This window comes from Achromobacter sp. 1014246743, from assembly GCF_059760725.1.
The window spans coordinates 57,672-110,364 of sequence record NZ_JCBANA010000010.1; the positions used below are offsets into that span (position 1 = coordinate 57,672).

A 52,693-nucleotide genomic window follows, 5' to 3' on the forward strand; every position below is an offset into this window, starting at 1 on the left:
AACAGTGTGTTCCGTGCATTTTAAGAAACATCCACTTCTGCTGGCCGGTGTGCATCGGTACCGTGGTTGTCAGCAGGCGGCCTGTGGTCGTCGGCGGCCTTTCCTCAACGGAGCCTTTCATGCATACCGAAACACACTTACGCGCGGTTCATCGTGTCGATGACCCTTCGATTCATCAGGGGATCAACGAGCTGCACTGCGCGCGCCGACTGATCGCGCCCGGTGATTGGGCGTTCAACGATCCGTTTCTCTTGATGGCCGAAGACTGGTTTCCGAAGGGCGTTTTCGATACGCATCCGCATCGCGGCATGGAAACCGTGACCTTCGTGCTCGAAGGCCATCTTGAGCACGTCGACAATCACGGCAACGGCGGCGTGATCCAGCCCGGCGATGCGCAGTGGATGACCGCCGGCCGGGGCATTCTCCACAACGAGGTGCCCGTCGCAAAAGAGACCGTGCATCTGCTGCAGCTGTGGGTGAACCTGCCCGCCGCCGACAAAATGGTTCCGCCGCGCTACCAGGATCTGATCGGCAACGACATGCCGTCGCGGCGGCTCGATGGCGTGGAGATCCGGGTTTTCTCCGGTGCGTCGGGCAGCACCGTGGCGCCCACGCTCAACTACGCCAAGGTCACCGTGCTGGACATCCGCATGCAGGCCGATCGCCAGCATGAAGAGCAGGTTCCCGCTGACTACAACGTTTTTCTGTATGTCCTCGAGGGGGACGGCACCGTCGGGCCGGACAGGCATCCCGTGAAAGCCGGGCAGGTGGTCTGGATGGCGCGCCCCGAAGCCGGCGGCTCCTCTGGCATCCTGATGCGCAGCGGCCCTGGCGGCATGCGCGTATTTTTCGCCGGGGGATTGCCGTTACGCGAGCCGGTGGTGGCTCGCGGACCTTTCGTGATGAACACGGCTGAGCAGGTTGCCCAGGCCTATCACGATTTTCGCAGCGGGGCTTTTGGCGCCTGATACGCCATCAAAGCGGCAAGAGCGCGGTCGCTTCGATTTCCACCAGCATGCCGTCCAGCGCCAGCCGGGGCACGGGAATCAAGGTGCAGGCGGGCGCCAGGTGGATGCCCCAGCGCGCCTTGATTTCGTTGGAAAACAGCGCCAGGCGTTCCTGGTTGTGGTCCACCACCAGCACCGTCAGCTTGGCCACGTCGAATAGCGTGGCACCGGCTCCTTGCAGGGCGATCTGGACATTGTCCAGCGCCTGGCGCACTTGTTTCAGAAAGTCGGGCTGCAGTTCGCCCTGGGCGTTTTCGCCGCCCTGGCCGGCAGCGAACACCAGCCTGGCCGGCGTGTCGGCCACGGCCACGTGCGAATAGCCGTTGGGGCGCGGGTCGTACAGGCCGGGTGGGTTGATGAAGGCGAGCGAGGGCAGGGCGGGGGTGATGCGGGACGACATGTCGGGCTCCGTAAGCGTATCCATCTTGGCAGGAGCGCCAGTATCAAACCTCAACCGTGGTTGAGGTCAAGGCATACGCCCGGTCAACACCTGTCGCCCATGTCGACGGATCAGGACAGGGCGCGCGGCGGCATGGCCGACAGTTCGGTCAGGCTCAGGCCGCAGCTGCGGGCGCGTTCGGCCAGGGTGGCGCTGTGCTCCAGCGCGCGCTTGCTTTCGGCCAGCAGCACGTCCAGCTGCTCGTCCAGCGTTGCGGCCATGACCCAGGCCCGTTCGGTGAACTGCGCCGAGAAGGCGTCGACACAGGGCTTGCAGATGGCCGAGCCGTTGCTTTCCAGCAGAGGGGCGCCTTGCGCCAGCGTCGAGAGGCAAAAATGACAGGCGAGGGCGCGGCTCATGCGTCGGGGCTCGTGGTCGAAGGGAGGCCCGGCGCAAGCGGTCTTGCGGGGCCTTACCTTATGGACAACGGCCGGGCGGGCCGACTCTTAAATGAGAGGGGCTCGCCCGGCTCCCGTCGGTGGGCGCTGGGCGACCGTGTTGGCCGCGCGTCAACCCGCGTAGGCCGGGCGCAGCGGGGCCGCGATGGCCTGGGGCGTGACGTCGATGACGGTCTCGGCGGGCAACTTGAAGAAGGCGGCGGTGGCCGCCAGGCGCTTGGCCTGCTCTTCCAGTGACGAGGCCGCGGCGGCCGCTTCCTCGACCAGGGCGGCGTTCTGCTGGGTGACGTCATCCATCTGGGTCACTGCGCGGTTGATCTGGTCGATGCCGATGGACTGCTCGGTCGAGGCTTCGGTGATTTCCGCCATGATCTGGGTGACGCGCTGCACCGAGGCGACGATTTCCTGCATGGTGTCACCGGCCGCCCGCACCTGCTCGGCGCCGCTGTCGACATTGCTGGTCGATTGCTCGATCAGGTCTTTCACCTCGCGAGCGGCCTGGGCGCTGCGCTGGGCCAGCGTGCGGACTTCGCCGGCGACCACCGCAAAGCCCTTGCCTTGTTCGCCAGCGCGGGCAGCTTCCACCGCCGCGTTCAGGGCCAGGATGTTGGTCTGGAAGGCGATGCCGTCGATGACCGACACGATTTCGGCAATGCGCCGCGAGCTTTCCGAGATACGCGCCATGGTTTCCACCACCTGGCCCACGGCCTCGCCGCCGCGCAGGGCGACGCCGCGGCTTTCGGCCGCCAGGCCGTTGGCCTGGTGGGCGTGTTCGGTGTTCTGCTTGACCGCGGTGGCCAGTTCTTCCATGGAGGCGGCGGTTTCTTCCAGCGACGCGGCCTGCTCTTCGGTGCGCGAGGACAGGTTGGTGTTGCCCGACGAGATTTCCGCCGCGCCGGTGTTGATCTCGTTGACGCTGCGGCGTACTTCGCTGACCGTGCGGGTCAGGCTTTCCTGCATGCGTTTGAGCGCCGTGAACAGCACGCCGATCTCGTTGTCCGAGTTCACCGTGACGCGTTGGGTCAGGTCGCCGGAGGCGATGCGGTCGAAGTGCAGGGCCGCTTCCTTCAGGGGCTGCAGCACCTGGCGGCTGATGAAGCGCCAGCAACCGATGGCCAGGGCGGCGGCCAGGGCCAGCATGATGAGGGTCGACAGTTCGGCGCGGTCGTAACGCTGGTCGGACGCGGTATTGATCTGGTCGGTGCGGCGCTCGGTATGTTCCAGGAAACTGTTGACGCGTTCGACGAAGCGGGCGTCGGCGCTGCGGGTGTCCACCACGGCGGCGGCATAGCCCTCGGCGGACTGCTTCTGCAGGGCCTGTTCCAGCGCTTCGATGCTGCGTACATAGGCAGCGAAGACGCCTTCCAGGTCGCTGGCCAGCTTCATGCCGGCCTCGGTGCTCTTGGGCACGCGCTGATAGACGGCGAAGCGTTTGCGCGCCTCTTGCAGGTATTGGGTGGCCTGGTCGACGCTGGCCTGGGCTTGCGAACCCTTGCCGGCGGTGATGTCCAGGTAGGCGGCCACCAGCGTCAAGCGGCTGCGCAGCAGCAGCGTCTGGGCTTCGTACAGGGGCCGGGTCTGCTCGGCGGACACCGAACTCAGATCGTCCACCGCCACGTCGGCGGCCTTGGCGTAGAGCCAGCCCATGCCTGTGGCGACCGCCAGCGCCAATACGAAGAGGGCCAGGACGGCCGCGAGGCCGGTGCGTATCTTCAGGTTCTTGAGCATGGTGGGGGGGGCTCCTGTAGGTGTCTTGGGGCTGACCCGTCAAAGCGCGGTCTCGGAAAATCCGGGCTGACTGTAAATTTAATTTACATAATTAACAATTGATCATTTTTCAGGGGGGCATTCTGGTTTTGGCAATGCTGTCCCGGGGCCTGTCAGAAAAGTTGCGGCGCGTCGCTGCGGATGAAGCGCAGGAAGCGGTGGGCGGCGTCCGACAGCGGGCGCGAGGCGTGCGTCTGGAACTGGAGCTGGCCGGCGTTGAGCAAGGCGTCGTTGATGGGACGGCAGATCAGCCGCCCGGTTTCCAGATGGTCGGCGGCGGTCAGCCGGGCGCACAGCGTTACCGCGTCGCCGGTCAGGACATATTGGTAGGCCGCGTCCGGCAGGTTCGACGTGAAAGCCGGCGACAGGGTGATGTTGTACAGGCTGCTGGCCATGTCCAGCACCTGGCGCAGGGCGCTGCCGCCTTCGGGCAGCGCCAGCGGATAGGCCGGCAACTGGGTGATGTGCAGCGATTCGCAGGCCGCCAGGGGATGGCCGGGGCGCATCACGGCGACGATCTCGGCGGGGTGCGAATAGATGACGGCGATGTCCTTTTCGGCGGTGTGGCTATAGGTGACGCCGATGTCGGCCTGGGCGGAGCGCACCCGCTCGGACACCAGTCCGGCGTCCAGGATGTGCAGGCTGAAGCGGATCGAGGGGTGTTCGGCCTGGAAGGCGGCGAACTTGCGCGGCAGGGCGCAGGCGGCAAAGCCCGGCGCGCCGGCGATTTTCACGGTCTGGGTGTAGCGGCCGTTCTGGCCGTCGATCTCGGCGTAGGTGCGGGCGGCGTCGGCCTCGACCCGGCGCGCGTGGTCGGCCAGGATCCGGCCGACTTCCGTGACGCGCATGCCCTTGGGATGGCGCTCGAACAATTGATTGTGCAGGCGTTGCTCCAGCCCCGCGATCTGCCGGCTGACCGCCGAACTGACGACATTGAGCCGCGCGGCGGCGCGATTGACGGATCCTGTGTCGACGACGGTGAGAAAGTAACGAAGCGCGGTGCTGTCGAATTGGAATCGCTTCATTGATATGCGTGCCGTAAATCTCAGTGTCGAGCCTGGGCGGCCGGCAGCCGCTATCAGTGGGTGCGCGGGAGGCGGCGGCCCCCGGGGCGGTTGCGCCGCGGCGTCTCGTGAACGCGCCGGCCAATGGCGTCGGACCATGGAAGCGGGGGCGGGTGTTGCCGCGGACAGGCGGTGAGCGCCCTCCGGGGGGGCCGGCGCGCTGCGATGCCGGCCCTGGCCTGCGGGACAGGCGATCGGGCCAGAGCTGGAATTTATTCCAGCAATACCTTTTGCCACAATCGCAAATTTATCAATATTGCATTCTAATTTCGGCAACAAGGTGTCGTGCAGGGGCCTGGCGGCCAGGGACGAAAAAAAGCGCGCCCGCGGGCGCGCTTGGAATCGGGTGGGGGAAGGCCAGGGGGTCAGTCCACCACGAAGCCCCCGGGGCCGGTCTGCCCCAGCAATTCGCGGGCGCATTGCACCGCCTCGTGCGGCGTGGCCACGGCCAGGAAAGGCATGCCGAAGGCTCGCGCCATTTTCTCGCCGCGCTTGCGGATCTTGTCCAGCGCGCCGGCGTCGCGTTCTATCGCGATGAACGCCCGGCAGCGGGCCTTCAGACGCGGCATGTTGTGGGTCTGCCATTCGATCATCGCCTTGCGGTCATCGTGGCTGGCTTCCTGGCCCATGTCCGGCACCACCATGACGAAAGTCTGGGGGTTGCTGACCAGCATTTCCATCTCGCGGATCCAGCTGGCGGAGTAGCCCGCCGGGGCGCTGCCGTGCCTGGCGGTGACGATGGGAAATTGGGACAGGTCGTGAAAGAAAAACTGGTCGCGGTTCATTCGAATTCTCCGATATAAGGGGCGGGCGCATCTTTTTGGCAGCCGCAGCCGCCGTACAGCACCAGGCTGTAGGAATCCAGGGCGAATCCGCATTCCTTGGCGATCTTGCGGACCAATTTCGCCATCGCCGGGTCGTTGGATTCCTGGATCCGGCCGCAATGCCGGCAGACCAGGTGGTCGTGGTGTCCCTTGTCATTCAGCTCATACACGGTCGAGTGCGAGTCGAGCTGAGTACGTTTGAGCACGCCGGCGTCTTCAAGTTGCGTGATCACGCGATAAACCGTCGCCAGGCCGATGCTGCTATGTTCCGATATGAGATTGCGGTAGATGTCCGCCGCGCTCATGTGCTGGTCCGCATGCTGGTGGAAGACGTCCAGGATCTTCAGGCGCGGGAAGGTGGCTTTGATGCCCGCCACGCGCAACCGGGTGTGGTCCATGTGTATTCTCCATTCCGGGGCCAATGCCCGAATGATGAGAATGATGTACATTTTCAACTGATCCCGCTAACGGGATTCCGTCAACCTGTAGCTCGAATCTGCCAACCATGTTCCAAGTGACCGTGGTCCACCACGCACTTCCCGATGTCCTGCTGACGCCGTTCTGCATGCGCCACCCCCGGGAGTCCAAAGGAATCTTCGTCCCCGACCATGCCCACAACGAGGGCATGCTGGTCCTTGTCCACGAAGGGTTGGTGATGGTGCAGGCGGGCGCGCAGGTGTGGACGGTGCTGCCGGGCAGCCTGGGCTGGATTCCACCCGGGGTGACGCACGCGGCGCGCTGGTTCGGCGAGGCGCGAGGGTCCTTTCTGTATGTGCGCGAGGACGCTTGTGCGCGCTTGCCGACGCACTGCCATTCCTGGCCTTCGTCCAAGCTCATCGACGCGCTGATCGAACGTTTCACCACCAGTCCCGCGGGCAGCTTGTCCGACGCCTATCTCGAGCAGCTGTTCGATGTGCTGCTGGCCGAGATCGAGCAGCGCGCCCATGCGCCGCTGCTATTGCCCATGCCGGACGATCCGCGCTTGCAGGACCTGGCCAATTCGCTGCTGGCCACGCCCGACGACCCTTCCGGCATCGATGAATGGGCCCAGCGGCTGAATATGTCGTCGCGGACGTTGATGCGGCGCTTCCGCCAGGAAACCGGGGTGACGCTGGGTCAGTGGCGCCAGCAGGCGCGTCTGCTGCGGGCCCTGGAATTGCTGTGCGGGGGCGGCTCGGTGACCGAAGCGGCGCTGTCGGTGGGCTACGAAAGCACCAGCGCGTTCATCGGCAGTTTCCGCGCCGCGTTCGGCACGACGCCGACGCGCTACCTGGCCGGCCGGGAGTAGGCGGCCGGGACGGGCCGCAGGCCCTGTCCGGCTGGCGGCACCGCAGAGCACTTGCGCGCCCTGGCGCAGGGGCCCGGCCCGTCATTCCGCGTTTACGCATCTTCACTTTTTCCCGACAGATTTGCGGATCTTCCCGCACGCCCCTTGCCTACCATGGCGCCAGGGTAGGACAGGTCTTCTCGTCCTGCCCTCCATGCATCAAGGGTGTTCCATGACTTGCCAACCTTTCCTCGTTCTCTCGCCGGCCGGGAGCGCCGGCGCCGCCGTGGCGCCGGCTCCGGCAAACGCTTTCGCCCAGATCCTGGCGCGGCTGCTGGCGGCCACTCGCCATGCCTGGCAACTGGACGTCGCAGCGGGGAGCCCGACGTGACCCCGCAACCCCTCACGCCGCCGGCCGGGCAACGTACCGGCGCGCTGCTGATCCACGGCCTGGGTGGTACCGAATTCGACATGGGCTCGCTGCACAAGGTGCTGGCGCGCGCCGGCGTGGACACCCATGGCGTGACGCTGCCGGGCCATGCCGGTCGGCCGGAGGACCTGCTCGATGTGCGGGTCGAGGACTGGATGGAAGTGGTGACCCGCCGCTACCGCGAGCTGTGCGCCCAGTACGACGTGGTGCACGTCATCGGCATGTGCCTGGGGGCCTTGCTGGCGGTCGAGCTGTGCAAGCGCGAATCGCATACCCGAGGCGCGCTCGTGTCGCTGTCGGCACCGGTATTCCTGGATGGCTGGAGCACGCCCTGGTATCGCGGGCTGCGCTACCTGCTGTATCACGTGCCGGGCGTGCCGCGCCGCATCCGGGTCGAGGAAGAGGATCCTTACGGCGTCAAGAGCGAATTGGTGCGGGCCTTCATCAAGGCGGGTTTCGCGCGTGGCGATGGCTTTCATTACCAGTGGGTGCCGCTGGCTTGCGTGCGCCAGGTGGATCGCCTGCGCGGCATGGTCAAGCGCGGGCTGGAACAGATGCGCTGCCCGACGCTGGTGATGCACGCGGTCGAGGACGAATTGACCAGCCCGCGCTCGGCGCAGCTGTTGGGCGAACGCATCCCGGGGGCGTCGGTGGTGCTGCTGCGGGACAGCTATCACATGATCTGCGTGGACCATGAGCGCGAGCGGGTCATGCAGAACGTGCTGGAATTCCTGGGCAAGGACCCGGAGATCGTGCGGACGCGCCGGCGCGCCACGGAGTCGCGGCGTTGCCGCGCACAGGCGGCGCCGCAAGGGGCGGACCGCCTGCTGGCGGGGGCCCGCTAGCGGGGCGCTTCGCCGGGTCGGGCCTGGCGCGGCCTGCTTGTCGGGCGCAGGCCGATTGGGTGGCGTTCAGGCCGCAGCCGGCTGATCCGGTTGGTTGGGGTGCGACGGCCCTTGCGGATCGTTTTCGGCGTCGGGACGCGGTGGCACGGCGGGCAGGCCGAGACTCAGCCGCAGGCGCTGGCAATCCGGGTTGGGCGAGCCATCGGGCTGCCAGATGTCGAATTCGCGACAGGGCGTGGGGCGGTTTTCGTAGATGGCGCAATGGATGCCGGGCTTGCCCAGTTCACCGCGCAGCGAGATGCAACGACCGCCGCCCATTTCCGTGCCCTTCATGCAGGCCCGCAACGGGCTCATCTGCGTGACCAGTTCGACGGGCACGTGGCCGCCGTTTTCGCCGGCCAGCTCGCCGCAATAGAACGACACCCGGAAATGTGAGCAACAGGCGCCGCAGTCCAGACAGGGATTGGCGGCCGGATTGCCGTCGCCGGCCAGGGTGGCGGGCGACACGAACGTGATGACAGATGTCTCGAGCAGGGACATGGGGCGGGTCCGAAAGCCTGTCCGGCCCCGGCTACGGCTGGGCGCGGCCAAGCCATGCGGCCCGCGCGCCAAACAGATCCGGCAAGGGCGCGCGGTCAGGGCCGGCGCGGGATCAGGGTCGGAAATAGTAGCTGGATTCGGCTTGCGGCTGCTACGACTTTTTTCGGGGACGTGGCTGGAGTAGCATCGGGAACCGATTGCCGCCAGGACGCTACCCATGCATGCCAATTCCGCCTTCCCCGACGGCCGCGCCCGTTGCGGCTGGGTCGACACTTCCGTCGACTACATGGCCTATCACGACACCGAATGGGGCCGCCCGGAAGGCGACGACCGCGCCCTGTTCGAACAGCTCTGCCTCGAAGGCTTCCAGTCCGGCCTCAGCTGGCGCACCATCCTGAACAAACGCGAGGCTTTTCGCCGCGGCTTCGCCAATTTCGATCCGGCCAAGGTCGCGCGGTTTGGTGAAAAGCAGGTGCAGGCCTTGCTGGCCGATGCCGGCATCGTGCGCCATCGCGGCAAGATCGAAGCCGTCATCAACAACGCCCAGCGCGCGCTGGAAATGATCGAACGCGAAGGCTCGCTGGGCGCATTCCTGTGGCGCTACGAGGCGCCGTCGGGGGCGCCGTCCACGCTGGGCGCGTCTACGTCAGAACAATCCGACGCCCTGTCCAAGGCGCTCAAGAAACTGGGCTGGAAGTTCGTCGGCCCCACCACGGTCTACGCGTTCATGCAGTCGGTCGGCATGGTCAACGACCACCATCCCGACTGCTATTGCCACAGCCTCAGCGAACGGGCGCGCAAGGCGTTCAAACGGCCGGCGTGACGGTCGCCGCGCCGGGTATGCAGTAACGCCCTTCGCGATAGGCCCAGCTGGGCCACAGGGCGTGGGCCAGCGCTTCGGCAGCCAGGTCCGGGTCCAGCGGCACCGGCGCGTAGTCTTCCGGCGCGGTGTAGCGGTACTGCACCGGCGTCTTGTTGGGGGCCATCACCAGCAGGTCGTTTTCCTTCAGGTAACCGTAGGTGTTGTCGTACTGCATGATGGCGCGGCCCGGCGTGCTGCGGGTCAGGTCGTGGCCGATCATGGGGTGTTCGGTGTCCACGCCCATCAGCGACAGCAGGGTGGGGGCCAGGTCGATCTGGCTGATCAGCCGGTCGTCGCGGCGGGCTTCGATGCCGGCTCCCAGGATCACGGCGGGAATATGGAAGTGGCGCACCGGCACCAGGCTGGCCCCGAACACGCGCGAATCGTGGTCGGCGGCAATCAGGAAGACCGTGTTTTCCCAGTAGGGCGCATCCTTGGCCCGCTCGAAGAAGCGGCCCAGCGCCCAGTCGGCATAGCGCACGGTGTTTTCCACGGTGGCGGGGTTGCCTTCGGTCTGGATGCGGCCCGCCGGGTATTCCCACGGCGAATGGTTCGACACGCTGAACGCCAGGGTGAATGTCGGCTGGTCGCCGTCTTCGCGCAGCAGGCGGTCAAGCTGATTGAACATGTCTTCGTCCGAGGCGCCCCAGGTGCCCACGAAGGCCGGATCCACGAAGTCTTCGCGGTCGACGATCTGCTTGAAGCCGTTGCCCAGGAAGAAGCCCTTCATGTTGTCGAAGTGCGACTCGCCGCCATAGATGAAGCGCGAGTGGTAGCCATGCCGGCCCAGCAGGTCGGCAAGCGAGAAAAAACCGCGTTGCGAGCGCGGCAGCTTCAGCACGGCCTGGGCCGGGGTGGGCAGAAAGCCGGTCACCACGGCTTCCAGGCCGCGTACCGAGCGCGTGCCGGTGGCATAGGCCCGGGTGAAGGTCCAGGCGTCGCGCGCCAGGGCGTCAAGCTCCGGCGTGAGGTTCATGCCGCCCAGGCCGGCGCTGTACTGTGCGCCCAGGCTTTCTTCCAGGATGATCACCAGGTTCAGTGGCCGCGCCGTCTTGCGGGTGGCGGGCTGGCGATGCAGGCTGGGGTGGTCGGCATGGGCGGGCGGATAGGGCAGGCCGGCCTGGGTCAGCACGCGGCGGTGCATGTCGTCTTCGTCCATGCCGCCGTACACGGCAGAGGCCGACTTTTCATTCTTCATGCTATAGACGGCATAGAACACGTTGTAGAGCGAGTTCAGCGCCAGGGTATTGAGCATGCCGTCCGAGCTGTAGGCCACCGATGACGGGTTGATGGGCCGGTGGCCCAGCGTGCCGCGGATGGCCAGGATGACGGCGGCCAGGATGGCCAGGCTGGCCAGCGGCATTTGCCACCAGGCCAGTTGGGGGTCGGGCGTGGCGTGGCCGAAGAGGGCATAGGCGCCCCAGCCGATCAGCGCCAGCGCGCCGAAGCCGCCCAGCAGCGCGGCCTTGTAGCCGCGCCACAGCATGCCCGACACTTCGCGCGGGTGTTTCAGGTACTCGACGAACAGCCGGTTGGGCCGGGTGTCGTATTCCAGGATGAAGGGCGGCGTGGCCACTTCCAGGAAAGCCAGCAGGATGAAGGCAACCAGGTACCAGATGCCGGCGGCCGTGGCGGCAAACGGCAGATGGCCCAGCCAGGGCGACAGTACCGCCGGCAAGGCAGCCAGCACGCAGATCTGATGGGCGTCGATGCGCAGGCCGCCAAGCAGCAGGGGGGCCAGGCCGCCCGCGTTGCGCACGCGCTGCCATTGCCAGGCGGCCAGCGCCAGGCGGCTGAGTGTCAGCAGCGCAAAGGCCGCCACCACGAAAATCAAGCTCGAATGCCGCATCGGGCCTCCAGGTAGTACTGCCGTCCGTCCCGGCCGGGATCGCGGGATCGGGCTGATCGCGCATTGGAACAGGGAGGGCGTCGAAAATTCGGTAGGGATTATTCCGTTCGGCGGCGCGAAAAACCGGATGCGGACCGGCTGCTTTGTAACTTTTGCCGACCGCGCGCTCTATGACACTGAAAAATCCGCACACATTATGAGGCCGGCAAGCTTAACCTGCCCGGCCGCGCGCGCTACCCTTGAGTTAATTAGGGCCGGGGCATCGGCGCCCCGGTGACAAAGGCAAGGTGATAACGATGACGCGCAGAACAAAAATAGCGGTCGGGATTGCCGGGGGGCTGGCCCTCCTGGTCGTGGTGTTGGGGGTGGTGATCGCCAATTTTGACTGGAACCGCGCCAAGCCCATGATCAACGAGCGGGTCACCGCGGCCATCGGCCGCCCCTTTGCCATCAATGGCGATCTGAGCGTGCAATGGACGCGAGAGCCCGACGAAGGGGGCTGGCGCGCGTGGGTGCCATGGCCGCACATCGTCGCCAACGACATCAGCGTCGGCAACACCGAATGGGCCAAGGCGCCGCAGTTCGCCACCTTGAAGCGCGGCGAATTCAGCCTGTCGCCGCTGCCGTTGCTGAGCCAACGCGTCGTGATCCGGCGCATCCAGCTGACCGAGCCCGCCGCTGATCTGGAACGGTTGGCCGACGGCCGCGCCAACTGGATTTTCACCCTGCCCGAATCGGGCGAGCCATCGCCCTGGGTGCTGGACATCAACGAGATCGGCTTCGACAAGGGGCGGGTGGGCTATGCCGACGCGATGCTGCAGGCCGACCTGGCCGTGCTGGTCGATCCCCTGGGAAAACCAGTGCCGTTCGCCGACGTGGCCGGGGCGTCCTTCGCCGCGCAAGATGGGGCGGCCCCAGCGCCGCGCGACTATGTCTTCGGCTGGAAAGTGGACGGCAAGTACAAGGGGCTTGCCACCAAGGGCGAGGGCAAGGTGGGGGGCATGCTGGCCTTGCAAGACCCCAGGCAGCCGTTCCCGGTGCAGGCCGACGTGGCCATTGGCGGCACCAAGGCGTCGGTGACCGGCACCCTGACCGATCCGGCCAACCTGGGGGCGCTGGACCTGCGGCTGAAACTATCGGGCGGGTCCATGGCGCAGCTGTATCCGCTGACCGGCGTGACCTTGCCGGACACGCCGCCGTATTCCACCGACGGCCATCTGGTGGCCAAGCTGCGCAACGCCGGGGGCGCGGTGTTCGACTACCGCGATTTCAATGGCCAGGTGGGCAATAGCGACCTGCACGGCGACGTGTCGTTTTCGCTGGCCGCGCCGCGCCCCAAGCTCACCGGCAAGCTCTCGTCCAGGCAACTGCGCATGGCGGACCTGGGACCGCTGGTGGGGGTGCCTTCCGGCAAGGCGGCGCCAGCCCAGGACAAGCCCAAGGACGCGCCAGCCAAGCGTGCCGGCGGCAAGGTGCTGCCGGACCAGGCCTTTCGCACCGATCGCTGGCGCGACATGGACGCCGACGTCTCGCTGGAGGCCGGCCGCATCGTGCATGACGCCAAGCTGCCCCTGTCGGATCTGTCGGTGCACGTGGTGCTGCAGGACGGGCAATTGACACTGGACCCGCTGCGCTTCGGCATGGCGGGCGGCACCATGGCCGCGACACTGCGTCTGGACGGCTCCAAGGCGCCCATGACCGGTCGCGTGGACATGCATGCGAGGCGCCTGCGCCTGAAGCAGCTGTTTCCCGCCACGGAGTCCATGCAGAAGACGCTGGGCGAAATGAACGGCGACCTCGCCCTGTCGGGCACTGGCAATTCCGTGGCTGCGCTGCTGGGTACGGCGTCCGGTGACGTGAAGATGCTGGTCAACGATGGCGTGATCAGCCGCAGCCTGATGGAAATCGCGGGCTTGAACGTGGGTAACTACGTCGTGTCCAAGCTGTTCGGCGACGACGAGGTCAAGATCAATTGCGGCGCCGCCGACCTCGAAATGAAGAACGGCGTGATGACGCCGCGCGTCTTTGTGTTCGATACCGAGAACGCCCTGATCAACATCACGGGCCCCACCGACTTCAAGAACGAGAAGCTGGACCTGGACATCACGCCTGACAGCAAGGGCTTCCGGATCTTCTCGCTGCGCTCGCCCTTGTACGTGCGCGGCACGTTCGGCTCGCCTGACGTGGGCGTGCACGTGTTGCCGCTGGCCGCGCGCGGCGCGGGCATGGTGGCGCTGGGCGTGATCCTGACGCCGGCGGCGGGCCTCCTGGCGCTGATTGCGCCGAGCACGACCGACGACAATTCCTGCGCCACGCTGCTCAAGCAGATGCGTGTGCCGCCCAAGGCGCCAGCGCCGGCGCCCGCCAAGGGCAAGTAGGGCGTGCCGCGCAAAGCGGCCGGCGTGCCGGCCGTTTTGCGCGCGCAAGCCGTCAGGCCGGTTCAGCGCGGCAGCGCCATCCTTGCGCCGTCCGGCGCCTGCTGGTCGGCAATACAGACCGCGTTGCGGCCATGGTTCTTTGCGTAGTAGAGCGCGCGGTCGGCCTGCTGGATCACTTCATCGAGCGTTGCTCCGTGCAGCGGATACTGGGCCACGCCGGCCGACAGGGTGATCGGCGCGGGCAGGCCGGCCGCCGCGTCCAGCTGGGCCAGCTTCAGCCGCAGCCGCTCGGCGGTGGCCACGGCCGCCGCCAGCGGGGCGCCCGGCATCAGCATCACGAATTCCTCGCCGCCGCTGCGGGCAACGGTATCGCCGCTGCGCGAGCCTTCGGTCAACAAGGTGGCCAGGGCCTGCAAGGCGCGGTCGCCGGCTGCGTGGCCATAGCGGTCGTTGATGTGCTTGAAGTGATCGATGTCCATGGCCACGATCGACAGCGGCGTGTCCGCGGCCTGCAGCAGCGCCATCGCCTCGTCCAGGCCGCGGCGGTTCAGCAGCCCGGTGAGCGTGTCGGTGGTGGACGCGCGGCGCAGGTCGCGAATCTTGTGCTGGATCGACGCCAACCCCATCAGCAGCGCGCGCTTGAGCTGCGAGGCCTCGAAATACCACGACCGCACCTTGCGGATGCGTTCGGTCGAGTCGGGGTCCTGCATGCGCTTGGCGATGCTGGCCAGTTCCCCCAAGGGGCGGGCGATCCAGCGCGACAGCAGCCACAGCAGCACGATGGACAGCAGCAGCAGGGGCAGGGTGTTGCGGGCGGTGGCCATCAGCAGGTCGTTCAGCGGCAGCAACGTGCTGGCCACCGGCCGCTGCGCGATGATGGTCCAGCCCGTGCTGGGCACCGGCGCGTAGCCGGCCAGTATCTCGGCCCCGTCCGTGTCGGTGAAGCGCAGCTCGCCGGTTTCGCCGCGCAGCGCCGCGCCGAGCTTGGCCTTGTCGGCGGACATGTGGCCCAGGCGGCTGCGGTCGGGGTGGTAGATCAGCGTGCCGTCGCGCGCCAGCACGTACAGCAGTGAATCATCGCGGTTGAAATGCTGGCCCAGCAGACGGTCCAGCACATTGTCTTCGTGCAGATAGAGCGTGCCGGCGATATAGCCCAGGTAGCGATAGTCGCGTGAAAAGATCGGATGGGTGTACAGGATCAGCCAGCGGCCGGTGCTGGCGCGAAAGGGTTCGCTGATGAAGGGCCGCCGGGTGGTCAGCGCGGTCCTGGCCGCGTCGCTGGTCATCCGCTGGCCCTTCAACTGCGGGTACGAGGGCGACACGGCTTGCACCATGCCGTCCGGCGACACCACGAAGCTGGAATTGAAATGCCCCAGCTGTTCTTCCTGGCGGCGCGTTTCCGATACTGCGAGCTCGGGGTGGGCCTCCATGTCGGCCAGCACGTCGGCGCTGAAGGCCAGGTGACGGCGCAGGTCGCCCAGGAAGTATTCGGTGGTGGCGGCCAGCTTGGCCGCATAGACCCGATTGCTTTCCAGCGCGTTGTGCAGCAGCAGGTCGCGCTGGACGAGATAACTGGCATGCAGGCCTGCCGCGAGGACCAGGAAAATCGACAGCAGGCTGACCCACAGGATGAGGCGCCGGAGGTCGATGCGGAACATGGGAGATCCCGTCAGGAAGCTGCGCGGCCTGGGGGCAGGCCGGAAGGGGGCATGCCGCCTGTGAGCGCATCCCAGGCGCACATCGCCTGTCGCGCCACGGCCTGCAGGGTCTTGCGGCTGGCGCCGTCGCGCGCCTGGATGGACATTCCGTGAAGGATCGTGGTGTAGAAAGCGGCCAGACTTTTCAGGTCGGCCCCTGCGGGCAGTTCGCCAGCGGCCGCGCCGGCGGTCAAGCGGGCCAGGATGCGGCCTTGCATCTCGCGGCGGCTGTCGCCCAGGAAGGCGCCGACCCCAGCAGCGTTGCAGGCGCCCGATGGCGCACCCAGCACGATCAGGCAGCCGGGCGGAGCGCCCGGCGCCGTGAAGCGGTCGGCGGCGGCCATCAGCATGCCTTGCACGGCGTCGCGGGCAGTGTCGGCATCGGTCAGCGCGCGGCGCGAGGCGGCGCCGTCGGTGTCGCGATAAAGCTGCACCGCTTCACGAAATAGTCCTTCTTTTGAGCCGAATGCGCCGTAAAGGCTGGGCGAGTTAATGCCCATCGCAGCCGTCAGATCGGCTAGCGATGCACCTTCATATCCCTTCGACCAGAACACTTCCATGGCCTTGCGCAAGGCCTGGGCTCGGTCGAAGTTCCGGGGGCGCCCACGTTCTGCCATGGGGCGCATTTTACTCGCGAGCGATATTTTGTGTTGATCGATAAAAAAATCGTTGACGACCGAGTCGAGCCGATGGATGATATTTGTATTGATCAATACAAATTAAAGGATGACCCCATGCAGAATCTGAACGGAAAGATGGCTTTCGTGACCGGCGGCAGCCGAGGCATCGGCGCGGCGATCGTGCGGCGCCTGGCCGCGGATGGCGCGGATATCGCATTCACCTACGTCAGCGCCGCGTCCAAGGAAGCAGCCACGGCGCTGGTGCGCGAACTGGAAGCCGGCGGCCGTCGTGCCCGCGCCATCCAGGCGGACTCGGCCGATCCGGCCCTGGTCCGCCAGGCGGTGGAGCAGGCCATTGAACAGCTGGGACCGGTGGACGTGCTGGTGAACAACGCCGGCATCTTCCTGGCCGGTCCGCTGGACGAGGTCACGCTGGAGGACTACGACCGCACGATGAACATCAACGTGCGTGCGCCTTTCGTCGCGATCCAGGCCGCGCAGGCGTCGATGCCGGACGGCGGTCGCATCATCAACATCGGCAGTTGCCTGGCCGAGCGCTCGGGGCGGGCCGGCGTCACGCTGTATTCGGCCAGCAAGTCGGCGTTGCTGGGCATGACCCGCGGGCTGGCGCGCGACCTGGGCGCCCGCGGCATCACCGTCAACGTGGTGCACCCCGGCCCCATCGACACCGACATGAACCCCGCCGACGGTGACCACGCCGCCGACCTGGTGGCGGTGCTGTCGTTGCCGCATTACGGCGAAGTGCGCGACATCGCCGGCATGGTCGCTTTCCTGGCCGGGCCGGATGGGCGCTACGTGACGGGGGCGAGCCTGGCGGTAGATGGCGGCTACGCGGCATGATGGGCAAGGCATGGGCGTTGCGGCGAGGTCGCAACGCCTTCGTCGACCGCGATATTTGTGGTTGATCAGCGACCGACTTGCACAAATAAAAAAAGCTCCCTATAATCTTGCTTCTTCGCAGTTCACACACATCAAGACGCGACGGCAACAGCGCAAGCCAAGCCCGGGCAAATTGAAGTGAATGAATGTGCAGGGCTGTTAGCTCAGTTGGTAGAGCAGCGGACTCTTAATCCGTAGGTCGAGTGTTCGAGCCACTCACAGCCCACCAGAATTCAAAAAGCCGTTGACGATGCAATCGTCAGCGGCTTTTTTCATTTTTGGTCGCTTGGGTGCCGGGCGGCCCCCATCGAATCACGGGGCTGAACCGCAGGGCTGAACCACAGGACTGAACCACGGGGCTCATTCTGATTCCTTAGAAATCTCCCGCCATCGTAATCGCCCGGGCCTTGGCCTGTTCGATGGTGTCCGGCGCCAGGGCATCCCAGGTGTGTTCCACCGTCAGGCTGCGGACCTCTTGCACGCCGATGAACTTCAACCAGAAGTCGATGTAGTCAGCCTGGTGCGTGAACCCGGGGCTGCTCGCGCCTGCGCCCTGATCGTGGCTTTGTCCGCGCACATGGATCACCAGCGCGCGCTCGATCTGCAGCATGGGGCCATAGGCCTGGCCGTTGAAGGTGAACAGCATGTTGCGCTGGCTGACGAGGTCGATCAGGTGTTTGAGCTTGTAGGGGTAACCGAAATTCCACATCGGCACGCCCACGACGATCCGGTCGGCTTCCTGGAAACGCCTGGCGAGTGCTTCGATGCGCGCCCAGGCCGAGGATTCGACATCATCCATAGGCGCGTGGGACACACGCTTGTATTTGGCGCCGATCGTCCGACTGTCAAAGTCGGGCAAGTCCTCTTCCCAGACGTTCAGCGTATCGACTTCAAGCGACGGGCAGGCCTGGCCGCAGGCGTCGATGAACGCGTTGGCGATGGCAATGGACGCGGATTGTTCGCCGCGGGGGGAAGACACGATGTTCAGGAGACGCATGCGAGGTGATCCAAACGACCAGTGTGAGAGATGCCGTGGTCTGACACGTCCGCTGTCAGACGTCCTACGCAACTGGCATCTCAGATTTTTACGATTTCAATTGCAGTTGCAATCATTGGTGAGGCAATTCTATCGCCTTCCGATGTAATTGCAAATGCAATTATTGAGTGCCACGGACAGGCAAGCGGCGCATTAACCCAAGCCTTAAGGATGGTTGCACCCCAGCTAAACCACGTCGCGCACAGGCCTCTCTATAGTGACGGCATCGATTTCCTGGAGTGCCGTCATGTCCGTTGTTGCCTCGCCCGCCGCCTATCCCCGCGCGGTGTTGTTCGATCTGCTGACTGCTTTGCTGGACTCCTGGTCGGTCTGGAATGCCGCGGCAGGTTCCGAGGCCCGGGGCCGGGCCTGGCGGGCCGAGTACCTGCGCCTGACCTATGGTTGCGGCGCCTACCAGCCGTACGAACACCTGGTCGAGATGGCGGCCCGGGCCGTTGGCCTGCCGGCCGATGCGCCGGCGGCGCTGGAAGCCGGCTGGGATGGCCTGCCAGCCTGGGACGGCGCGCGTGAACTGCTGCAGGCGTTGCGGCCGCATTGCCGGCTGGGCGTGGTGACCAACTGCTCGCAGCGCCTGGGCCAACGGGCGGCGGCGTTGCTGGGGGTGGATTGGGATGTGGTGGTGACCTCGGAAGAGGCGGGTTTCTACAAGCCAGACCCGCGGCCGTATGCGTTGGCATTGGCTCGGCTGGACACGCCTGCCTCCCAGGCGGCGTTCGTCGCGGGGTCGGGCTACGACCTGTTCGGCACCAGCAAGGTGGGGCTGCGCACCTACTGGCATAACCGGGTCGGCCTGGCGTTGCCGGAAGGCGCCCCGGCGCCGGAGGTGCAGTCGCCGCGATTGGAAGCCGCCGTGCCCTGGCTGGCCCGCTTTCAGACAGACGCGCCGGTGCGTTGAACCCGGCCAGGAAAACAGGCTGGCGACGGCTGCCATTGCCTCAGTCGCGGTACAAAATGTTGCGCGCTGTCCGCTGACACGCGCGGCATGACTGGACGTAACATGATTCTTGCTGCCGGCATCCGCCGGCGCACCGACAGGATCGTGGAGGTTGTCATGTACTCAAGAACAATACTCAAGCGTATCGCTGTAGTTGCCGCATCAGGGGCGTTGATGGCGGGTTGCGCCACCCAGCAGCAGACCAATACCGCGGTGGGCACGGGCGCGGGGGCCGCTATCGGCGCAGGCATCGGCGCCCTGATCGGCCACGGGACGGGCGCTGCGGTCGGCGCCGGCATCGGCGCGGTGGCCGGTGGCCTGGTCGGCTACAACTGGAAGGTGGTCAAGGATGACGTCCAGCGTTCGGGCGCGTCCTCGCTGGGCATCGATGTGGTCGAGATGCCGGATGGCAGCCTGAAGGTCAACATCCCCAGCAACGTGTCGTTCGATACGGACAAGACCGACCTCAAGCCGGCGCTGCTGCCGGTGCTGGACAGCGTGGCGCGTTCGCTCAACCAGCATCCCGAACTGCGGGCCAAGGTGGTGGGCCATACGGACAGCACGGGCGCACTGGCGCACAACCAGACGCTGTCGGTGAATCGCGCGCGCAGCGTGACGGACTACCTCTCGCGCCAGGGCGTGGCAGCGACACGCTTGTCGATCGAAGGCCGTGGCCCCAACGATCCGATCGGCGACAATGCCACCGCAGACGGCCGCGCGCTGAACCGCCGGGTCGAGATCTACCTGTACGCGGTCAAGCAGTAAGGCCGCTTGGCGGGGCCAGGGAGCCTGGGGCGAGCCCTGTGCGGGCAGCCGGTCCTGGCACCTGGCCCCGCCTATTATTCTGGAGTTCACCATGAGCATGTTTCCCCCTGCGCGTATCGGCACCGACATCGCGGTTGCCGCACTGTCCGGCTGGCAGGCCGTGGCCATGCGCGATGCCATCGAGAAGCGGTTTCGCTTCGCCAATTTCAACGCGGCCTTCGGCTTCATGTCTCGGGTGGCCATGTTTGCTGAAAAGCTGAACCATCATCCTGAATGGACCAACGTCTACAACCGGGTGGACGTGATGTTGACCACGCACGACGCGGGCGGCGTGACGGAACTGGACGTGCGCATGGCGCAGTTCATGGATGAAGTCGCTGCACAGATGGGCGCGACCGCGCCGAAAGCGGCGTCGTAGCCGCGGCATTCGGAAAATGCGCGGCGCCAAAAAGAAAACCCGCCGACAGGCGGGTTTTGCTTGAAGCCTGGGGCCTCAGTTGCGCACGTAGTAGATGCGCATGGCTTGCTGCTTCTGGGCGCCGTCCATGACGCGCAGCACCACGACCTTGGGGGTGAAGCCGTCGGGCAGCTTCAGTTGGCCCAGGGCGTAGTCGTAGCGGTCGACATTGAGTGACGGGCCTTCCGGCGTGATGGTGGCGGCGCGGCCGTTGGGGTAGCTGCCGTCGATGGAGAAGGTGAGCGTGCCCTTGAAGGGCGCGCCGGTGCGTTCTTCGCGCATCACCAGCACCTGGTAGTCGAGCTGGCCGGGTTGGCGCTTGAAGGTGGCCGAGCGGATGCCCAGGTTGCCGCCGCGGGGATCGGGCGGCATGGCGTCCTGGAACAGGACCAATTCCTTGTTCTGGGTTTCCAGCTTGGCGCGCGCCTCGGCCAGGTCGGCGGTGAGCTTTTCGTGACCGGACTTGTTGGCGTCGCGCTGTTGCGTGGCTTCTTCGAGCTGGCTTTGCAGACGCTGGTTCTCAAGCTTGGAGGCGCTGAGTTCGCTGTGCAGCTGCTCGGATTGCTCGACGGTCAGGCGTTGCGGGCCGTAGTTGGTCTGCAGGAAGAGCACGCCGCCCGCGCCCAGGGCGATGCCCACCAGCAGCAGGACCAGCCAGCGCGGCATGCGGCGCGTGCGTTGGCCGGGTTGGTATACGGAGGGCTTGAATACGGCCCGTTGCGATCTTCCGAACATCCCCATTCCTAGAAAACTTCCTGTGTGTTGCCCGGCTGCGCGCTGCGCGCGCGAGCCAAAGCGTCAGAGAATACCCGGTTAACCCGGGGCGTTGGGCGCGCGGACAAGCCTCGTTGCGCACCTTGATATTGTGAAATATGTGGACATTGGTCGGAATTCAAACCGGGCGGGCAGCGAGCTGCGCGTCAAGGTCGGCCAACCGTTGGGGGGTGCCGACGTCTGTCCATCGGCCTGTATGACGTGCGCCGCGGACCTTGTCCTGTTCCATGGCATGCCGGAGCAGGGGGGCCAGTTTGGCGGTGGTGCCGGGGGCAATGCCCGCGAACAGGCTGGGATGGTAGACGCCGAAGCCGGAATAGGTCAAACGGGGTTCGCCGTGGTCATGCACCCGGCCATCGGGTTCCAGCACGAAATCGCCCGTGGGGTGGTGCGCCGGGTTGTCGACCATGAGCAGCCAGGCGCTGTCCGCCGGCAGGCGGGCGGCCAGGGCGGGGGCGGTGGCCACGTCCCAGTCACACCAGATATCGCCGCTGATCACCAGAAACGGGGCCGGACCCAGCAGCGGCAAGGCCTGGGCGATGCCGCCGGCCGTTTCCAGGGCGGTGCCTTCCGGCGAATAGCGGATGCGCACCCCGTAGGCCGCGCCGTCGCCAAGCGCGCGTTCGATCTCGTGCCCCAGCCAGGCATGGTTGATCACCACGTCGCGGATGCCGGCTGCGGCCAGGCGTTCCAGGTGCCAGACGATCAGCGGCTTGCCGCCGACCGGCAGCATGGGCTTGGGCAGGCGGTCGGTCAGCGGGCGCATGCGCTCGCCGCGGCCCGCGGCCAGGATCATGGCCCGCATCAGAAGGTGTACCCGACGCTGACCTGGCGGTCGTCCAGCTTGTCCAAGAGGCGCAGGAGGGGGGTGAAGACCCCATAGCGCTGGGCCACCTGGCGCACGTAGCCGTTCACGCGGGGCATGTGGGCCAGGTAATGGGCCTTGCCGTCGCGGTGGTTCAGGCGCGCGAACACGCCCAGGATGCGCAGGTTGCGCTGCAGGCCCATCCATTCGTAGGCGCGGTGGAATTCGGCGAAGTCGGCGTCCACGGGCAGGCCGGCGGCACGCGCCATTTCCCAGTAGCGGATGGCCCAGTCCAGTTGCTGCGGCTCTTCCCAGGTGGTGCGGGCGTCGGTGACCAGCGAGGCCAGGTCATAGGTGATGGGGCCGGCCAGCGCGTCCTGGAAATCGATGACGCCCGGGTTGGGGCCGTATTGCGGCTGGTCGCAGACCATCAGGTTGGGCGAATGGAAGTCGCGGTGCACCAGCACGGTGGGCTGGTTGCCGTTGCTGGCGGACAGCAGGGCGAAGATCTTTTCCAGGGCCAGGGCGGTCTTGTCGTCGATCGTGACGCCATGGTGCTTCTGCACGTACCACTCGGGGAACAGCTTGAGTTCGTCAGCCAGCCGGGCGGTGTCGTAGGGGGCCAGACCGGTGGTGGCTGACTGTTGCAGCCGCACCAGCGCGGCCAGGGCGTCGCGGTACAGCGACTGCAGGCGGGCGTCGTCCAGGCCGTCCTGGATGCGTTGGTAATAGGTCTGCTCGCCCAGGTCGGACAGCAGCAGCAGGCCCTGGTCCAGGTCTTGCGCCAGCACGGCGGGCACGTTCAGGCCGGCATCGCGCAGCAGTTGCCCCACGTGCAGGAACGGGCGGCAGTCTTCGTGCTGGGGCGGGGCGTCCATGACAATCAGGGTGCGGCCGGCGGCGTCCAGGCGGAAATAGCGGCGGAAGCTGGCGTCGGCAGAGGCGGGGCGCAGCGAGTCCAGCGCCAGGCCCAGCTCGGCGGGCAGGCCTGCCAGCCAGGCGCGGATCTGCGCCAGGCGGGAGTCGTGATCGTTTTTCAAGGAAGATCCGTGTCAGAAGGGCAATATTGCTGAAATTTGGGTTCCGCGCACATAAGGCTGGGCGTCTGGCGCGGCTTCTCTATAATACCGGCTCGTTTCCGTTAGCATTGGCCCTTCTTGGGCGCCAGTGCCTGGTTCCCCCATCGTAAAAAAGGGCTGTTTTCACTCGTGCGCAAGGTTCGGTGGTTGATCCTATCTGCTATCAGCGTCGCCGGGGCCGCTCAGGCCCAGGGCAGCCAGGGTTCGGCTCCCTCGTCGACGTCGATCACCGCGGCTCCCGAGCTGCGCACCTCCCCCGGGCTGCGGATGCACCGCCTGCCGGACGGGAACATCCCCGCCTACATGGAGGCGGACACGATCGAAGGTGATCCGGATTCCGACCTGACCCTGACCGGCGCGGCGCAAGTGCGCCGCATCGACGGCGTGATCAAGGGCGACCGTATCAATTACCGCAAGGACACGGGCGACGTCGACGTCCAGGGCAATGCGCGCATGATGCGCGACGGCACCCTGGTGACCGGTCCGAACGCCAAGTTCAACGTCGACAAGTATTCCGGCGAAGTCGAAAAGCCGAACTTCTGGCTCGGCGCCACCGGCGGCTTCGCCGTGGCGGACAAGGCCGACATCTTCAGCAAGTCGCAGATGCGGCTGCACACGGTGACCTACAGCGGCTGCGCTTGCGAGACGCCGTCCTGGTACATCAAGGCCAATACGGTCGACATCGACTTCGACGAAAACGAAGGCGTGGCCCGTAACGGCGTGCTGTATTTCAAGGATGTGCCGATCCTGGCGTCGCCCTACATGACCTTCCCGGTCAAGAAAGAACGCAAGTCGGGCTTCTTGATGCCCACGTATGGCACCACCAGCAAGGGTGGCTTCGACTTTTCGTTGCCTTACTATCTGAATATTGCGCCGAACTACGACGCCACGATTCAGCCGCGTTACTTCTCCAAGCGTGGTTTGCAGATGGGGGGTGAGTTCCGCTATATGGGCTGGAGTTACAACGGCACTGTCGTCGGCACTTACCTGCCCAATGACAATGTCTCGGGCAATGACCGCTGGATGTATTGGTGGCGGCACCAGCAGGTGCTGTCCAATGGCTTTTATGCTGATTGGGATATCGCTAAGGTCTCGGACGATGACTATTTTCGCGATATTTCTCAACTGGGCTTGAACCAGGCGTCAACAACCTTCTTGCCGCAACGAGCGCGTTTGGGCTGGATGTCGAATTACTGGAGTGCATATGCTCAGGTATTCAAATACCAGACCTTGCAGGATCCGAATGCGCTGCTAGCCCCTCCTTACGACAAAGAGCCTGAGTTGTATCTGCGTGGTGCGCGCTACGATTGGGGCGGCTTTGATGCTGAATGGACCTCCACGGCAGTTCGTTTCAGCCAACCTCTGTTGCTTGGCAGGCGCAATGGCCCTAATGGCGATCGACTGCAAACTTATCCGACTGTGTCTTACCCGATCGTCCGCCCGGGTTGGTTTGTGGTGCCTAAGGTCGGCGTCAACTACACCCAATACCAGACCAGCTGGTACAACGGTGACTGGCTCGGCCTGAACTCCGGCACGGCCAATGCTGGCACATCGGTCGGCTATCCGCGTTCGCAATCGCGCACGGTGCCGATCATGTCGCTGGACACCGGCCTGATTTTCGAGCGTGACACCACGCTGTTCGGCAAGGCGTCGACGCAGACGCTCGAGCCGCGTCTGTACTACCTGCGCGTGCCGTATCGCGACCAATCCAAGATCCCGGTCTACGACACGTCGCTGTCCGACTTCAGCTTTTCGCAGGCTTTCGACGAGAACATCTATACCGGTGGCTGGGACCGCATCTCCAATGCCAACCAGTTGACCGCCGCGCTGACGACCCGCTGGCTCGACGCCTCGACCGGTTTCGAGCGCGCCTCGCTGGCCGTGGCGCAGCGCTTGTACTTCGCGGATCAGCAAGTGACCCTGCCGGGCGAGACGCCGCGCGAAAACGTGCGGTCCGACTTCCTGGTAGGTGCCAGCGCCGCCCTGACCGACACCTTCAGCACGGAAGTGGCGGCGCAGTACAACCCCTACGACAACCGTTGGTCGCGCACCTTGCTGAGCGGCCGCTGGTCGCCGCAGCGCCTGACGACGATCGCATTGGCGTACCGTTACCAGCGTGACCCACAGACGGGCGTGGCCTACCAGCCCCAGGGCCAGAACCAGGTCAGCCTGGCGGTGCAGTGGCCGTTCACCAAGCGCTGGTATGGCGTGGGCCGGGTTGACTACTCGCTGCGCAACGGGCCTTCCAGCACCGTGAGCGGCACGACCGATTCCCCGCGTATCACGCAGGCCATTGCCGGCCTCGAATACAAGGGCAATTGCTGCTGGGTGGGTCGGATGGTGTTCCAACGCTATGCCGTGTCGGCCACCGACGCCAATACGGCGCTGTTTTTCCAGCTTGAGTTGACCGGACTGGGTTCCCTGGGAACCGATCCGATGAACCTGCTGAATAGAAGTATCCCCGGTTATTCGAACATCACCCCGCCTGTTCCTACCGGGACCACATTTGAAAGGTATGAATGATGCGTAGGTTGCACTCTTTGCGTCGCTTCTCCGGCAACGCGCTGTTGCTGGCCGTTTGCGCCGCCTTCTCCGCCGCGCATGCGGCGGAGCCGACCGGCAAGGGCGGCAAGAACGCGCCCACCGCGCAGAAAGCCGCGTCGCAGCCTGCTGGCGAGCAGTTCGTCGACGGCATTGCCGCCGTGGTCGACAAGGACGTGATCACCCTGCGCGAACTGCGCGATGCCTCGCTGCGCATTGCCGGCGAACTCAAGGCGCGTGGCATCCAGGTGCCTGACGACAAGACGCTGCAGCACCAGGTGCTGCAACGCCTCATCATGGAGCGGGTGCAGCGCCACGAAGCCGACCGCATGGGGATCCGGGTGGACGACGCCCAGGTCGACCAGGCCATCAAAACCATTGCCGAGCGCAACAAGATCAGCGCGGCGCAACTGCGCCAGGAAATCGAGAAGTCCGGCACTACCTGGGACAGCTACCGCAAGTCCCTGCGTGACGAGATCCGTTCGGATCGTCTGCGCCAGCGCGCGGTGGATTCCAACATCGTCATCTCCGATGCCGAAGTGGACGCCTTCCTGAAAGACCAGCGCCGCAATCCGGCATTCGCCGCCGCCGCGCAGCCGGCCCAGCAGGCGCAGCAACCGGCCCAGCCGCAAGCGGCGCCCGAGCAGGCTGCGGCCCCCGCGGGCCCCATGCTGTACGCCGTGGCGCAGATCCTGGTGCGCGTGCCGGAAGGCTCGTCACCGGACCAGGTGGCCGCCTTGCGCAAGAAGGCTGAAGAACTGCTGGCGCGCGCCAAGCGCGGCGACGACTTCGCCAGCCTGGCCGCCGCCAGTTCCGATGGCCCCGAAGCCCTTCAGGGCGGGGTCATGGGCGTGCGTCCGCTGGACGGCTGGCCCGACCTGTTCGCCAAGGCCATCGCCAACCTGCAAAAAGGCCAGGTCAGCACGCTGCTGCAAAGCGGCAACGGCTTTCATATCCTGAAGGTCATGGACCGCGGCACCGCGCAGCCCGCACCCAGCCGTACGGCACGTGCGCCGGTGCCCACGCCGGCCCCGCAACCGCGTCCGCAGCCCCAGGCGCAAGCGCCGCAAGGCCCGGTGGAAGTGATGCAGACGCACGCGCGTCACATCCTGATCAAGACCTCCACCGTCATGAGCGACGAGCTGGCTCGCCAGCGGCTCGAACAGGTGCGTCAGCGCCTGGTGGCCGGCGATGCCAAGTTCGAAGACATGGCACGCCAGTACTCGCAGGACGCGACGGCGCCGCAGGGCGGCGATCTCGGCTGGCTGAATCCGGGCGAGACCGTGCCGCCGTTCGAGGCCGCGATGAACGCGCTCAAGCCGGGTGACATCAGCCAACCGATCCAGACGCCGTTCGGCTGGCACCTGATCCAGGTCGAAGAGCGCCGTCAGCATGACGCCACCGACGACCTGGCGCGCATGAAGGCTCGCCAGATCCTGTTCGAGCGCCGCGCCCAACCCGCTTTTGAAGATTGGCTTGATCAACTGCGCGCCCAGGCGTACGTGGACAACCGCCTTGAAAAGCAGGACCGTATCAACCAGAACAACCGCTGATCACCAGCCCGGGCTTTTCATGTCTTCACACCAGGCGCGCAAGCGCTTTGGCCAGAACTTCCTGACCGACGAGAGCGTGGTCGAGTCCATCGTCCGGGCGGTCGGGCCCGCCCGCGACGATACCGTGGTCGAGATCGGCCCCGGCTTGTCTGCCCTGACCCGGCCACTGCTCGAACGGCTGGACCACCTGACCGCGGTTGAAATCGACCGCGATCTGGCGGCCCGCCTGCGCAAGCAATTCGAACCCGATCGCCTGACGGTGGTCGAGGCAGATGCCTTGACCGTGGATTTCTCGCAGTTCGGCAAGGGCCTGCGCGTGGTGGGCAACCTGCCGTACAACATCTCCAGTCCGCTGCTGTTTCACCTGATGACCTGGGCCGACCACATCCGCGACCAGCACTTCATGCTGCAGCGCGAAGTGATCGATCGCATGGTGGCGCAGGCTGGCAGCGGCGATTTCAGCCGCCTGTCGGTGATGCTGCAATCGCGCTACCGCATGCATAAGCTGTTCGACGTGCCGCCCGAGGCCTTCGATCCGCCACCCAAGGTGGTGTCTGCCATCGTGCGCATGGTGCCGTTGCCGGCCGACCGCCTGCGGCCGGTCAGCGAACGCGCCTTCGAAACGGTGGTGGCCCGTGCGTTCTCGCAGCGTCGCAAGATGCTGCGCCGGGTGCTGGCCGACTGGGCACCGCAGGTGCCCTGGGAAGCGCTGGATATCGCGCCGACGGCGCGTGCCGAAGACATTTCGGTGGACCGATACATCCGCTTGTCCGATGCGCTGGTCGAGGCCGGCATCCTGCAGCGCGGCTGACGCTGCATCCCCCCAAGAAAGCCCGCGTCGCGCGGGCTTTTTTTCGTGTCGTGAAAGCGCGAAGGACTACAGCATGCGCTTTTGCGCTGCCATCCATAGCTGCATGACATCGCGCGCGCGATCGTGCAGCAGGCGTTCGGCATCGGCCAGCGCCTGCTGCAGCGTGATGGGGCCGGGCGCCAGGCTGAAGGCGGCGCTGATGCCGCCGGCGTGCAGGGCCTCGTAACCCTCGCCCAGCGAACCGGCCAGGGCGACCACCGGCACACCGGCCTGGCGCGCGATGCGGGCGACGCCGGCCGGTGTCTTGCCGCGCAGGGTCTGGGCGTCCATGCGGCCTTCGCCGGTAAACACCAGCGTGGCGCCTTCCATGGCCGCGGCCAGGCCGCCGAGTTCGGCGACGATGTCGACGCCGGGGCGGAAGTGCGCATTGAGGAAGGTCTTGGCGGCAAAGCCCAGTCCACCCGCGGCGCCCGCGCCGGCCTCGTCGCGGTGGTCGGCGCCCAACTGGCGCGCACAGACATCGGCGAAGTGCGACAGCATGCCATCCAGCGTCTGCACCTGCTCGGGCGTAGCGCCTTTTTGCGGACCGAACACATGGGATGCGCCTTGCGGCCCGCACAGGGGATTGTCGACGTCGGAGGCAATGTCGAAGCGGACGTTGGCAAGGCGCGCATCCAGCCCGCGCGCGTCGATGCTGGCGAGTTGGCCCAGTGCGCCGCCGCCGGGCGGCAAGCTGCGGCCGTCCTTGTCGAGCAGGCGCAGGCCCAGCGCGGTGAGCATGCCGGCGCCGCCGTCGTTGGTGGCCGATCCGCCCAGGCCCAGGATGATGTGCTTGGCGCCGGCGTCCAGCGCGGCCACGATCAATTCACCCACGCCGTGGCTGCTGGCGCGCAGGGGGTCGCGCTTGGACGGCGCGATCAGTTCCAGGCCGGCCGCCGCGGCCATTTCGATGATGGCCGTGCCGTCATCGAGCAGGCCCCAGATGGCATCGACCTTGTGGCCCAGCGCGTCGTTGACCGTGCGTTGCCGCGCCTGGCCGCCCGCCGCGGCCAGCACGGCCTGCACCGTGCCTTCGCCGCCGTCGGCCATGGGGATGCAGACGGTCTGGGCGCCGGGAAAGGCGGCCTTGACGCCGCGCGCGATGGCCGCGGCGGCAACGGGTGCGGAAACGCTTTCTTTGAACGAGTCAGGAGCGATGACGATTTTCACGATGGCGGCGGCAGAGAGGGTGTCAGGGTGTTGACCATGATACCCGCGCGTTCGCGGGCGGCGTACCATAACGCTTTCGTTGTTCATGTGAGAGTGGATCGCCATGCCTGTATTGCGCCGCACCAAAATTGTCGCCACCCTGGGCCCGTCGACGTCGACGCCAGAACGCATCGACGCCATGATCAAGGCGGGCCTGGACGTCGCACGGCTGAACTTCTCGCACGGCAGCGCCGACGATCACCGCGAACGCGCCCGCCTGGTGCGCGAGACCGCGGCGCGGCAAGGCCGCTTCGTGGCCATCATGGGCGATCTGCAAGGCCCCAAGATCCGCATCGCGCGCTTCACCGACAAGCTGGTGCACCTGCAAGTGGGCCAGCCGTTCACGCTGTCGCGCGTGTATCCGAAAGACGCCGGCACGGCCAGCATCGTAGGCATTGATTACCCCGAACTGGTGCAGGACTGCCGCGTGGGCGACGAGCTGCTGCTCGACGATGGTCGCGTGGTGCTGGTGGTGGACCGGGTCGAAGGCGACGAGGTCCACACCACCGTCACGGTGGGCGGCCCGCTGTCCAACAACAAGGGCATCAACCGGCGCGGCGGCGGTTTGTCCGCGCCCAGCCTGACCGACAAGGACCGGGTCGACATCAAGCTGGCCGCCGAAATGCAGCTGGACTTTGTTGCCGTGTCGTTCCCGCGCTACGGCAGCGACATCGACGAAGCGCGCGAGCTGCTGCGCGCGGCGGGCAGCGAGGCCTGGATCATCGCCAAGATCGAACGCGCCGAAGCGGTGGCCGACGACGAGGCGCTGGACGCGCTGATCCGCGCCAGCGATGGCGTGATGGTGGCACGCGGCGACCTGGGCGTGGAAGTGGGCGACGCCGAACTGGTCGGCATCCAGAAGCGCATCATCCAGCACGCACGCACGCTGAACAAGGTGGTGATCACCGCGACCCAGATGATGGAGTCCATGATTTCCAGCCCGATGCCCACGCGGGCCGAAGTGTCCGACGTGGCCAACGCGGTGCTGGACTACACCGATGCAGTGATGCTGTCGGCCGAAAGCGCCTCGGGCCAATACCCGGTCGAGACCGTGCAGGCCATGGCGCGCGTGTGCCTGGGCGCCGAAAAGCACCCCACCAGCACCAAGTCGCACCATCGCCTGGGCGAAACCTTCACCCGCTGCGACGAGACCATCGCGCTGGCGGCGATGTATGCGGCCAACCATTTTCCGGGCGTGAAGGCGATCATCGCGCTGACCGAAAGCGGCCACACGCCGCTGATCATGTCGCGCATCCGCTCCGGCGTGCCGATCTACTGCTACAGCCCGCACAGCGTCACGCAGAATCGCGTCACCATGTTCCGCGGCGTCTACACCATTCCGTTCGCACCGTCCGACTACGAGCCGGCCGACCTGAGCAACGCCGCCATCGATGAACTGAAGAAGCGCAACCTGGTGAAAGAGGGCGACTGGGTCATCCTGACCAAGGGCGACTTCTACCGCGACAGCGGCGGCACCAATGGCATGAAGATCCTGCTGGTCGATTGATCGGGCTGCGGCGTCGGTCCGGATCAGGACCGGCGCCGCGGGCGTTCAGCCGAAGAACCAGTAGCACACACCGATGGCCGCGAGCACGCCGGCCAGGTCGGCGACCAGCGCGCAGCCGACCGCATGGCGCGCACGCAAAATGCCGACCGAACCGAAGTACACGGCCAGCACGTAGAAGGTGGTTTCGGTGCTGCCTTGCACCACTGCCGCCAGCAGCGCCGGAAAACTGTCCACCCCGAAGTGCGTCATGGTCTCGAGCATCAGGGCGCGGGCTGCGCTGCCCGAGAACGGCTTGACCAGGGCGGTGGGCAGGGCATCCACGAAGCGCGTGTCCCAGCCGGCGTGGGCGGCGACCCAACGAATGCCATCGAGCAGGAAGTCCAGCGCGCCGGAGGCCCGCAACACGCCCACCGCGCACAGCATCGCCACCAGGTACGGCAACAGGCTCTTGGCGATGTCGAAGCCTTCCTTGGCGCCTTCGATGAAGGCCTCGTAGACCGGCACTTTTTTCCAGGCGCCCACCACCAGGAAGGCGAGCAGGATGCCGAACAGGGCCAGGTTGCCCATCAGCGACGACAGCGCGGCGATGGCGGTGGCCGACATGCTGGCCAGGAGCGCCATGAAGCCGCCCAGCACCAGCGCCACGCCGCCCAGCCACAGCAGGATGACCGGGTCGGCCAGCCGCAGGCGCTGGCAGGCCGCCACCGCCAGGAAGCCGGCCAGCGTGGATGCGCTGGTGGCCAGCAGGATCGGCAGGAACACCAAGGTGGGATCGGCCGCGCCTTGCTGGGCGCGGAACATGAACAGGGTCACCGGGAGCAGCGTCAATGATGACGCGTTCAGCACCAGGAACAGGATCTGCGCGTTGGTGGCGGTGTCCGGCTTGGGGTTGAGCGATTGCAGCTCGCGCATGGCACGCAGGCCGATGGGCGTGGCGGCATTGTCCAGTCCCAGTCCGTTGGCGGCGAAATTCAGCGTGATGAGGCCGATGGCCGGATGGTTGCGCGGCACCTCCGGCATCAGCCGGGCGAACAGCGGGCCGAGCAGCCACGCCAGCTTCTCGACCAGGCCCGCGCGCTCGGCGATGCGCAGAAACCCCAGCCATAGCGTCAGGGTGCCGAACAGCAGCACCATGACTTCGACCGAGATGCGCGCCATGTCGAACAGGCTGGCGACCATGGCGCGAAAGACGTCGGGCTCGCCGATGGCCAGCCAGCGGTACAGGGCGGCAGCGGTGGCCGTCAGGAAAAAGCCCAGCCAGAGTTTGTTCAGCATGCGGCGTGTGCCTGGATAGCGGTTGATTGCGTTCCCGCAAAGGGGAGGCCCATTGTCGCAGAGTCAGCCCGCTCCAGCTTGGCCCCGGCCCCCCAATTCTGGTACTTTGACCCGATACGCCCAGTGGCATCGAACAAGAAGGGGAGCACATGGATTTGAACGCATGGCGCCGGCGCCGCATCTCCGAACCCGCTTACCGTTGGGCCCGCAAGGCCATGCCGCCGCTGTCGCCCACCGAACGCGAAGCCATCGAGGCTGGCGACACCTGGTGGGATGCCGACCTGTTCACCGGCAACCCCGATTGGCGCAAGCTGCTCGATGTGCCCGCCGCCACCCTGACGCCCGACGAACAGCGCTTCATCGACGGCCCCGTGGCGCAGCTGTGCGCCATGCTGGACGAATGGGACATCACCTGGAACCGGCGCGACCTGCCGGCCGAGGTCTGGGCGTTTCTGAAGGCACAGCGCTTTTTCGGCATGATCATTCCCAAGCGCTACGGCGGGCTGGGTTTTTCGCCTTACGCGCATTCCGAAGTGGTGCGGCGCATTTCCGCCTATTCCATCACCGCCGGGGTCACTGTGATGGTGCCCAATTCGCTGGGACCGGGCGAGCTGCTGCTGCAGTTCGGCACGCCCGCCCAGCGCGACTACTGGCTGCCCCGCCTGGCCGATGGCCGCGAGGTGCCGTGCTTCGGGCTGACCAGCCCCGAAGCGGGGTCCGACGCCGCGTCCATGGTCGATACCGGTGTCGTCTGCCGTCAGGTCATCGACGGCCGCGAGCTGATCGGCGTGCGGCTGAATTGGCACAAGCGCTACATCACGCTGGGGCCGGTGGCCACGGTGCTGGGGCTGGCATTCAAGATGTCGGACCCCGATGGCATCCTGGGCGGCGCGCGCGACATCGGCATTTCGGTGGCGCTGGTGCCCACCGACGCGCCCGGTGTCGAGATCGGCCGCCGCCACCTGCCGGCCATGCAGGTGTTCCAGAACGGCCCCAACCGCGGCCACGACGTGTTCGTGCCGCTGGACGCCCTGATCGGCGGGGCCGAGCACGCCGGCCACGGCTGGCAGATGCTGATGAGCGCGCTGGCTGCGGGGCGCGGCATTTCGCTGCCATCGCTGTCGGCCGCCGCCTGCGTCATGAGCGCCCACGCCACCGGCATGTATGCCCGGGTGCGTGAACAGTTCGGCATCCCGGTAGGCAAGTTCGAGGGCGTGCAGGAAAGGCTGGCCAGCCTGGCGGGCAATGCCTACCTGGTGGAAGCCGCTCGCCGGTTGACCTGCGCGGCGCTGAACCAGGATGTGAAGCCCGCGGTGGTGTCGGGCATCATGAAGTACCACGCCACCGAACGCATGCGGGTGTCGGTCAACGACGCCATGGACGTGCATGCCGGCCGGGCGGTCATCGACGGGCCCAGCAATTACCTGGGTGCGCTGTACCGCGCGGTGCCCATCGCCATTACGGTGGAAGGCGCCAACATCCTGACCCGCAACCTGATCATCTTCGGCCAGGGTGCCATCCGTGCCCATCCGTACCTGATGCCGGAAATGCTGGCGCTGGGCAACCCCGACGAAGAGCGCGGCATGGAGGTCTTCCATGACGTGTTCTGGCGTCACTTGCGGCACACCGGCATGAATGCGCTGCGTGCCATCGGCCGCGCCTGGACGGGCGGCGTCCTGGCGCCGTCGCCGGTGTCCGGACCCACCGCCCGGCACTATCGCCGGCTGGGGCGCTATGCGTCCGGCTTCGCGCTGCTGGCGGATGCCACGCTGGCCCAGCTGGGCGGCGGGCTGAAGCGCCGCGAGATGATCTCGGCGCGGCTGGGCGACATCCTGTCCGAGCTGTACCTGCTGTCGGCGGTGCTCAAGCGCTGGGAAGACGAAGGCCGCAAGCACGACGACCTGCCGCTGGTGCATTGGTGCCTGCAACAGGGCTACGCGGAAATCGAAAAACGCATGGACCAGGTGCTGTCGAACTTGCCCGGCCGGGTGATGGCCTGGGGCTTGCGGGCGGCTATCCTGCCGCTGCGGCTGGCCAAGGGGCCGGACGACGCGCTGACCCGCGAATGCGCCGAACTGCTGCTCAAACCGTCGCCCACCCACGTGCGGTTGGCGGCCGACCTGCAACGGGCGGCGGCCGACAGTGCGCAAGACGATGATCCGCTGGCGCTGCTGACGCGCGCCTTTGCGGTGGTGGATGCGGTGCAGCCGATCCGCGACCGGCTCAAGCAGTCGGGGGTGCGCGACTGGCGCGAGGCGCATCGCCATGGCGCGATCTCGGCATCGCAGGCGGCGCAGCTGGAAGAGGCCGAGGCGATCGTGTCGCGGGTGCTGCAAGTGGATGATTTCGCGCCGCGCGACCTGTCGCCGCAGGCGGCAGAGGCCGAAGCCACGCCGGGCCGCGAGCCCGCGGCCAAGACCGAAGCCTCGCCGGCACACGAGCCCGCGGCCACGGCCGATGCCGGCACGGACGTCAAGCCCGCGCCGACACCGCCTGCCGATCAGTCGTCCTGATTCGGGTCCATGCCCGGGAACAGGATTTCCGTGAAGCCGAACTTCGTGAAATCCTGGATCCGGGACGGATACAGCCGGCCGATCAGGTGGTCGCATTCGTGCTGCACCACCCGGGCATGGAAGCCGTCGGCTTCGCGCTCGATGTCGCGGCCGTAGGGATCCTTGCCGCGGTAGTGGATGTGGCGGTAGCGCGGCACCATGCCGCGCAGGCCTGGCACCGACAGGCAGCCTTCCCAACCGTCTTCCATCTCGTCCGACAGCGGCGTGATGACGGGATTGCACAGGATGGTCTGCGGCACCGCGGGCGCGTCGGGATAGCGCTCGTTGCGGTCAAAGCCGAAGATGACCAGTTGCAGGTCCACGCCGATCTGCGGCGCGGCCAGGCCTACGCCTTGCGCCGCCGCCATGGTCTCGAACATGTCTGCGATCAGGGCGTGCAGCTCGGGGGTATCGAAGCGCTCGACCGGCGGCGCCACGCGCAGCAGCCGGGGATCGCCCATTTTCAGGATGGTGTGGATCATGGCGATGGCGTGGGGGCTTCAGTCCACGCGTCCTTTCTTCTGGATGAACTCGATCTTGTAGCCGTCCGGATCTTCCACGAATGCGATCACGGTGGTGCCGTGCTTCATCGGGCCGGCTTCGCGGGTGACCTTGCCGCCGCGCGCCTTGACCTTGTCACAGGCGTCGTAGGCGTTGTCGACTTCCAGGGCGATGTGGCCGTAGCCGGTGCCCAGGTCGTACTTGTCGGTGTCCCAGTTGTGGGTCAGCTCGATGACGGCGCCTTCGGATTCGTCCTGGTAGCCCACGAAGGCCAGGGTGAACTTGCCGTCGGGGTAGTCGTTGCGGCGCAGGACGCGCATGCCGAGCACGTTGGTGTAGAAATCGATGGACTTGTCGAGGTTGCCGACTCGCAGCATGGTGTGGAGCATACGCATGGGGAAAATCCTTAGGCGGTGAGGGGATGGGGGACGAACCGGGCATGCCCGGCGTGGTCCCTGGAAATGCCCAGGTCTTGCAGCGCGCCGCCCATGGCGTCGACCGCAAGCCGCATCTGGTCGGGCCCGAAGGCGCCGATGCAGCCGACCCGGAAGGTGGGTTGTTCGGTGTTGGTGAAATTGCTGAGCATGAAGCCGCGCTGCTTGAGCGCATCGACGAACAGCTGCAGGTTCCAGGTCGGGGCGTCGGGCGCATGCACGTTGACGACGATAGGGCCTTGCAGGTCGGGCGGCAGGTAGGGCGTCAGGCCCAGGCCGGCCACGCCCTCGTACAGCGTGCGCATGTTGGCGGTGTAGCGCGCCAGGCGGGCTTCGCGACCTTCCTGGTGATACAGATCGAGCGCCACGGCCAGCGCCGCCAGCGTCGGGGCGGGCGGGGTGAAGCGCGGGCCGGCGTTGGGCGCCAGCGTGTGCTGGTAGATGTCGGCCAGGTCCAGCGACCAGCTGCCGGCGTTGCCCTGGGCGGCTTGCAGGCGGTCACGGCGGGCCACGACGAAGGCGGCGCCGGGCAGGCCTTCCAGGCATTTGTTGGCGGTGAGCACGACGGCATCGATGGCCGGCAGGGCAGCCAGGTCCAGCGGCAGCGCGCCGAAGGCCGACACGGCGTCGACGATGACGCGGCGGCCCAGGGCGTGGGCCACCCGGGCCAGTTCGGGCACGTCGTGGCAGATGCCGCTGCCGGTTTCGCTGTAGACCAGCGCCACATGGGTCAGCGTGGGGTCTTGTTCAAGCGCCCGCGCCACGGCTTGCGGATCGACGCGTTCGCGTGCGCCGACGGCCAGCGGCACGGCGATGCGGCCCGCGTCGGCCGCCAGCTTCTGCAGTCGGCTGGCGTAGGCGCCGGTGGACGGCGCCAGCAGGCGTCCGCCCGCGGGGACGAAGGTGCGGATCGCGGCTTCGACCGCGAAATGGCCGCAGCCCGGCAGCGCCAGCGCTTCGTGGTGGGCGGCGTCGGCCTGGGCCACGCGCAGCACGCCGGCGCAGACCTTGCGGTAGAGCGCGCGGAATTCGTTGTCCCAGGGCGCGTAATCCTGCGCCATGGCGGCCTTCACCCGGGCATCGGTCGTGACCGGGCCGGGAATCAGCAGCAGCATTTTTGGTGTCTCCGAGGGGGTCGCAAAGTCGCCTCGCGCCATTCCTAGAATTGGGGGAGCGAGGCGGGATCGTGGCGCCGCAGCACGTTCTTGGCTTCTTCGAAGTCGGGCAGGATCTGGCCCACTTCGCGCCAGAAATCCTGGCTGTGGTTCATTTCGCGCAAGTGAGCAAGTTCGTGCGCGATCACGTAATCGATGATGGCCGGCGCGAAGTGGATCAGGCGCCAGTTCAGCATGATGTTGCCGTCGCTGGTGCACGAGCCCCAACGCGTGGCCGCCGACGACAGGCGCCAGCGGCGGATCTTCAGGCCGCTGATCTGCAGGAAGTGCGCCAGCCGCGCGCCGAACCAGGCGCCGGCACGCTGTTGCAGCCAGGCCTGCGCGGCATCGCGGATGCGGCCCTGGTCGGCCGTGGCGGGCAGCGCCAGCCACAGCGTGTCGCCATCGGCGGGGGCGTCGGCTTCACCCGAGAGGTAGGTCTGGCGGCTGTCACCCCCCACGCCCAGCACGATGCGCTTGCCCAGGTAGGGCAGTTCGCCGCCGGCCTGCCAGCGCGTATGCGCCATGGCCAGCTGTTGCTTGCGGGTGTGCCATTCGCGCAGCTTGGCGACGATCCAGCGGGCTTTTTCGCGCACGGCGTCGTCGATCTGCGCCAGCGTGACCCAGTTGGGCGCCGTGACGCGCAGGCCGTCGTCGGTGATGACAAAGCCGATGCTGCGGCGACGCGAGCGCAGCAGCACGAAGCCGATGGGTTGCGGGTCGGTGTCGACCTCGCGCCAGCGGGCGCCAGGCGGCATGGGATCGGGGCAGGGCGTGGGCACGCGCGAGGCGGCGTTGGGTGACAGCGTCAGCAACGGCTCGCCGGCAGGCTTGGGGGCGGATGGCGCGGCCGCAGGGGGCGTAACAGCAGGGGGCGCGACAGGCGATGCGGCGGGAAACAACAGCGCAGACTGCGGGTGGACGTCAGGCGGGGCAGCGCGTGGGACTGAGGGCCGAGCTGGGGGGCGCGCGTTCAGCGGCGACGCGCCCGAGGGCGCGTCGTGGTCGTGCACGTCGAACAGAAGTTCGAGCTGATCAGTGCTGGCCATACCTTTCAGGGTTGAGACGCCGCATTTCCCCTTCGATCCAGTCTTGCACTTTCTGGTTCAGTTCTTCGGGGGAGATTCCCTTGGATTCTATCGCGGGACCGATGGATAGCGTAACCAGGCCCGGATATTTGACGAAGGCGTTTCGCCGCCAGCATTCGCCGGCATTGTGCGCGACCGGAATGACGACCGCGCCGGTGCGCGAGGCCAGCAGGGCGCCGCCCATCTTGAAGCGTGCGGTCTTGCCCGGCGGCACGCGGGTGCCTTCCGGGAACAGCAGCGGCCAGCGGCCTTCGTCCAGCCGAGTCTGGCCCTGTTTGACCACCTGTTCGAAGGCGTCGCGGCCCTTGGCGCGGTCGATGGCGATCATGCGCAGCAGCGCCAGGCCCCAGCCGAAGAACGGCACCATGTGCAGTTCTTTCTTGTAGACGAAGCAGACTTCGCGCGGCATGTAGGCCGGAAAGAACAGGGTTTCCCAGGCCGACTGGTGCTTGGACAGCAGTACGGCGGGGCCGTCGGGCAGGTTTTCCCAGCCCTTGACCTGCCAGCGGATGCCGCAGAACACCTTGGCGCCCCAGATGGCCAGGCGCGGCCAGCCGACCGTGAGCTTGTAGCGCAGGTGCAGCGGCAGCGGCGCCCACAGGATGCAGGCGAAGGCGTAGGGGATGACCGTGATGGCCAGGAACAGGAAATACAGGAACGAGCGCAGCCGGGCCATCAGTTGTCCTGGAGCAGGGCGTCGGCCACGGCCGACAGGTCGTCGCAGACCCGCGTGTTGTCGGGCAGGCCGCCTTTTGCCAGCGTCTTCTTGCCGTTGCCGGTCAGCACCAGCCAGGGCGAGCAGCCCGCCGCGCTGGAGGCCTGCAGGTCGCGCAGCGAATCGCCCACGGCCGGCACGCCGGCCAGGTCGACGTCGTAGCGGTGGCCGATCTGCTCGAACATGCCGGGTCGCGGCTTGCGGCAGGTGCAGTTGTCGTCCGGGCCATGCGGGCACATGAAGACGGCATCGACGCTGCCGCCGGCCGCGGCCAGCTCGCGCCGCATCTTGGTGTGGATGGCGGTGAGCGTGTCCATGTCGAACAGGCCGCGGGCCAGGCCCGACTGGTTGGTGGCGACAACCACGGTCCAGTCCGCCTGGGTCAGGCGGGCGATGGCCTGCAGGCTGCCGGGCAGGGCGATCCATTCGTCGGGATTCTTGACGAATGCGTCGCTGTCCTGGTTGATGACGCCGTCGCGGTCGAGGATGATGAGTTTCACTGTGCCAGCCTGGAGATGTCAGCCACCTGGTTCATCAGGGCGTGCAACTGGCCCAGCAGCGCCAGCCGGTTGGCGCGCACGGCGGGGTCGTCGGCCATGACCATGATGTCGGCGAAGAAGGCGTCGACGGGTTCGCGGGCCTGGGCCAGAGTGCGCAGGTTGGCGGCGAAGTCGCCGGCCGCCAGTTGCGCCTCGGCTTGCGGGCGCAGCGTGGCAATCGAGGCGGCCAGCGCCTTTTCGGCGGGCTCGACCAGGGCGGCGTCGTTGACCGCGCCGATCTCGCCTTCGGCTTTCTTGAGCAGGTTGCCGATGCGCTTGTTGGCGGCGGCCAGGCTGGCGGCTTCGGGCAACTGCGCGAAGGCGGCGGCGGCGCGCACGCGCTCGGCCACCTGGTGCAGCGGCGGCGCGAGGGCGATGACGGCCTCGACCGCATTGCGGTCGTGGTCGTTGATGAGCTGGTTGCGGTAGCGCTCGTAGATGAAGGTGCGCACTTCCGCCAGCGTCTCGGCGGGGATCTTGCCGGCCGGGAAGGTGGCGGCCGTGGCGGCCAGCAGGCCGTCCAGCGACAGCGGGCCGTCCTGGTTGAGCTTGAGCCAGCCGCCCGCGGCCAGTTGCTCGAACGCGCTGATCAAGCCCAGCGCGGCGCGGCGCAGGCCGAAGGGGTCGCGTTCGCCGGTGGGCGCCAGGCCGATGGCCCAGATGCCGACCAGGGTTTCGGCGCGCTCGGCGATGAACAGGGTGGCGGCGGTCAGGCCGTCTTGCGTGACGGGGGCGTCGTAGCGGTTGCGGTACTGGCTGCGCAGGGCTTGCACGACGCTGTCCGGCTCGCCGTCGCCGGCGGCGTAGTAGGCGCCCATGATGCCTTGCAGTTCGGGGAATTCGCCCACCATGTTCGAACCCAGGTCGGCCTTGGCCAGCAGCGCGGCGCGATCGGCGGCGGTGACGTCGCTGCCCAGCTTGCCGGCCACGTCGCGGGCGATGGCACGCACGCGTTCGACGCGTTCAAGCTGGGTGCCCAGCTTGTTGTGGTAGACGATCGAGCCCAGTTGCTCGACGCGCGCGGCCAGCGGCGTCTTGCGGTCGGTTTCGAAGAAGAACTGGGCGTCGGCCAGGCGCGGGCGCACCACGCGCTGGTTGCCTTCGACGATGTTCACCGGGTTGTCCGTGTGCATGTTGCTCACGATCAGGAAGCGGTGCGTCAGGCGGCCGGTGGCCGGGTCGAACAGCGGGAAGTACTTCTGGTTCAACCGCATGGTCAGGATCAGGCATTCCTGCGGCACTTGCAGGAACTGTTCCTCGAACTGGCCCACGTAGACGGTGGGGTGTTCGACCAGGGCGGTCACTTCGTCCAGCAGCGCGGCTACTTCCGGGTCGTCGCCCAGGGTGGCGGACAGGCGGCCGGCGTGGTCCAGCAACTGGCGCTGGATCTCGTCGCGACGGCCTTCGAACGAGGCCACCACATGGCCCTTTTCGGCCAGGGTGGCAGCGTAGACGTCGGCGTTGGCGAACGAGACAGCGCCGCTGCTCATGAAGCGGTGGCCCAGCGTCTCGCGGCCGGCGGTCAGGCCCAGCGCGGTGACCGGCACCACGTCGGCGCCGAACAGCGCGACCAGGCCGTGCGCCGGGCGCACGAACTTCACGGTGGTGACACCGTCGGCCAATTGGTAGCGCATGACCTTGGGGATCGGCAGGCCGTCGATGGCCGCGTCGATGCCTTCCTGCAGGCCGACAGCCAGCTGCGCACCGGGGGCGGTGCCGCGGGCGACCAGGTAGTCCTGCTTGCCGTCGGATTCGCGTTCCAGGGTGGCCAGGTCGATGTTCTCAAGGCCCTTGGCGGCCAGCTTCTTCTGCAGCGCCGGGGTCGCCTTGCCGTCTTCGGTCAGGCCGATCTTCACGGGCATCAGCTTTTCGGCGTAGGCCTGGTCGGGCGCCTGGGCCAGCACGGCCGACAGGTGCACGGCCAGGCGGCGCGGCGTGGAAAATGCCTGCACGGCGCAGCCGTCGGCCAGCAGGCCGTGGCGCTGCAGCGTGGCGCGCACGCCTTCGGCAAAGGCCTGGCCCAGCTTCTGCAGGGCCTTGGGCGGAAGTTCTTCGGTCAGCAGTTCGACCAGCAGCGGGCGGATGTTCGTCGTCATTTATGCAGCCTCCCCGGCGGCCTTGTCGCGGCCCAGCATGGGAAAGCCCAGTCGTTCGCGGGAATCGTAGTAGGCCTGCGCGACGGCGCGCGACAGGTTGCGGATGCGGCCGATGTAGGCGGCGCGTTCGGTCACGCTGATCGCGCCGCGCGCGTCCAGCATGTTGAAGGTGTGCGCGGCCTTCAGGGCGGCCTCGTAGGCGGGCAGCGCCAGGGGCACGTCCATCAGGCGCTTGGCTTCGGCTTCGTAGTCGTTGAAATGCGAGAACAGCATTTCGGCCGACGAGTGCTCGAAGTTATAGGTGGATTGCTCGACCTCGTTCTGGTGGAAGACGTCGCGGTACAGCACGCGGTTGCCGTTGGCGCCTTCGGTCCAGACCAGGTCGTACACGCTTTGCACGTCCTGCAGGTACATGGCCAGGCGTTCCAGGCCGTAGGTGATTTCACCGGTGGTCGGGGTGCAGTCCAGGCCGCCCACTTGCTGGAAGTAGGTGAACTGGGTGACTTCCATGCCGTTGAGCCAGACTTCCCAGCCCAGGCCCCAGGCGCCCAGGGTGGGGTTTTCCCAGTCGTCTTCGACGAAGCGGATGTCGTGCTGCGTGGGGTCGATGCCCAGCGCCTTGAGCGAACCGATGTACAGGTCCAGGATTTCCGGGGGCGCGGGTTTCAGCACCACCTGGTACTGGTAATAGTGTTGCAGGCGGTTGGGGTTTTCGCCGTAGCGGCCATCCTTGGGGCGGCGCGAGGGCTGCACGTAGGCGGCGCGCCAGGGTTCCGGCCCGATGGCCCGCAGGAACGTGGCCGTGTGCGAGGTGCCGGCGCCGACTTCCATGTCGTAGGGCTGCAGCAGGGCGCAACCCTGCTTGTCCCAGTATTCCTGGAGCGTAAGGATGATTTGCTGAAAGGTGAGCATAGGATTCTTGGAATTCGGTCGCCGGGCGACGTCTGCCGTGGGCGTGGGAAACCGGGCATTTTAACTGGCCCGGGGCAGGGCGGGGGCCGGCCCCCGGAAATGGGGCGACATCCCCGCCGTTACATTTTCCGGCGTCGCCTCGCCATGGAACGGCCTGCCGGGGACGGATGGCGGGTTGCGGCAGCTGGCGTGCTCCTGGCGGACACCGGCCGGCCGCGTGCCTGCGGCGGCCAACCATTGGTCGTATCATTCCGGGTTGACGCCCAGTCTTATATAAAACCAACACCCCTGGAAGGAGCATCCGCATGTCTGACCTGATCACGGTGGAAGTCGCCGACGGCATCCAGATCATCACGATCAACCGTCCCGAAGCCAAGAACGCCATCAACCTGGAAACCGCGCAGGCCATGGCCGCCGCGCTGGACCAGCTGGACAGCCGCGACGACGTGCGCATCGGCATCCTGACGGGCGCGGGCGGCACGTTCTCGTCGGGCATGGACCTGAAGGCCTTTGCCAAGTCGGGCCAGCGTCCGTATGTGGAAGGCCGCGGTTTCGCCGGCCTGAACGAAGCGCCGCCCAAGAAGCCCCTGATCGCCGCGGTCGAAGGCTATGCCCTGGCCGGCGGCTGCGAAATGGCCCTGGCGTCCGACCTGATCGTGGCTGCCAGCAACGCCAAGTTCGGCCTGCCCGAGGTCAAGCGCGGCCTGGTGGCCGGCGCCGGCGGCATGCTGCGCCTGCCGCGTCGCCTGCCCTACCATATCGCCATGGAAGTGATCCTGACCGGCGACATGCTGACCGCCGAGCGCGCCTACGGCTTCGGCCTGGTCAACCGCCTGACCGAACCCGGCGGCGCCCTGGCCGGCGCGCTGGAACTGGCCCGCGCCATCGTCGAGAACGGCCCGCTGTCGGTGCAGACCGCCAAGAGCATCGTGGCGCAGTCGGGCGACTGGAACCAGGACGAGATGTTCGACCGCCAGCGGCCGCTGATCGCCCATATTTTCGCGTCGGCCGATGCGAAAGAAGGCGCCACCGCCTTTGCCGAGAAGCGCAAGCCCGTCTGGCAGGGTAAATGAATCTTGCCCCCACGCCGCACTCGCTGCGCGAGCTAGCTGCCCCCCGAGGGGGCCTTTTTGCCTTGGGGCGGCCCGGCGGCAAAATTTGTGCCCCCACGCCGCGCTCGCTATGCGAGCTAGCTGCCCCCCGGGGGGGCCTTTTTGCCTTGGGGCGGCCCGGCGGCAAAAAAATTCTTCTTTCATTCCGCGGCCGGCTAGCCGGCCGCGTTTTCACGTTCCCTTCGTAACTCGCATATCGCCATGTCCGTCCTCATCAAAGAAGAAGACTTCATCCAGTCTATCGCTGATGGCATCCAGTTCATCAGCTACTACCACCCCGTCGACTACATCCGCCACCTGGCCCGCGCCTACGAGCGCGAGGAAAGCCCGGCCGCGCGCGACGCGATGGCCCAGATCCTGACCAACTCGCGCATGTGCGCCGAAGGCAAGCGTCCGCTGTGCCAGGACACCGGCATCGTCAACGTGTTCCTGAAGGTCGGCATGGAAGTGCGCTTCGACACCAGGCGCACGCTGCAGGAACTGTGCGACGAAGGCGTGCGCCGCGGCTACCTGAACCCGGACAATCCGCTGCGTGCTTCGGTGCTGGACGATCCGCTGTTCGCCCGCAAGAACACCCGCGACAACACGCCCTGTATCCTGCACGTCGAGCTTGTCCCGGGTGACAAGGTCGACGTGCAGCTGGCTTCGAAGGGCGGCGGTTCGGAAAACAAGTCCAAGTTCGCCATGCTCAACCCCAGCGACTCGCTGGTGGACTGGGTGCTCAAGACGGTCCCGACCATGGGCGCCGGCTGGTGCCCGCCGGGCATGCTGGGCATCGGCGTCGGCGGCACCGCCGAAAAGGCCATGCTGATGGCCAAGCAGTCGCTGATGGAAGATATCGACATGTACGAACTGCTGGCCCGCGGCCCGCAGAACAAGCTGGAAGAGCTGCGCATCGAGCTGTACGAGAAGGTCAACGCGCTGGGCATTGGCGCGCAGGGCCTGGGCGGCCTGACCACCGTGCTCGACGTCAAGATCAGCACCTTCCCGACGCACGCGGCCTCCAAGCCCGTCGCCATGATCCCGAACTGCGCCGCCACCCGCCATGCGCACTTCGAGCTGGACGGCTCGGGCCCTGCGCGCCTGGATCCGCCGTCGCTGTCCGAGTGGCCCGAAGTGCACTGGGCGCCCGACTACAACAAGTCCAGGCAGGTCGACCTGAACACGCTGACGCGCGAAGAAGTCGCCAGCTGGAAGCCGGGCCAGACCCTGCTGCTGTCGGGCAAGATGCTGACGGGCCGCGATGCCGCGCACAAGCGCATCCAGGACATGCTGGCCAAGGGCGAGCCGCTGCCGGTGGACTTCACCAACCGCGTCATCTATTACGTGGGTCCGGTGGATCCGGTGGGCGACGAAGTGGTGGGCCCCGCCGGCCCGACCACCGCGACGCGCATGGACAAGTTCACCGACATGATGCTGGAGAAGACCGGCCTGATCTCGATGATCGGCAAGTCCGAACGCGGCCCCGTCGCCATCGAGGCGATCAAGAAGCACGGCTCGGCTTACCTGATGGCCGTGGGCGGCGCGGCGTACCTGGTGTCCAAGGCCATCCGCGGCGCCAAGGTGCTGGGCTTTGCCGACCTGGGCATGGAAGCCATCTACGAATTCGACGTGAAGGACATGCCGGTGACCGTGGCGGTGGACGCCCAGGGCACCTCGGTCCACACGACCGGCCCGAAGGAATGGCAGGCCAAGATCGGCAAGATTCCGGTCGCGGTGGCGTAAGCCTCGTCCGCATCGAAGTCGGCCGCTCTTGTAGCGGCCGATTTTTTTCGCGGCAGGGCTGTGTTTATACTGGCCCCAATTCCGGGATAGTTCAGCGGTAGAACATCCGGCTCCAGTCTGGATAGGCGCTGGTTCGACTCCAGCTCCCGGATCCCTCTTTCTCCCAGGTGCTCGATGCATCACGACGACGCGCCAGAGGCGGGTGCGGTCGGCAGCGGTTACGCGGCCGCCATGCTCGCCAAGGCCTTCCTGACCCACGAGACCCACGCCGATCCCGACGTGCGCGAGCGCGCCGCCGAGCGCGTGCTGCGCTGGCGACAGGTGCTGGAACAGGCGTTGGCTGGCACGGTCGACTATGGCTCGCGTACGCCGCTGGCTGGCATTCCCGACTGGGTCACGCTGGAAGTCGTCACGGGCGGGTTCGCCACCGGCGCGCTGCTGGCGGGCGGGCCGCTGACGGAGTTCGAGCGCGAGCTGGCCGCCCGCACGCCGGGCATCCGCGCGGGCCACGAGCGGCGCGATCTGAATGCATATTTTCTTGGCGAGACAGGCATTGCCCAATTGCAGGCGCGCCTGGCCGATGGCGACTATCACGTCGATCTGCCCGAAGAAGCGGCGCTGTTGACGGTGGCCTGGCTGCTGCGGCAAGGGCAGGCGCAGGCCGCGCGCGACCTGGTCGCGGTGCTGGCACCGTTCTTCGATCGCCTGCGCTTCTATCCCGCGCCTTGGGCCGGCGACGAACCGGCCGCTTCGGACCTGCATGTCAGGACCGCGGGCGAGGTCGCCAGCCTGCTGGCGGCGCTGGCGCCGCCGTCGCGTCTGCAGGCGCAGCGGGCAACCGTGAATGAGCTGCTGCCGCGCCATGACCGCGCGGTCGCCCTGTTCCTGGAAACGGTGCAAGACGATTGGCCGTGCAGGCAGTACCCCGAGGGCTGGGCGGAACGCGCGGCGGCGCTGGTGCGCGAGGTCGAGGCGGCGCAGGCGGCGGCCGGGCAGCCGCTGGGCGGCGTGTCGCGGCGGCACCGACACAAACGCGAGTTGTTCGATCTGCTGGCGCAATGCGTTCGGGCCGCCGAAACGTTGACGGGCAGGCAGGTGGGGCGGGTGCGCCGCCTGGTGCAGGACTACGTGGCGGCGCACGGCGCGCCGGACGGGCGGGCGGTGCAGGACCTGCGGACCCGGCAGCGCGGCGATGTCGCCGCGCCGGGCTTTGACGCGGCGGCGCGGGTGGTCGCCACCCGCTTGCGGGACTATCCCGAACAGGCCGGCGTGCCGGACCTGACGCCCGTGCTGGCGCCGCTGGCGGCGGCCGAGGCGCGCGACGCGGGTCTGCCGGCAGGGCTGGCCGTGCCGGCGCCCGTGGCGCGGCGGGTGCGGCGCTGCCAGAGCGGTACGCTGCCGCAATTGGTCGAACGGGGCTTGATACGCTCGGGCGAATTCCTGGCCACCTTGACGCCGCAGGTCACCGCCTCGCAACAAGGGGCGGGCTTTGCCGATCCCGCGCTGCGGACGCTGGTCGAGGCGGCCTATCGCGCATTCCGGCGCCGGCGGTCCCTGTTGCTGTTGAATCTGGCGCGTCAGGCGGCTTTTGGTGATCTGCCCTGGATTGCCGCTGTCCAAGCCCAGCGCCAGCCGGCGCAGCAGGATGCCGACGCGGCCGGCGCCGCATTGACCGAGATCGCGGGCCTGGCCGTGACCGCCTTTCCGCATGCCGCGTTGCCCAACAAGCTGCTGCAAGAGCTGCGCGCCTTGAGCGAACGGGCCGGCCGCGACCTGCCCTGGGGCGAGGAGTTGGCCGCCGATATCTTCATGGGCGCGTTCGGCCCCAAGTTCGTCGAGGCGGCGCGGTGCGCGGCGTCCTTGCTGGATGGCAGCCTGTACGCCCGTTACTACGCGCTGGAGGTGCCCGCCATCCTGGCGTTGTCGCCCGCACGCGGCGAAGCGGCGTTTGTCAGGCTGTGCGCCGCGCGCGCGGGCGTGGCGCCGGGGTTCGGGCAGGTGGGCGCCAATGGCATGGTGATCGAACAGCAGCAGATCCTGACCACCCACAACCTGGCGCTGCTGGTGGCCGGTGCCGGCTTGGGACCCGCCTTGAACGAGCGCTACGGCCAGTTGGCCTTTGCCGCGTTCGAGTGGCTCTGCGCACGCCAGCAGATGAAGATCGATGTCTGGCATGCCCGTATCCGCATGCTGCGCAACACCGCCATCGCCTGGCGGCAGGCGGTGTTCTTCCTGTCGCTGGCGGCGCCGGCCGAGCGGGATGAGACCATCGCTGCCATGCAGGCGCACCTGGCGGCGCAGGGGGCGGCGTTCCAGGCGCTGTTCCGTCCGGTCATGCGCGGCTTGCAGCAGGCGGCGCGCGGCGCGACGTTGCCGCAGCATGAGGTGGGCGAGTAGGGCGCGCGCGTGTTTCTCGGGTGGTTCGCCTCGCGCCATTGGATGCTGGACGCGGCGGCCTGACGCGGGCCGGGGCGCGCCAGGCGGGCGCGAAGCCGGCCCGCGCCTAGCGTGCGTTGCGTCGGGTGAACGCGGCAATGGCCTCGGGCGATTTACCCAGCACGTCGCGCAGCACTTCCTCGGTGTGCTGGCCCAGCAACGGCGGCGCGCGCCGGTAGACCACGGGCGACGCCGACAACCGCAGCGGGCTGGCGGTCACCGGCGCCACGCCGCCAGAGGGATGCGGCAGGTCGCGCCGCAATTGCCGCGCCGCGACCTGCGGGTGCGCAAATGCCTGGGCAATATCGTTGATCGGTCCGCAAGGCACGCCCACCGCTTCAAGCTTGGCAATCCAGTCATCGCGCTTGCCTTGCCCCATGATCTCGGTCAGCAGCGCCACCAGCGTGTCCCGGTTCGTGACGCGCAGCCGGTTGGTGGCAAAGCGCGGATCGTCGCCCAGCTCGGCGGCACCGATGGCCGTGCAGTACGCGCGGTACTGCGATTCGTTCCCGGTGGCGACGATCAGGTGGCCGTCGCAGGCGGCAAATACCTGGTAGGGCACCACGTTCTGGTGCGCGTTGCCGGCGCGGGTGGGGGCCACGCCCGAATTGAAGTAGTTCGAATTCTGGTTGGCCAGCAGCGCCACATGGCTGTCGAGCAGCGCAATGTCCAGATGCTGGCCCAGGCCGCTGCGGTGGCGCTCTTGCAGCGCGGCCAGGATCGCCACCGTCGCGTACATGCCGGTCACGATGTCGGTGACGGCCACGCCTGCTTTTTGCGGACCGCCGCCGGGCAGGTCGTCGCGCTCGCCGGTGATGCTCATCAGCCCGCCCATGCCCTGGATCATGAAGTCGTAGCCGGGGCGGCGGGCAAACGGGCCGTCCTGGCCGAAGCCGGTGACCGAACAGTAGATCAGGCGCGGATTGATGGCCTGCAGGCTGGCGTAATCCAGCCCATACCTGGCCAGGCCGCCGACCTTGAAGTTCTCGACCAGGATGTCGCTGACGGCCGCCAGCTCGCGGATCAGCGCGGCGCCTTCGGGCGTGGCCATGTCGGCCTCGACCGAGCGCTTGTTGCGGTTGGCACTCAGGTAGTAGGCGGACTCGTTGGTGTCGACGCCCTGGCCATCCTTGAGAAACGGCGGGCCCCAGGCACGGGTGTCGTCGCCGACGCGCGGCCGCTCTATCTTGATGACGTCGGCGCCCAGGTCGGCCAGGTTCTGGGTGCACCAGGGGCCGGCCAGGATGCGCGACAGGTCCAGCACGCGGATGCCGTCCAGGGCGGGCGCGCGGCTCATGCCTGCACCTCGGCGGCGCCATGAGTGAGGACGACAGTGCCACGTTCCCGCGCACGGGCGATGAAGCGGATCTGGCCGCCGGCCAGGCGCCACATGTCGCATTGCAGCGTTTCGCCGGGGTACACGGGCGCCGAAAAGCGCGCGTCCAGCCGGGTCAGGCGCGCGGCGTCGTAGTCGCACCAGGTCTTGACGATGGCGTGCGCCGCCACGCCGTAGGTGCATAACCCATGCAGGATCGGACGCGCATAGCCCGCCTGGTGCGCGACCTCGGGATCGGCATGCAGCGGATTGCGATCCGCATTCAGCCGGTACAGCAAGGCGGCTTGCGGCGGAATGCGCAATTCGCAACGCCGGTCGGGTTCGCCGTCCGGTGCGGCGGGCAACGGCTCGGGGCTGGCATCACCCGTGCCAAAGCCGCCGTCGCCGCGGCAGAACGTGCTCTGTTGCAGCGTCGCCAGGTGGGTGCCGGCTTCGTCGTGCAACGTGCGCTCGGTGATGACGATGGCGCCTTTGTCCGCGCCCTTGTCGATCACATGCGTGATGCGGCTCCTGCCGATGACCGTGCCGGACGTGGGCAAGGGCGCATGCAGCGTCATGCGCTGTTCGCCGTGCACCAGGCGTACCCAGTCGATGCCGGCGCGCGGGTCGCTCATCCAGAAGCCGGGGTAGCTCAGCACCACGCTCATGGTCGGAAAGGACTGCAGGCCTTTTTCGTACACGTAGCGCAGCTGGCGGCTGTCTTCGGGGTCTTGCCCCAGGCCGATGCCCAGCGCATACAGCATGGTGTCCTTGTCTTCGTAGTGCTGGCGCACGTCATCGAAACGCCAGTGCTTCACGGTTGCGTAGTCCAGCGGCATGGCGGTCTCAGATGGGGTCCCAGTCGATCACGTCGGGCGAACGCTCCAACGCATGAAAGTGCTTGCGCATGGCGGGCACGGCGATCTCGCCGATGCTTTCAGGCGTCCAGCCATCGCTGTGGTGCACGCTGCGCACGGGGCGCGGCTGGCTCATCAGCATGATTTCGTTGGCGCGTACCGCAAAGATCTGCGCGGTGACTTCGCTGGCCGCGTCGCTGGCCAGGTACACGGCCAGGGGCGCGACCTTGCCGGCTTCCATCTTTTTGAGTTTCTCGACGCGCGCCTTTTCCTCGTCGGTCTCGGCGGGAATGGAGCTGGTCATGCGGCTCCAGGCGAACGGCGCGATGCAGTTCGAACGCACGTGGTAGCGCGCCATGTCCAGCGCGATGGACTTGGACAATGCCACGATGCCCAGCTTGGCGGCCGCGTAATTGGCCTGGCCGAAGTTGCCGATCAGGCCCGAGGTCGACGTCATGTGCACGAAGGCGCCCGATTCCTGTTCGCGGAAATACGGCGCCGCCGCGCGGCTCATGAAAAACGAACCATTCAGGTGCACGTCGATGACCTGGCGCCACTCTTCTTCGCTCATCTTGTGGAACACGCGGTCGCGCAGGTTGCCGGCGTTGTTCACCACCGCATCGATGCGGCCGAAGGCGTCGATGGCCGTCTGCACGATCCGGCTGGCGCTGTCGTAGGCCGCCACGCTGTCGGTGTTGGCCACCGCCTGTCCGCCCGCCGCATTGATCTCGCGCACCACGGCGTGCGCCGGGCCGTCGCCGCCGCCTTCGCCGGCGAGCGAGACGCCGATATCGTTGACCACCACCTTGGCGCCCGCCTGCGCCATGGCCAGCGCAACGCCACGGCCGATGCCGCCGCCCGCGCCCGTCACGACCACTACCTTGCCGGAAACAATACCGCTCATTGGGCCTACTCCTGTGCCGCGGCGCGCGCGCCGCATGGAAGACAGTTCCGCGTCAAACCCGATGGTTTACGGGGTTGCCCCATGGTATGTTCGTGACGGCATTCGAAGAATTCAAAATTAGAAATGCCCCCCTTCTGTGTGGTGGAACATGAGACATGATCTGACTGACCTGCGGCTCTTCCTGAACGTGGGAGAGACGCTGAATCTGACGCGTGCGGCCGAACGCACGTTCCTGTCGCTTCCCGCCGCCAGCGCGCGGGTCAAGCACATGGAAGAGGCCTTCAAGGCGCGCCTGTTGGTGCGCATGGCCACCGGGGTGGCCCTGACGCCCGCGGGCGAGGTGCTGCTCAAGCACGCCAACGCCGTGTTCCGCCAGCTCGAATGCCTGAACGCCGACTTGCAGCCCTACGCCAGTGGCCTGAAAGGCCGGCTGCGCCTGCTGGCCAACACGACCGCCACCAATTCCTTCCTGGCCGACGCGCTGTCGACCTTCCTGGCGGAAAACCCCGACGTGGACGTGGAGCTCGAAGAAAAGATCTCGGGCGACATCGTCATCGCGATCCGTGCCGGCGCCGGTGACCTCGGCCTGGTGGCCGGCAATATCGACGTGGAGGGCCTGGACGTCACCCCGCTGTTCCGTGACGAACTGACGGTGGTGACGTCGCTGAACCACCCTCTGGCGGCCTCGACGTCGGCGCATTTCGTCGACCTGGTGGATGCCTACCAGTTCGTCGGCATCCACCCTGACAGCGCCATCCAGACCTTCCTGGAAGACATCGCCAGCGGCCTGGGCAAGCGCATCTGCCAACGCGTGCACGTGGGCAGTTTCGAAGCCGTGTGCCGCATGGTGGAGGCCGGCGCCGGCATCGCCGTGGTGCCGCGTGCCTGCGCCGCGCGCTACAGCCGTCCCGACGCGCTGCACGTGCTGAAACTGGAAGACCCCTGGGCCCTGCGCGACCGCCTGCTGTGCCGCCAACGCGGCCGCGACCTGCCCAGCTTTGCCGAGTGCTTCATCGAACACGTGCAACGCGCGGCGCGCGGGCAGTAGCCGCGGGGCAGGGGCGGATTCCAGTTGGATCTGCTGCGTGGGTGCCGCTCGCTCAGGCCCCTCGACGTAAACGAAAGCAAGCTTCGACACGACCCCTTTTTTCGCGTGGCACCGCCGCAGATTGTGTCCGCTGAGCGAACGCGGCAGGCCGGCGAAAGAGGGGCTTTTGAAAATGTGTAGCGGCAAACGCGGCGCGGCGGCAAATAATAAAAAAAGCCCCGGCCAGGCAGGATGCATGGCAACGCAGAAGACGGGGCGGGCAGGCGGCAGGGCACCGCGTGGTTCAGGTGCGGTTTGCGGCCAGGCCACCGACAAGAACGACCCTCAGGAGACCGCCTTGCAAGATCCTCAACGCCGCCGCGTCATCGCGGGGCTGGGCGCCGCGTGCGCCACCGCCATGCTTCCCAAGTTCGCCCGCGCTGCCACTTGGCCCGGCCACGCCGTGACCTTCATCGTACCGTTTCCCGCCGGCGGCCCGGTGGACACGACCGCCCGTTTCACGACCCAACCCCTGGGCCACTTGTGGTCGGTACCCACGGTCGTGGACAACCGCTCGGGTGCAGGCGGCATCGTGGGCGCACAGTTCGCGGCCAAGGCCGAGCCTGACGGTTACAGCTTCTTCTTCGCCTCGATCCACCACGCGGTGCTGCCGAGCCTGCGCGACAACCTGACGTACGACATCACGCGCGATTTCGTGCCGGTCGGCATGGCGGCGGTCTTCCCGATCGTACTGGTGGTGAACCCATCGCTACCGGTGAATTCGGTGAGTGAACTGATCGACTATGCGAAGGCGAACCCGGGAAAACTGTCGTTCAGTTCGTCGGGCACCGGTGGCGGCACGCACCTGGCGGGCGAGCTCTTCAACGCGATGGCAGGCGTCAAGATCCAGCACATCCCCTACCGAGGCAGCGCACCGGCGATGCAAGACCTGCTGGGCGGCCAGGTACAAGTGATGTTCGCCGACGGGCCTTCCGCCGTGCCGCATCTGAAGACGGGCAAGGTGCGCGCGCTAGGGGTCGGCAATCCGACGCGGTCGAGCATGCTGCCGGACGTGCCGACGATTGCAGAGTCGGGGTTGCCGGGCTACGAGGCGTATTCCTGGAGCGGACTGATGGCGCCTAAGGGAACGCCGGGGGAGATCGTTTCCAAACTGAATGCCGATTTGGTGAAGGTCTTGTCTGACGCGGGGACGGCGAAGGCTATGTTGGCGGCTGGGGCTGAGCCTAAGCCTGGGAGTGCTGGGGAATTTGGGGAGTTTGTTAAGGGCGAGGTTGTTAAGTGGCGGGAGTTGATCAGGAAGGCGGATATTAAGCTTGAGTAGGTTGGTGGGTTGTCGTTCTTGAGTCGCGCTTGGCGGTGTCGGTGTGCGGTGGGCGGGGCTACGATTGCGGTCCGGAGCCTTCGCTCCGGACTGCCCCGTCGTCATCGTCGTCCGCCTTCGGCTCCCTTGTATCTTGAGCCCTGGGATGGTTAGCTACCATTCCACGAGAGACAGGTGAGTTTCTGCGGCTCCCTTAGGTGCCTGACCCTGTTCTGAAGACTAAACCCCTGTCTCTCACCTCTGACGCCATCGCGGACACTGGACGGTAGCCTAGGGCTTGACCCTGCATGC

General features: G+C 66.9%; 46 protein-coding genes and 2 tRNA genes. 21 read left to right on the top strand and 27 right to left on the bottom strand.

Annotated features, from left to right (window positions below; all coding sequences use genetic code 11):
• Window positions 1–119 precede the first annotated feature (119 nt).
• Window positions 120–968, top strand: coding sequence for a pirin family protein (locus AC6LJ2_RS06515; protein WP_263913864.1), 849 nt, complete (start codon window positions 120–122; stop codon window positions 966–968).
• A 7-nt stretch (window positions 969–975) separates the two neighbouring features.
• Here AC6LJ2_RS06515 and AC6LJ2_RS06520 read toward each other — a convergent pair whose 3' ends face one another.
• The 6 genes from AC6LJ2_RS06520 to AC6LJ2_RS06545 form a co-directional block, all read right to left on the bottom strand.
• Entirely contained in the window at window positions 976–1,407 is a 432-nt protein-coding gene (locus AC6LJ2_RS06520; protein WP_263913865.1) for a RidA family protein, read from the bottom strand.
• Window positions 1,408–1,517: 110 nt separating this feature from the next.
• Window positions 1,518–1,805 (bottom strand): MSHA biogenesis protein MshH, encoded by a 288-nt coding sequence (locus AC6LJ2_RS06525; RefSeq protein ID WP_263913866.1) that lies wholly within the window; start codon window positions 1,803–1,805, stop codon window positions 1,518–1,520.
• Between the two features lie 150 nt (window positions 1,806–1,955).
• Window positions 1,956–3,572 carry a methyl-accepting chemotaxis protein gene (locus tag AC6LJ2_RS06530; RefSeq protein WP_263913867.1) on the bottom strand — a complete coding sequence of 539 codons (1,617 nt, stop codon included), beginning with the start codon at window positions 3,570–3,572 and terminating at the stop codon, window positions 1,956–1,958.
• A gap of 152 nt (window positions 3,573–3,724) precedes the next feature.
• Complete coding sequence (locus tag AC6LJ2_RS06535) at window positions 3,725–4,636, bottom strand: LysR family transcriptional regulator (RefSeq protein WP_263913868.1); 912 nt, start codon at window positions 4,634–4,636, stop codon at window positions 3,725–3,727.
• A gap of 404 nt (window positions 4,637–5,040) precedes the next feature.
• On the bottom strand, window positions 5,041–5,460 hold the full coding sequence (locus tag AC6LJ2_RS06540; protein ID WP_263913869.1) for a hypothetical protein: 420 nt from the start codon (window positions 5,458–5,460) through the stop codon (window positions 5,041–5,043).
• On the bottom strand, window positions 5,457–5,897 hold the full coding sequence (locus AC6LJ2_RS06545) for a Fur family transcriptional regulator (RefSeq protein ID WP_263913870.1): 441 nt from the start codon (window positions 5,895–5,897) through the stop codon (window positions 5,457–5,459). Before AC6LJ2_RS06545 ends, AC6LJ2_RS06540 begins: the two co-directional genes overlap by 4 nt.
• 107 nt (window positions 5,898–6,004) lie before the next feature.
• Between AC6LJ2_RS06545 and AC6LJ2_RS06550 the strand changes: the two genes are divergently transcribed.
• Window positions 6,005–6,787 carry a helix-turn-helix domain-containing protein gene (locus AC6LJ2_RS06550; RefSeq protein WP_498151042.1) on the top strand — a complete coding sequence of 261 codons (783 nt, stop codon included), beginning with the start codon at window positions 6,005–6,007 and terminating at the stop codon, window positions 6,785–6,787.
• Between the two features lie 366 nt (window positions 6,788–7,153).
• On the top strand, window positions 7,154–8,041 hold the full coding sequence (locus tag AC6LJ2_RS06555; RefSeq protein ID WP_263913872.1) for an alpha/beta hydrolase: 888 nt from the start codon (window positions 7,154–7,156) through the stop codon (window positions 8,039–8,041).
• 66 nt (window positions 8,042–8,107) lie between these two features.
• Here the strand turns inward: AC6LJ2_RS06555 and AC6LJ2_RS06560 are convergent, their stop codons facing one another.
• A complete protein-coding gene (locus AC6LJ2_RS06560; protein ID WP_498151043.1) occupies window positions 8,108–8,581 on the bottom strand; it encodes a YkgJ family cysteine cluster protein in 474 nt (157 codons plus the stop codon).
• A 217-nt stretch (window positions 8,582–8,798) separates the two neighbouring features.
• On the opposite strand from AC6LJ2_RS06560, the gene AC6LJ2_RS06565 reads away from it, so the two are divergent.
• On the top strand, window positions 8,799–9,404 hold the full coding sequence (locus AC6LJ2_RS06565) for a DNA-3-methyladenine glycosylase I (protein WP_263913874.1): 606 nt from the start codon (window positions 8,799–8,801) through the stop codon (window positions 9,402–9,404).
• Here AC6LJ2_RS06565 and AC6LJ2_RS06570 read toward each other — a convergent pair.
• A complete protein-coding gene (locus AC6LJ2_RS06570) occupies window positions 9,388–11,292 on the bottom strand; it encodes a sulfatase-like hydrolase/transferase (protein WP_263913875.1) in 1,905 nt (634 codons plus the stop codon). The two genes, AC6LJ2_RS06565 and AC6LJ2_RS06570, sit on opposite strands and share 17 nt — an antisense overlap.
• A gap of 296 nt (window positions 11,293–11,588) precedes the next feature.
• Here AC6LJ2_RS06570 and AC6LJ2_RS06575 point away from each other — a divergent pair, with 296 nt between their 5' ends.
• Window positions 11,589–13,670: an AsmA family protein gene (locus AC6LJ2_RS06575; RefSeq protein ID WP_498151044.1), complete on the top strand. Its 2,082-nt coding sequence runs from the start codon at window positions 11,589–11,591 to the stop codon at window positions 13,668–13,670.
• Between the two features lie 62 nt (window positions 13,671–13,732).
• On the opposite strand, the gene AC6LJ2_RS06580 is transcribed toward AC6LJ2_RS06575, so the two are convergent.
• Window positions 13,733–15,328, bottom strand: a complete 1,596-nt coding sequence (locus AC6LJ2_RS06580; RefSeq protein ID WP_445658205.1) for a diguanylate cyclase — start codon at window positions 15,326–15,328, stop codon at window positions 13,733–13,735.
• A gap of 11 nt (window positions 15,329–15,339) precedes the next feature.
• A complete protein-coding gene (locus AC6LJ2_RS06585) occupies window positions 15,340–15,984 on the bottom strand; it encodes a TetR/AcrR family transcriptional regulator (protein ID WP_263913976.1) in 645 nt (214 codons plus the stop codon).
• Window positions 15,985–16,101: 117 nt separating this feature from the next.
• Between AC6LJ2_RS06585 and AC6LJ2_RS06590 the strand changes: the two genes are divergently transcribed.
• Window positions 16,102–16,848, top strand: coding sequence for a 3-oxoacyl-ACP reductase family protein (locus AC6LJ2_RS06590; RefSeq protein WP_498151045.1), 747 nt, complete (start codon window positions 16,102–16,104; stop codon window positions 16,846–16,848).
• 192 nt (window positions 16,849–17,040) lie between these two features.
• Window positions 17,041–17,116 (top strand) — tRNA-Lys (locus AC6LJ2_RS06595).
• 144 nt (window positions 17,117–17,260) lie between these two features.
• Here AC6LJ2_RS06595 and AC6LJ2_RS06600 read toward each other — a convergent pair.
• The gene (locus tag AC6LJ2_RS06600; RefSeq protein ID WP_263913879.1) at window positions 17,261–17,884 is read right to left on the bottom strand and encodes an FMN-dependent NADH-azoreductase; all 624 of its coding nucleotides are present in this window, start codon (window positions 17,882–17,884) and stop codon (window positions 17,261–17,263) included.
• Between the two features lie 286 nt (window positions 17,885–18,170).
• On the opposite strand from AC6LJ2_RS06600, the gene AC6LJ2_RS06605 reads away from it, so the two are divergent.
• The 3 genes from AC6LJ2_RS06605 to AC6LJ2_RS06615 all read left to right on the top strand — a co-directional run bounded on the left by AC6LJ2_RS06605 (window position 18,171) and on the right by AC6LJ2_RS06615 (window position 20,061).
• A complete protein-coding gene (locus tag AC6LJ2_RS06605; protein ID WP_263913880.1) occupies window positions 18,171–18,839 on the top strand; it encodes an HAD family hydrolase in 669 nt (222 codons plus the stop codon).
• A gap of 156 nt (window positions 18,840–18,995) precedes the next feature.
• A complete protein-coding gene (locus tag AC6LJ2_RS06610; RefSeq protein ID WP_263913881.1) occupies window positions 18,996–19,643 on the top strand; it encodes a YiaD family glycine zipper/OmpA-like lipoprotein in 648 nt (215 codons plus the stop codon).
• 91 nt (window positions 19,644–19,734) lie between these two features.
• Window positions 19,735–20,061 carry a 4a-hydroxytetrahydrobiopterin dehydratase gene (locus AC6LJ2_RS06615; RefSeq protein ID WP_498151046.1) on the top strand — a complete coding sequence of 109 codons (327 nt, stop codon included), beginning with the start codon at window positions 19,735–19,737 and terminating at the stop codon, window positions 20,059–20,061.
• A 75-nt stretch (window positions 20,062–20,136) separates the two neighbouring features.
• Here AC6LJ2_RS06615 and AC6LJ2_RS06620 read toward each other — a convergent pair whose 3' ends face one another.
• From AC6LJ2_RS06620 to AC6LJ2_RS06630, 3 genes are all read right to left on the bottom strand, one after another.
• Window positions 20,137–20,835, bottom strand: coding sequence for a DUF6776 family protein (locus AC6LJ2_RS06620; RefSeq protein ID WP_263913883.1), 699 nt, complete (start codon window positions 20,833–20,835; stop codon window positions 20,137–20,139).
• A 157-nt stretch (window positions 20,836–20,992) separates the two neighbouring features.
• Window positions 20,993–21,679, bottom strand: coding sequence for an N-acetylmuramate alpha-1-phosphate uridylyltransferase MurU (murU, locus tag AC6LJ2_RS06625; RefSeq protein ID WP_498151047.1), 687 nt, complete (start codon window positions 21,677–21,679; stop codon window positions 20,993–20,995).
• The gene (locus AC6LJ2_RS06630) at window positions 21,679–22,719 is read right to left on the bottom strand and encodes an aminoglycoside phosphotransferase family protein (protein ID WP_498151048.1); all 1,041 of its coding nucleotides are present in this window, start codon (window positions 22,717–22,719) and stop codon (window positions 21,679–21,681) included. The genes murU and AC6LJ2_RS06630 overlap by 1 nt, the downstream gene beginning before the upstream one ends.
• A gap of 168 nt (window positions 22,720–22,887) precedes the next feature.
• On the opposite strand from AC6LJ2_RS06630, the gene AC6LJ2_RS06635 reads away from it, so the two are divergent.
• The 3 genes from AC6LJ2_RS06635 to rsmA are packed head-to-tail and all read left to right on the top strand — an operon-like array spanning window position 22,888 to window position 27,663.
• Window positions 22,888–25,281, top strand: a complete 2,394-nt coding sequence (locus AC6LJ2_RS06635) for an LPS-assembly protein LptD (protein ID WP_498151057.1) — start codon at window positions 22,888–22,890, stop codon at window positions 25,279–25,281.
• Window positions 25,278–26,852: a peptidylprolyl isomerase gene (locus tag AC6LJ2_RS06640; protein WP_263913886.1), complete on the top strand. Its 1,575-nt coding sequence runs from the start codon at window positions 25,278–25,280 to the stop codon at window positions 26,850–26,852. Before AC6LJ2_RS06635 ends, AC6LJ2_RS06640 begins: the two co-directional genes overlap by 4 nt.
• Window positions 26,853–26,871: 19 nt before the next feature.
• Window positions 26,872–27,663 carry a 16S rRNA (adenine(1518)-N(6)/adenine(1519)-N(6))-dimethyltransferase RsmA gene (gene rsmA, locus AC6LJ2_RS06645; RefSeq protein WP_263913887.1) on the top strand — a complete coding sequence of 264 codons (792 nt, stop codon included), beginning with the start codon at window positions 26,872–26,874 and terminating at the stop codon, window positions 27,661–27,663.
• Window positions 27,664–27,729: 66 nt separating this feature from the next.
• Here rsmA and AC6LJ2_RS06650 read toward each other — a convergent pair whose 3' ends face one another.
• A complete protein-coding gene (locus AC6LJ2_RS06650; RefSeq protein WP_263913888.1) occupies window positions 27,730–28,872 on the bottom strand; it encodes a glycerate kinase in 1,143 nt (380 codons plus the stop codon).
• A gap of 103 nt (window positions 28,873–28,975) precedes the next feature.
• Here AC6LJ2_RS06650 and pyk point away from each other — a divergent pair, with 103 nt between their 5' ends.
• Entirely contained in the window at window positions 28,976–30,418 is a 1,443-nt protein-coding gene (pyk, locus tag AC6LJ2_RS06655) for a pyruvate kinase (RefSeq protein ID WP_263913889.1), read from the top strand.
• A gap of 45 nt (window positions 30,419–30,463) precedes the next feature.
• Here the strand turns inward: pyk and AC6LJ2_RS06660 are convergent, their stop codons facing one another.
• Window positions 30,464–31,693 carry a nucleoside recognition domain-containing protein gene (locus tag AC6LJ2_RS06660; protein WP_498151049.1) on the bottom strand — a complete coding sequence of 410 codons (1,230 nt, stop codon included), beginning with the start codon at window positions 31,691–31,693 and terminating at the stop codon, window positions 30,464–30,466.
• Window positions 31,694–31,842: 149 nt separating this feature from the next.
• On the opposite strand from AC6LJ2_RS06660, the gene AC6LJ2_RS06665 reads away from it, so the two are divergent.
• A complete protein-coding gene (locus tag AC6LJ2_RS06665; protein WP_498151050.1) occupies window positions 31,843–34,206 on the top strand; it encodes an acyl-CoA dehydrogenase in 2,364 nt (787 codons plus the stop codon).
• Here the strand turns inward: AC6LJ2_RS06665 and def are convergent.
• From def to glyQ, 8 genes are read right to left on the bottom strand one after another with little or no spacing between them, the layout of a single operon-like run.
• Window positions 34,194–34,727: a peptide deformylase gene (def, locus tag AC6LJ2_RS06670; RefSeq protein WP_498151051.1), complete on the bottom strand. Its 534-nt coding sequence runs from the start codon at window positions 34,725–34,727 to the stop codon at window positions 34,194–34,196. The genes AC6LJ2_RS06665 and def overlap by 13 nt on opposite strands.
• Before the next feature lie 18 nt (window positions 34,728–34,745).
• Window positions 34,746–35,141 carry a lactoylglutathione lyase gene (gene gloA / locus AC6LJ2_RS06675; protein WP_263913893.1) on the bottom strand — a complete coding sequence of 132 codons (396 nt, stop codon included), beginning with the start codon at window positions 35,139–35,141 and terminating at the stop codon, window positions 34,746–34,748.
• An 11-nt stretch (window positions 35,142–35,152) separates the two neighbouring features.
• Window positions 35,153–36,295: a 2-aminoethylphosphonate--pyruvate transaminase gene (locus AC6LJ2_RS06680; RefSeq protein WP_498151052.1), complete on the bottom strand. Its 1,143-nt coding sequence runs from the start codon at window positions 36,293–36,295 to the stop codon at window positions 35,153–35,155.
• Window positions 36,296–36,339: 44 nt separating this feature from the next.
• Window positions 36,340–37,383: a M48 family metallopeptidase gene (locus tag AC6LJ2_RS06685; protein WP_445658212.1), complete on the bottom strand. Its 1,044-nt coding sequence runs from the start codon at window positions 37,381–37,383 to the stop codon at window positions 36,340–36,342.
• Window positions 37,370–38,098 carry a lysophospholipid acyltransferase family protein gene (locus tag AC6LJ2_RS06690; protein WP_263913896.1) on the bottom strand — a complete coding sequence of 243 codons (729 nt, stop codon included), beginning with the start codon at window positions 38,096–38,098 and terminating at the stop codon, window positions 37,370–37,372. Before AC6LJ2_RS06690 ends, AC6LJ2_RS06685 begins: the two co-directional genes overlap by 14 nt.
• A complete protein-coding gene (gmhB, locus tag AC6LJ2_RS06695; protein ID WP_025136698.1) occupies window positions 38,098–38,637 on the bottom strand; it encodes a D-glycero-beta-D-manno-heptose 1,7-bisphosphate 7-phosphatase in 540 nt (179 codons plus the stop codon). The genes AC6LJ2_RS06690 and gmhB overlap by 1 nt, the downstream gene beginning before the upstream one ends.
• On the bottom strand, window positions 38,634–40,772 hold the full coding sequence (gene glyS, locus AC6LJ2_RS06700) for a glycine--tRNA ligase subunit beta (RefSeq protein WP_445658214.1): 2,139 nt from the start codon (window positions 40,770–40,772) through the stop codon (window positions 38,634–38,636). The genes gmhB and glyS overlap by 4 nt, the downstream gene beginning before the upstream one ends.
• The gene (gene glyQ / locus AC6LJ2_RS06705) at window positions 40,773–41,684 is read right to left on the bottom strand and encodes a glycine--tRNA ligase subunit alpha (protein WP_025136700.1); all 912 of its coding nucleotides are present in this window, start codon (window positions 41,682–41,684) and stop codon (window positions 40,773–40,775) included.
• Between the two features lie 305 nt (window positions 41,685–41,989).
• Here glyQ and AC6LJ2_RS06710 point away from each other — a divergent pair, with 305 nt between their 5' ends.
• The 4 genes from AC6LJ2_RS06710 to AC6LJ2_RS06725 all read left to right on the top strand — a co-directional run bounded on the left by AC6LJ2_RS06710 (window position 41,990) and on the right by AC6LJ2_RS06725 (window position 46,918).
• Entirely contained in the window at window positions 41,990–42,757 is a 768-nt protein-coding gene (locus tag AC6LJ2_RS06710) for a crotonase/enoyl-CoA hydratase family protein (RefSeq protein ID WP_498151053.1), read from the top strand.
• A gap of 240 nt (window positions 42,758–42,997) precedes the next feature.
• Entirely contained in the window at window positions 42,998–44,521 is a 1,524-nt protein-coding gene (locus AC6LJ2_RS06715; protein WP_263913899.1) for a fumarate hydratase, read from the top strand.
• A gap of 80 nt (window positions 44,522–44,601) precedes the next feature.
• A tRNA-Trp gene (locus AC6LJ2_RS06720) sits at window positions 44,602–44,673 on the top strand.
• Window positions 44,674–44,695: 22 nt separating this feature from the next.
• Window positions 44,696–46,918: a hypothetical protein gene (locus AC6LJ2_RS06725; protein WP_498151054.1), complete on the top strand. Its 2,223-nt coding sequence runs from the start codon at window positions 44,696–44,698 to the stop codon at window positions 46,916–46,918.
• Window positions 46,919–47,024: 106 nt separating this feature from the next.
• Here the strand turns inward: AC6LJ2_RS06725 and AC6LJ2_RS06730 are convergent, their stop codons facing one another.
• The 3 genes from AC6LJ2_RS06730 to AC6LJ2_RS06740 are packed head-to-tail and all read right to left on the bottom strand — an operon-like array spanning window position 47,025 to window position 50,033.
• On the bottom strand, window positions 47,025–48,254 hold the full coding sequence (locus AC6LJ2_RS06730; RefSeq protein WP_263913901.1) for a CaiB/BaiF CoA transferase family protein: 1,230 nt from the start codon (window positions 48,252–48,254) through the stop codon (window positions 47,025–47,027).
• Window positions 48,251–49,111, bottom strand: a complete 861-nt coding sequence (locus tag AC6LJ2_RS06735) for a MaoC/PaaZ C-terminal domain-containing protein (RefSeq protein WP_498151055.1) — start codon at window positions 49,109–49,111, stop codon at window positions 48,251–48,253. The genes AC6LJ2_RS06730 and AC6LJ2_RS06735 overlap by 4 nt, the downstream gene beginning before the upstream one ends.
• A gap of 7 nt (window positions 49,112–49,118) precedes the next feature.
• The gene (locus AC6LJ2_RS06740; protein WP_263913903.1) at window positions 49,119–50,033 is read right to left on the bottom strand and encodes an SDR family NAD(P)-dependent oxidoreductase; all 915 of its coding nucleotides are present in this window, start codon (window positions 50,031–50,033) and stop codon (window positions 49,119–49,121) included.
• 148 nt (window positions 50,034–50,181) lie between these two features.
• Between AC6LJ2_RS06740 and AC6LJ2_RS06745 the strand changes: the two genes are divergently transcribed.
• Together AC6LJ2_RS06745 and AC6LJ2_RS06750 are read left to right on the top strand one after the other, a co-directional pair.
• Window positions 50,182–51,081, top strand: a complete 900-nt coding sequence (locus AC6LJ2_RS06745) for a LysR family transcriptional regulator (RefSeq protein ID WP_263913905.1) — start codon at window positions 50,182–50,184, stop codon at window positions 51,079–51,081.
• Window positions 51,082–51,418: 337 nt separating this feature from the next.
• Window positions 51,419–52,402, top strand: a complete 984-nt coding sequence (locus AC6LJ2_RS06750; RefSeq protein ID WP_498151056.1) for a Bug family tripartite tricarboxylate transporter substrate binding protein — start codon at window positions 51,419–51,421, stop codon at window positions 52,400–52,402.
• Window positions 52,403–52,693 lie beyond the last annotated feature (291 nt).

Bases quoted from the DNA above. Each gene is read 5' to 3' on its own strand.
- AC6LJ2_RS06530 (WP_263913867.1), bottom strand. From the start codon at position 3,572: ATGCTCAAGAACCTGAAGATACGCACCGGCCTCGCGGCCGTCCTGGCC.
- AC6LJ2_RS06580 (WP_445658205.1), bottom strand. From the start codon at position 15,328: ATGTTCCGCATCGACCTCCGGCGCCTCATCCTGTGGGTCAGCCTGCTG.
- AC6LJ2_RS06690 (WP_263913896.1), bottom strand. From the start codon at position 38,098: ATGGCCCGGCTGCGCTCGTTCCTGTATTTCCTGTTCCTGGCCATCACG.
- AC6LJ2_RS06725 (WP_498151054.1), top strand. From the start codon at position 44,696: ATGCATCACGACGACGCGCCAGAGGCGGGTGCGGTCGGCAGCGGTTAC.
- AC6LJ2_RS06740 (WP_263913903.1), bottom strand. From the start codon at position 50,033: ATGAGCGGTATTGTTTCCGGCAAGGTAGTGGTCGTGACGGGCGCGGGC.
- gloA (WP_263913893.1), bottom strand. From the start codon at position 35,141: ATGCGTATGCTCCACACCATGCTGCGAGTCGGCAACCTCGACAAGTCC.
- AC6LJ2_RS06535 (WP_263913868.1), bottom strand. From the start codon at position 4,636: ATGAAGCGATTCCAATTCGACAGCACCGCGCTTCGTTACTTTCTCACC.
- AC6LJ2_RS06735 (WP_498151055.1), bottom strand. From the start codon at position 49,111: ATGCCGCTGGACTACGCAACCGTGAAGCACTGGCGTTTCGATGACGTG.
- rsmA (WP_263913887.1), top strand. From the start codon at position 26,872: ATGTCTTCACACCAGGCGCGCAAGCGCTTTGGCCAGAACTTCCTGACC.
- AC6LJ2_RS06620 (WP_263913883.1), bottom strand. From the start codon at position 20,835: ATGTTCGGAAGATCGCAACGGGCCGTATTCAAGCCCTCCGTATACCAA.
- AC6LJ2_RS06570 (WP_263913875.1), bottom strand. From the start codon at position 11,292: ATGCGGCATTCGAGCTTGATTTTCGTGGTGGCGGCCTTTGCGCTGCTG.
- glyQ (WP_025136700.1), bottom strand. From the start codon at position 41,684: ATGCTCACCTTTCAGCAAATCATCCTTACGCTCCAGGAATACTGGGAC.
- AC6LJ2_RS06610 (WP_263913881.1), top strand. From the start codon at position 18,996: ATGTACTCAAGAACAATACTCAAGCGTATCGCTGTAGTTGCCGCATCA.
- AC6LJ2_RS06565 (WP_263913874.1), top strand. From the start codon at position 8,799: ATGCATGCCAATTCCGCCTTCCCCGACGGCCGCGCCCGTTGCGGCTGG.
- AC6LJ2_RS06640 (WP_263913886.1), top strand. From the start codon at position 25,278: ATGATGCGTAGGTTGCACTCTTTGCGTCGCTTCTCCGGCAACGCGCTG.
- AC6LJ2_RS06585 (WP_263913976.1), bottom strand. From the start codon at position 15,984: ATGGCAGAACGTGGGCGCCCCCGGAACTTCGACCGAGCCCAGGCCTTG.
- AC6LJ2_RS06550 (WP_498151042.1), top strand. From the start codon at position 6,005: ATGTTCCAAGTGACCGTGGTCCACCACGCACTTCCCGATGTCCTGCTG.
- AC6LJ2_RS06685 (WP_445658212.1), bottom strand. From the start codon at position 37,383: ATGGCCAGCACTGATCAGCTCGAACTTCTGTTCGACGTGCACGACCAC.
- AC6LJ2_RS06545 (WP_263913870.1), bottom strand. From the start codon at position 5,897: ATGGACCACACCCGGTTGCGCGTGGCGGGCATCAAAGCCACCTTCCCG.
- def (WP_498151051.1), bottom strand. From the start codon at position 34,727: ATGATCCACACCATCCTGAAAATGGGCGATCCCCGGCTGCTGCGCGTG.
- AC6LJ2_RS06560 (WP_498151043.1), bottom strand. From the start codon at position 8,581: ATGTCCCTGCTCGAGACATCTGTCATCACGTTCGTGTCGCCCGCCACC.
- AC6LJ2_RS06715 (WP_263913899.1), top strand. From the start codon at position 42,998: ATGTCCGTCCTCATCAAAGAAGAAGACTTCATCCAGTCTATCGCTGAT.
- AC6LJ2_RS06665 (WP_498151050.1), top strand. From the start codon at position 31,843: ATGGATTTGAACGCATGGCGCCGGCGCCGCATCTCCGAACCCGCTTAC.
- AC6LJ2_RS06660 (WP_498151049.1), bottom strand. From the start codon at position 31,693: ATGCTGAACAAACTCTGGCTGGGCTTTTTCCTGACGGCCACCGCTGCC.
- pyk (WP_263913889.1), top strand. From the start codon at position 28,976: ATGCCTGTATTGCGCCGCACCAAAATTGTCGCCACCCTGGGCCCGTCG.
- AC6LJ2_RS06745 (WP_263913905.1), top strand. From the start codon at position 50,182: ATGAGACATGATCTGACTGACCTGCGGCTCTTCCTGAACGTGGGAGAG.
- AC6LJ2_RS06680 (WP_498151052.1), bottom strand. From the start codon at position 36,295: ATGCTGCTGCTGATTCCCGGCCCGGTCACGACCGATGCCCGGGTGAAG.
- AC6LJ2_RS06525 (WP_263913866.1), bottom strand. From the start codon at position 1,805: ATGAGCCGCGCCCTCGCCTGTCATTTTTGCCTCTCGACGCTGGCGCAA.
- AC6LJ2_RS06575 (WP_498151044.1), top strand. From the start codon at position 11,589: ATGACGCGCAGAACAAAAATAGCGGTCGGGATTGCCGGGGGGCTGGCC.
- AC6LJ2_RS06540 (WP_263913869.1), bottom strand. From the start codon at position 5,460: ATGAACCGCGACCAGTTTTTCTTTCACGACCTGTCCCAATTTCCCATC.
- AC6LJ2_RS06615 (WP_498151046.1), top strand. From the start codon at position 19,735: ATGAGCATGTTTCCCCCTGCGCGTATCGGCACCGACATCGCGGTTGCC.
- AC6LJ2_RS06520 (WP_263913865.1), bottom strand. From the start codon at position 1,407: ATGTCGTCCCGCATCACCCCCGCCCTGCCCTCGCTCGCCTTCATCAAC.
- AC6LJ2_RS06600 (WP_263913879.1), bottom strand. From the start codon at position 17,884: ATGCGTCTCCTGAACATCGTGTCTTCCCCCCGCGGCGAACAATCCGCG.
- AC6LJ2_RS06590 (WP_498151045.1), top strand. From the start codon at position 16,102: ATGCAGAATCTGAACGGAAAGATGGCTTTCGTGACCGGCGGCAGCCGA.
- AC6LJ2_RS06730 (WP_263913901.1), bottom strand. From the start codon at position 48,254: ATGAGCCGCGCGCCCGCCCTGGACGGCATCCGCGTGCTGGACCTGTCG.
- AC6LJ2_RS06710 (WP_498151053.1), top strand. From the start codon at position 41,990: ATGTCTGACCTGATCACGGTGGAAGTCGCCGACGGCATCCAGATCATC.
- AC6LJ2_RS06605 (WP_263913880.1), top strand. From the start codon at position 18,171: ATGTCCGTTGTTGCCTCGCCCGCCGCCTATCCCCGCGCGGTGTTGTTC.
- AC6LJ2_RS06515 (WP_263913864.1), top strand. From the start codon at position 120: ATGCATACCGAAACACACTTACGCGCGGTTCATCGTGTCGATGACCCT.
- glyS (WP_445658214.1), bottom strand. From the start codon at position 40,772: ATGACGACGAACATCCGCCCGCTGCTGGTCGAACTGCTGACCGAAGAA.
- murU (WP_498151047.1), bottom strand. From the start codon at position 21,679: ATGCGGGCCATGATCCTGGCCGCGGGCCGCGGCGAGCGCATGCGCCCG.